The sequence below is a fragment of the Limisphaerales bacterium genome (assembly GCA_014382585.1).
In the GTDB taxonomy this organism is placed as follows: domain Bacteria; phylum Verrucomicrobiota; class Verrucomicrobiia; order Limisphaerales; family UBA1100; genus JACNJL01.
The window spans coordinates 21726-79396 of the sequence record JACNJL010000038.1; the positions used below are offsets into that span (position 1 = coordinate 21726).

General features: G+C 55.4%; 59 protein-coding genes (1 of these 59 only partly in view). 20 read left to right on the forward strand and 39 right to left on the reverse strand.

Annotated features, from left to right (window positions below; all coding sequences use genetic code 11):
• The 4 genes from H8E27_07780 to mfd form a co-directional block, all read right to left on the reverse strand.
• A partial coding sequence (locus H8E27_07780) for a DUF4339 domain-containing protein (protein ID MBC8325508.1) occupies positions 1–206 on the reverse strand: 206 nt, incomplete at its 3' end.
• Between the two features lie 197 nt (positions 207–403).
• Positions 404–1507: an S-methyl-5-thioribose-1-phosphate isomerase gene (gene mtnA / locus H8E27_07785; GenBank protein ID MBC8325509.1), complete on the reverse strand. Its 1104-nt coding sequence runs from the start codon at positions 1505–1507 to the stop codon at positions 404–406.
• A 1-nt stretch (position 1508) separates the two neighbouring features.
• Positions 1509–1937 carry a hypothetical protein gene (locus tag H8E27_07790; protein ID MBC8325510.1) on the reverse strand — a complete coding sequence of 143 codons (429 nt, stop codon included), beginning with the start codon at positions 1935–1937 and terminating at the stop codon, positions 1509–1511.
• 32 nt (positions 1938–1969) lie between these two features.
• On the reverse strand, positions 1970–5425 hold the full coding sequence (mfd, locus tag H8E27_07795; GenBank protein MBC8325511.1) for a transcription-repair coupling factor: 3456 nt from the start codon (positions 5423–5425) through the stop codon (positions 1970–1972).
• A gap of 970 nt (positions 5426–6395) precedes the next feature.
• On the opposite strand from mfd, the gene pyrF reads away from it, so the two are divergent.
• Positions 6396–7664: an orotidine-5'-phosphate decarboxylase gene (pyrF, locus tag H8E27_07800; protein MBC8325512.1), complete on the forward strand. Its 1269-nt coding sequence runs from the start codon at positions 6396–6398 to the stop codon at positions 7662–7664.
• 88 nt (positions 7665–7752) lie between these two features.
• On the opposite strand, the gene H8E27_07805 is transcribed toward pyrF, so the two are convergent.
• The 3 genes from H8E27_07805 to H8E27_07815 form a co-directional block, all read right to left on the reverse strand.
• Positions 7753–8208: a hypothetical protein gene (locus H8E27_07805; protein MBC8325513.1), complete on the reverse strand. Its 456-nt coding sequence runs from the start codon at positions 8206–8208 to the stop codon at positions 7753–7755.
• Between the two features lie 78 nt (positions 8209–8286).
• Positions 8287–9543, reverse strand: coding sequence for a hypothetical protein (locus tag H8E27_07810; GenBank protein ID MBC8325514.1), 1257 nt, complete (start codon positions 9541–9543; stop codon positions 8287–8289).
• A 137-nt stretch (positions 9544–9680) separates the two neighbouring features.
• Positions 9681–9980 (reverse strand): 4Fe-4S binding protein, encoded by a 300-nt coding sequence (locus H8E27_07815; GenBank protein MBC8325515.1) that lies wholly within the window; start codon positions 9978–9980, stop codon positions 9681–9683.
• Between the two features lie 867 nt (positions 9981–10847).
• On the opposite strand from H8E27_07815, the gene H8E27_07820 reads away from it, so the two are divergent.
• The 4 genes from H8E27_07820 (at position 10848) to H8E27_07835 (ending at position 13732) form a co-directional block, all read left to right on the forward strand.
• On the forward strand, positions 10848–11138 hold the full coding sequence (locus H8E27_07820; GenBank protein ID MBC8325516.1) for an AHH domain-containing protein: 291 nt from the start codon (positions 10848–10850) through the stop codon (positions 11136–11138).
• Between the two features lie 27 nt (positions 11139–11165).
• Positions 11166–11660, forward strand: coding sequence for a hypothetical protein (locus H8E27_07825; GenBank protein ID MBC8325517.1), 495 nt, complete (start codon positions 11166–11168; stop codon positions 11658–11660).
• On the forward strand, positions 11657–12691 hold the full coding sequence (locus tag H8E27_07830; GenBank protein ID MBC8325518.1) for a hypothetical protein: 1035 nt from the start codon (positions 11657–11659) through the stop codon (positions 12689–12691). Before H8E27_07825 ends, H8E27_07830 begins: the two co-directional genes overlap by 4 nt.
• A 294-nt stretch (positions 12692–12985) precedes the next feature.
• Positions 12986–13732, forward strand: a complete 747-nt coding sequence (locus H8E27_07835; protein ID MBC8325519.1) for a hypothetical protein — start codon at positions 12986–12988, stop codon at positions 13730–13732.
• A 55-nt stretch (positions 13733–13787) separates the two neighbouring features.
• Here H8E27_07835 and H8E27_07840 read toward each other — a convergent pair whose 3' ends face one another.
• The 10 genes from H8E27_07840 to H8E27_07885 all read right to left on the reverse strand — a co-directional run bounded on the left by H8E27_07840 (position 13788) and on the right by H8E27_07885 (position 20311).
• Positions 13788–13970 carry a hypothetical protein gene (locus tag H8E27_07840; GenBank protein MBC8325520.1) on the reverse strand — a complete coding sequence of 61 codons (183 nt, stop codon included), beginning with the start codon at positions 13968–13970 and terminating at the stop codon, positions 13788–13790.
• Position 13971: 1 nt separating this feature from the next.
• Positions 13972–14361 carry a DsrE family protein gene (locus tag H8E27_07845; protein ID MBC8325521.1) on the reverse strand — a complete coding sequence of 130 codons (390 nt, stop codon included), beginning with the start codon at positions 14359–14361 and terminating at the stop codon, positions 13972–13974.
• Between the two features lie 9 nt (positions 14362–14370).
• Entirely contained in the window at positions 14371–14724 is a 354-nt protein-coding gene (locus H8E27_07850; GenBank protein ID MBC8325522.1) for a DsrE family protein, read from the reverse strand.
• 45 nt (positions 14725–14769) lie between these two features.
• Positions 14770–15270 (reverse strand): tetratricopeptide repeat protein, encoded by a 501-nt coding sequence (locus tag H8E27_07855; protein ID MBC8325523.1) that lies wholly within the window; start codon positions 15268–15270, stop codon positions 14770–14772.
• A 205-nt stretch (positions 15271–15475) separates the two neighbouring features.
• Complete coding sequence (ligA, locus tag H8E27_07860) at positions 15476–17482, reverse strand: NAD-dependent DNA ligase LigA (protein ID MBC8325524.1); 2007 nt, start codon at positions 17480–17482, stop codon at positions 15476–15478.
• Positions 17479–17904: a PIN domain-containing protein gene (locus H8E27_07865; protein ID MBC8325525.1), complete on the reverse strand. Its 426-nt coding sequence runs from the start codon at positions 17902–17904 to the stop codon at positions 17479–17481. The genes ligA and H8E27_07865 overlap by 4 nt, the downstream gene beginning before the upstream one ends.
• On the reverse strand, positions 17897–18133 hold the full coding sequence (locus H8E27_07870; GenBank protein MBC8325526.1) for an AbrB/MazE/SpoVT family DNA-binding domain-containing protein: 237 nt from the start codon (positions 18131–18133) through the stop codon (positions 17897–17899). The genes H8E27_07865 and H8E27_07870 overlap by 8 nt, the downstream gene beginning before the upstream one ends.
• A 66-nt stretch (positions 18134–18199) precedes the next feature.
• Positions 18200–19093 (reverse strand): lipoyl synthase, encoded by an 894-nt coding sequence (gene lipA, locus H8E27_07875; GenBank protein ID MBC8325527.1) that lies wholly within the window; start codon positions 19091–19093, stop codon positions 18200–18202.
• Positions 19090–19347 (reverse strand): glutaredoxin family protein, encoded by a 258-nt coding sequence (locus H8E27_07880; protein MBC8325528.1) that lies wholly within the window; start codon positions 19345–19347, stop codon positions 19090–19092. The genes lipA and H8E27_07880 overlap by 4 nt, the downstream gene beginning before the upstream one ends.
• Positions 19348–19399: 52 nt before the next feature.
• Positions 19400–20311 carry a DMT family transporter gene (locus H8E27_07885; GenBank protein ID MBC8325529.1) on the reverse strand — a complete coding sequence of 304 codons (912 nt, stop codon included), beginning with the start codon at positions 20309–20311 and terminating at the stop codon, positions 19400–19402.
• Between the two features lie 58 nt (positions 20312–20369).
• Here H8E27_07885 and H8E27_07890 point away from each other — a divergent pair, with 58 nt between their 5' ends.
• The gene (locus H8E27_07890) at positions 20370–20735 is read left to right on the forward strand and encodes a sulfurtransferase (GenBank protein ID MBC8325530.1); all 366 of its coding nucleotides are present in this window, start codon (positions 20370–20372) and stop codon (positions 20733–20735) included.
• 41 nt (positions 20736–20776) lie between these two features.
• On the opposite strand, the gene H8E27_07895 is transcribed toward H8E27_07890, so the two are convergent.
• Positions 20777–21316 carry an SET domain-containing protein-lysine N-methyltransferase gene (locus H8E27_07895; protein MBC8325531.1) on the reverse strand — a complete coding sequence of 180 codons (540 nt, stop codon included), beginning with the start codon at positions 21314–21316 and terminating at the stop codon, positions 20777–20779.
• A 7-nt stretch (positions 21317–21323) separates the two neighbouring features.
• Here H8E27_07895 and H8E27_07900 point away from each other — a divergent pair, with 7 nt between their 5' ends.
• Both H8E27_07900 and H8E27_07905 read left to right on the forward strand, forming a co-directional pair.
• Positions 21324–22778 carry a sulfatase-like hydrolase/transferase gene (locus H8E27_07900; GenBank protein ID MBC8325532.1) on the forward strand — a complete coding sequence of 485 codons (1455 nt, stop codon included), beginning with the start codon at positions 21324–21326 and terminating at the stop codon, positions 22776–22778.
• 5 nt (positions 22779–22783) lie between these two features.
• Positions 22784–24016 carry a hypothetical protein gene (locus H8E27_07905; protein ID MBC8325533.1) on the forward strand — a complete coding sequence of 411 codons (1233 nt, stop codon included), beginning with the start codon at positions 22784–22786 and terminating at the stop codon, positions 24014–24016.
• A gap of 2 nt (positions 24017–24018) precedes the next feature.
• Here H8E27_07905 and H8E27_07910 read toward each other — a convergent pair whose 3' ends face one another.
• Both H8E27_07910 and H8E27_07915 read right to left on the reverse strand, forming a co-directional pair.
• Positions 24019–25482 (reverse strand): hypothetical protein, encoded by a 1464-nt coding sequence (locus H8E27_07910; protein MBC8325534.1) that lies wholly within the window; start codon positions 25480–25482, stop codon positions 24019–24021.
• 72 nt (positions 25483–25554) lie between these two features.
• Positions 25555–26229: a nitroreductase gene (locus H8E27_07915; protein MBC8325535.1), complete on the reverse strand. Its 675-nt coding sequence runs from the start codon at positions 26227–26229 to the stop codon at positions 25555–25557.
• A gap of 187 nt (positions 26230–26416) precedes the next feature.
• Between H8E27_07915 and H8E27_07920 the strand changes: the two genes are divergently transcribed.
• Complete coding sequence (locus H8E27_07920; GenBank protein MBC8325536.1) at positions 26417–27691, forward strand: type II secretion system protein; 1275 nt, start codon at positions 26417–26419, stop codon at positions 27689–27691.
• A gap of 9 nt (positions 27692–27700) precedes the next feature.
• Here H8E27_07920 and H8E27_07925 read toward each other — a convergent pair whose 3' ends face one another.
• From H8E27_07925 to H8E27_07940, 4 genes are all read right to left on the reverse strand, one after another.
• The gene (locus tag H8E27_07925) at positions 27701–28492 is read right to left on the reverse strand and encodes a DUF4339 domain-containing protein (protein ID MBC8325537.1); all 792 of its coding nucleotides are present in this window, start codon (positions 28490–28492) and stop codon (positions 27701–27703) included.
• Between the two features lie 187 nt (positions 28493–28679).
• On the reverse strand, positions 28680–30809 hold the full coding sequence (locus H8E27_07930) for a protein kinase (GenBank protein ID MBC8325538.1): 2130 nt from the start codon (positions 30807–30809) through the stop codon (positions 28680–28682).
• Entirely contained in the window at positions 30793–31002 is a 210-nt protein-coding gene (locus H8E27_07935) for a hypothetical protein (protein ID MBC8325539.1), read from the reverse strand. The genes H8E27_07930 and H8E27_07935 overlap by 17 nt, the downstream gene beginning before the upstream one ends.
• Positions 30999–31613: a sigma-70 family RNA polymerase sigma factor gene (locus H8E27_07940; GenBank protein ID MBC8325540.1), complete on the reverse strand. Its 615-nt coding sequence runs from the start codon at positions 31611–31613 to the stop codon at positions 30999–31001. The genes H8E27_07935 and H8E27_07940 overlap by 4 nt, the downstream gene beginning before the upstream one ends.
• A 142-nt stretch (positions 31614–31755) precedes the next feature.
• Between H8E27_07940 and H8E27_07945 the strand changes: the two genes are divergently transcribed.
• Both H8E27_07945 and H8E27_07950 read left to right on the forward strand, forming a co-directional pair.
• Entirely contained in the window at positions 31756–32826 is a 1071-nt protein-coding gene (locus tag H8E27_07945; GenBank protein ID MBC8325541.1) for a LamG domain-containing protein, read from the forward strand.
• Positions 32827–32839: 13 nt separating this feature from the next.
• A complete protein-coding gene (locus H8E27_07950) occupies positions 32840–34030 on the forward strand; it encodes a toxin-antitoxin system YwqK family antitoxin (protein MBC8325542.1) in 1191 nt (396 codons plus the stop codon).
• On the opposite strand, the gene ndk is transcribed toward H8E27_07950, so the two are convergent.
• The 9 genes from ndk to hisF all read right to left on the reverse strand — a co-directional run bounded on the left by ndk (position 34027) and on the right by hisF (position 43047).
• Positions 34027–34446, reverse strand: coding sequence for a nucleoside-diphosphate kinase (gene ndk, locus H8E27_07955; protein MBC8325543.1), 420 nt, complete (start codon positions 34444–34446; stop codon positions 34027–34029). The genes H8E27_07950 and ndk overlap by 4 nt on opposite strands.
• Positions 34447–34521: 75 nt before the next feature.
• Positions 34522–35571: a terpene cyclase/mutase family protein gene (locus H8E27_07960; protein MBC8325544.1), complete on the reverse strand. Its 1050-nt coding sequence runs from the start codon at positions 35569–35571 to the stop codon at positions 34522–34524.
• Between the two features lie 26 nt (positions 35572–35597).
• Positions 35598–36620, reverse strand: coding sequence for a DUF3500 domain-containing protein (locus H8E27_07965; GenBank protein MBC8325545.1), 1023 nt, complete (start codon positions 36618–36620; stop codon positions 35598–35600).
• 13 nt (positions 36621–36633) lie between these two features.
• The gene (locus H8E27_07970; protein MBC8325546.1) at positions 36634–38958 is read right to left on the reverse strand and encodes a G8 domain-containing protein; all 2325 of its coding nucleotides are present in this window, start codon (positions 38956–38958) and stop codon (positions 36634–36636) included.
• A gap of 166 nt (positions 38959–39124) precedes the next feature.
• Positions 39125–39973 (reverse strand): hypothetical protein, encoded by an 849-nt coding sequence (locus H8E27_07975; protein ID MBC8325547.1) that lies wholly within the window; start codon positions 39971–39973, stop codon positions 39125–39127.
• Positions 39974–40021: 48 nt separating this feature from the next.
• Positions 40022–40246: a hypothetical protein gene (locus tag H8E27_07980; GenBank protein ID MBC8325548.1), complete on the reverse strand. Its 225-nt coding sequence runs from the start codon at positions 40244–40246 to the stop codon at positions 40022–40024.
• A gap of 69 nt (positions 40247–40315) precedes the next feature.
• Positions 40316–41845 carry an anthranilate synthase component I gene (gene trpE, locus H8E27_07985; GenBank protein ID MBC8325549.1) on the reverse strand — a complete coding sequence of 510 codons (1530 nt, stop codon included), beginning with the start codon at positions 41843–41845 and terminating at the stop codon, positions 40316–40318.
• Entirely contained in the window at positions 41842–42228 is a 387-nt protein-coding gene (gene hisI, locus H8E27_07990) for a phosphoribosyl-AMP cyclohydrolase (protein MBC8325550.1), read from the reverse strand. Before hisI ends, trpE begins: the two co-directional genes overlap by 4 nt.
• 42 nt (positions 42229–42270) lie before the next feature.
• Positions 42271–43047, reverse strand: coding sequence for an imidazole glycerol phosphate synthase subunit HisF (gene hisF / locus H8E27_07995; GenBank protein ID MBC8325551.1), 777 nt, complete (start codon positions 43045–43047; stop codon positions 42271–42273).
• A gap of 113 nt (positions 43048–43160) precedes the next feature.
• Here hisF and H8E27_08000 point away from each other — a divergent pair, with 113 nt between their 5' ends.
• From H8E27_08000 to H8E27_08025, 6 genes are all read left to right on the forward strand, one after another.
• Positions 43161–43604, forward strand: a complete 444-nt coding sequence (locus H8E27_08000) for a hypothetical protein (GenBank protein ID MBC8325552.1) — start codon at positions 43161–43163, stop codon at positions 43602–43604.
• Positions 43605–43769: 165 nt separating this feature from the next.
• Positions 43770–44345, forward strand: a complete 576-nt coding sequence (locus H8E27_08005; protein MBC8325553.1) for a glycine zipper 2TM domain-containing protein — start codon at positions 43770–43772, stop codon at positions 44343–44345.
• 37 nt (positions 44346–44382) lie between these two features.
• The gene (locus tag H8E27_08010; GenBank protein MBC8325554.1) at positions 44383–45000 is read left to right on the forward strand and encodes a penicillin-binding protein activator LpoB; all 618 of its coding nucleotides are present in this window, start codon (positions 44383–44385) and stop codon (positions 44998–45000) included.
• Between the two features lie 24 nt (positions 45001–45024).
• Positions 45025–46170 (forward strand): hypothetical protein, encoded by a 1146-nt coding sequence (locus H8E27_08015; protein ID MBC8325555.1) that lies wholly within the window; start codon positions 45025–45027, stop codon positions 46168–46170.
• A gap of 12 nt (positions 46171–46182) precedes the next feature.
• Positions 46183–46569: a hypothetical protein gene (locus H8E27_08020; protein ID MBC8325556.1), complete on the forward strand. Its 387-nt coding sequence runs from the start codon at positions 46183–46185 to the stop codon at positions 46567–46569.
• A 12-nt stretch (positions 46570–46581) separates the two neighbouring features.
• On the forward strand, positions 46582–47355 hold the full coding sequence (locus H8E27_08025) for a hypothetical protein (protein ID MBC8325557.1): 774 nt from the start codon (positions 46582–46584) through the stop codon (positions 47353–47355).
• On the opposite strand, the gene H8E27_08030 is transcribed toward H8E27_08025, so the two are convergent.
• Complete coding sequence (locus H8E27_08030; protein MBC8325558.1) at positions 47356–48060, reverse strand: ubiquinone/menaquinone biosynthesis methyltransferase; 705 nt, start codon at positions 48058–48060, stop codon at positions 47356–47358.
• Between the two features lie 139 nt (positions 48061–48199).
• On the opposite strand from H8E27_08030, the gene H8E27_08035 reads away from it, so the two are divergent.
• From H8E27_08035 to H8E27_08045, 3 genes are all read left to right on the forward strand, one after another.
• Positions 48200–50797, forward strand: a complete 2598-nt coding sequence (locus H8E27_08035) for a DNA topoisomerase III (GenBank protein MBC8325559.1) — start codon at positions 48200–48202, stop codon at positions 50795–50797.
• Positions 50798–50866: 69 nt separating this feature from the next.
• Complete coding sequence (locus tag H8E27_08040; protein MBC8325560.1) at positions 50867–51877, forward strand: tyrosine recombinase XerC; 1011 nt, start codon at positions 50867–50869, stop codon at positions 51875–51877.
• A gap of 35 nt (positions 51878–51912) precedes the next feature.
• Positions 51913–52989, forward strand: coding sequence for a DNA replication/repair protein RecF (locus tag H8E27_08045; protein ID MBC8325561.1), 1077 nt, complete (start codon positions 51913–51915; stop codon positions 52987–52989).
• Between the two features lie 639 nt (positions 52990–53628).
• Here the strand turns inward: H8E27_08045 and H8E27_08050 are convergent.
• From H8E27_08050 to H8E27_08070, 5 genes are all read right to left on the reverse strand, one after another.
• Entirely contained in the window at positions 53629–54327 is a 699-nt protein-coding gene (locus H8E27_08050) for a hypothetical protein (protein MBC8325562.1), read from the reverse strand.
• A gap of 16 nt (positions 54328–54343) precedes the next feature.
• Positions 54344–55063 (reverse strand): hypothetical protein, encoded by a 720-nt coding sequence (locus H8E27_08055; GenBank protein MBC8325563.1) that lies wholly within the window; start codon positions 55061–55063, stop codon positions 54344–54346.
• 11 nt (positions 55064–55074) lie between these two features.
• The gene (locus tag H8E27_08060) at positions 55075–55374 is read right to left on the reverse strand and encodes a hypothetical protein (protein MBC8325564.1); all 300 of its coding nucleotides are present in this window, start codon (positions 55372–55374) and stop codon (positions 55075–55077) included.
• A 30-nt stretch (positions 55375–55404) separates the two neighbouring features.
• Positions 55405–56652, reverse strand: coding sequence for a hypothetical protein (locus tag H8E27_08065; protein ID MBC8325565.1), 1248 nt, complete (start codon positions 56650–56652; stop codon positions 55405–55407).
• A 223-nt stretch (positions 56653–56875) separates the two neighbouring features.
• Positions 56876–57671, reverse strand: partial view of an NADH-quinone oxidoreductase subunit N gene (locus H8E27_08070; GenBank protein ID MBC8325566.1) — the 3' portion only. 704 nt of this gene lie beyond the right edge of the window; 796 of the gene's 1500 nt are visible here — the last part of the coding sequence; its start codon lies off the right edge, out of view; its stop codon occupies positions 56876–56878.

Consider the following 57671-nt stretch of genomic DNA (forward strand, 5'->3'; position numbering starts at 1 on the left):
TTGAAGGCACTGGGATCAAACTTGGGTGGAACTGAACCTGATGGCAGGGTTATTTCCTTCATGTCCCTTAATTGAATCCATTCCAGTAGTCCCCCGTGCCAAGCTAGATCTGCCCCTTCAAGGGTTCCCTTGACTAACCCTTGATTGACCTGCTCTATGCTCAATGGACCAGTTTGGTGGCCATTTTTTAAGATAAAAATTTGCATGGAAAATTTATTCCAACCATGGCAGTTCTAAATGTTCGAAAGACTGTAATTGGCATCAAAAAGTACTTTTGTAAACTCTTTTTCTTAATTAATGCATTATAAATGTTATCCAGAGTCTGCCAGACAGGGGCCATCTTAAGCCAAAATGCAATGAAATACAGGCCCAGTTTATACTCCGAAGAGTGGTTGAACCTACTTTACTTGGTAGACTCAAGCACTTCTCGATTAGCCCACATTTTGTGAGGCTTATAAATCCCCTTCGGCGTAATGATGCCGGTGATGAGTTCTGGGGGTGTTACGTCGAAGGCGGGATTTCGAGCAGGGCTGGTGGGGTTGGCGATTTGGATTTGGCGGAAGTGGCCTCGGGTGTCGGTGCCCCAGGCGCACAACACTTCGGCTTCTTCACGTTCTTCAATGGGGATATCTTTGCCGTCTTTTAAATTCCAGTCGAGGGTGGAAAGAGGGATGGCGACATAGAAGGGGATGTTGTGGCGGGCGGCTAATACGGCTTTGGTGTAGGTGCCGATTTTGTTCGCGACCTCGCCGGTGCGGCCGAGGGTGCGGTCGCTGCCGGTGATGACGAGGTCAATCTCGCCGCGGGCCATTAGGTGTCCGGCGGCGTTGTCGGCGATGACTTGGTGAGGGACGCCTTGCTGCGCGAGTTCCCACGCGGTGAGCGCTGCGCCTTGGGAGCGCGGGCGGGTTTCGTCGCAGTAGACGTGAAAATTTTTGCCCTGCGCTTGCGCGGCGTACATCGGGGCGGTGGCGCTGCCGATGTCCACGAAGGCGAGCCAACCGGCGTTGCAATGGGTGAGCACGCGCGTGCCGTTCTTAATCAATTTCGCGCCGTGTTTTCCGATGGCTTCGCAGTGGGCGATGTCGTCATCGGCAAAATTCTCGGCAGCGCGCAGGGCGAGTTTTTGTTTTTGGGAAATGGTTTTTCCAGCAGCCATCGCGGCGCGGACTTCGTTGAGGGCATTTACCAAATCAACAGCGGTGGGGCGCGCGGCGGCGAGGGTTTCGTAAACGCGCTGGAGATACCGCGCGAAGGCGGCTTCGGTTTTGCCAGTAAAAGCGCGCGCGCCTTGGGCGAATCCATACGCGGCGGTAGCCCCGATGGCGCCGGCGCCGCGCACGGTCATATTGGTGATGGCGCGGGCGGTTTGTTTGAAATTCTTGGTGCGTGTGAGCTCGAAGGTGTGCGGGAGTTTGCGCTGCTCAATGAGGACAACTTCGTTGGTGCGCGCGGAAAAGGAGACGGTGCGATAATGACGACGGCGGCCCTTGACGCGGACGATCATTTCACACCTCGCCTGTTTCGCCTGTTTCAAACTCGGCGATTTCTTTTTCGAGTTGGGCGTAGATGGATTGACCGCGTAGGGGTTCGAGGTCGGGATCGATTTTCAGAAAATCAAAATCGCGGTAGCCGTAGTGTAACGCTTTGCGCAGGGCATTGGCCGCTTTTCGAAATTCGGCGGTGAGGGAAAAACTGCACGCGAGATTGTAATGCACCAGCGGATCATCGGGGCAAAGGCGGGCGAGCCGACAATCGACTTTCAGCCCTTCCTCGAAGCGACCGCGGCGGGTGTAATCGTCGCCCAAAAGTTGCAGCGCCTCCACGTAGCGACGATCGCGCTTCACGACGCCTTCGAGAAAATGGATCTCGATGTCGAGGTCGCGCTGTTCCTGGCGCGATAGTTTTTTCGGATTGTTAGTTTTTTTCTCGGCCATATTGGCGTGCGCGCAAGATAGCGTTGCGGCGGTTACAATGCCAATAACAACTTTTTCACCTCGCGCAGGCGCGGCCCGGCGGTCTTTTTTTGCAGACGCGGGAATTTGCCGGCCAGTGAAATATAATCCTCATTGCGGAGGAGTTTAAGGCGGTCTTTGTCGGCCACAATCGAGGTAATTGCTTTGCTGGAGGCGATGATTTTCAGCTCGGAAACCAACAGTAAATGCTCCATCGCCTCGGGCAACGGACCAAAGCGATCCACGATTTCCTCGCGCAACGCCTTGAGCGCCTCGCGCGAATCGGCCTGCGCGAGGCGACGATACACGTCGATGCGCTGGCGCGGCGGCTGGATGTAATTGAGCGGAATATACGCAGGCGCGATGGGGCAGGTGTTCTCCTCCTCGGCGCGTTCCACGACATCGTCGTACTCGGCCCATTCCCATTCCTCGCGCGGCACGGCGATCTCCGGCGATTTTTTGCGCGGCTGCGCGGTGGGTTTGACTTTGGGGCCGGTAATTTGCTCGGGGCTGAGCGCGAGAAAATCAAAGCGGGTTTCCACGTCGATGCGCGGTTTTACTTTTTCACCCTTAAGCCGCGCGACGCTTTGTTTGAGTAACTGACAATACATTTCGAAACCCACGGCGGTGATGTGGCCGCTTTGTTCGGAGCCGAGCAGATTGCCCGCGCCACGAATTTCCAGATCGCGCATCGCGATTTTGAATCCACTGCCAAGGCTGGAATATTGTTTGATGGCGCTAATGCGTTTGCGCGCGTCGGCCAACAACGCGGCGTGGCGCGGCAGCAAAATATAAGCGTACGCCTGATGCTTGTAACGGCCCACACGACCGCGCAATTGATAAAGATCACTGAGGCCAAAGCGATCGGCGCGGTCGATGATAATGGTGTTGGCGTTCGGAATGTCGATGCCGCTTTCGATGATGGTGGTGGAAAGCAGCACGTCGGCTTCGCCATTGATGAAGGCGGTCATTACTTTTTCCAGTTCATGACTTTTCATTTGGCCGTGCCCAACGAGGATGTTTGCTTCGGGAACGATGGCGCGCAATTTTTGTTCCATCGTGTAGATGGAGCCCACGCGGTTGTGCAGGAAAAAAACCTGGCCGCCCCGATGCAACTCGCGGCGAATGGCGCGTTGGATAATTTTTTCGTTATAGTCAGCCACAATGGTTTCGACGGGCAACCGATCTTGCGGGGCGGTCTCGATGGTACTCATATCGCGCGCGCCGGTGAGGGCGAGGTAGAGCGTGCGCGGGATGGGCGTGGCGCTAAGCGTGAGCACGTCCACGTGCGTGCGGAGTTGCTTGAAGCGTTCTTTGTGCGCGACGCCGAAGCGTTGCTCCTCGTCGATCACCACGAGGCCGAGGTCCTTGAATTTCACATCCGACTGCACGAGCCGATGCGTGCCCACGACAATATCCACCGCGCCGGCGGACATCGCCTCGATCGTTTTGCGCTGTTGTTTTTTGGTTCGAAAGCGCGAGAGCAATTCCACGCGCACCGGATAATCCGCCATCCGCTCGGCGAACGTATTGAAGTGCTGCTGCGCCAAAACCGTGGTGGGCACGAGCACGGCCACTTGTTTGCCGGCCATCACCGCCTTAAACGCCGTGCGGATGGCGACCTCGGTTTTGCCAAAGCCAACATCGCCGCAGATCAACCGATCCATCGGCTTGGGCCGCTGCATATCGCTCTTGGCGTCGTTGATGGATTTTTCCTGATCGGCCGTTTCTTCGTAGATAAACGCCGCTTCGAATTCGCGTTGCCACGCGCTGTCCTCCGGAAAACCGTATCCTTCCTCCGCCTCACGCACAGCTTGGATGCGCAACATTTCGCTGGCGAGATCGGCCACCGCGCGCTCGGCTTTCTCTTTCGTTTTAATCCAGCGCTTGCCCCCCAACGTATTGAGCGCCGGACTGGCATTGCCTGCGCCAACATATTTACTAACTAGATGCGCTTCACTCACGGGCACATAAAGTTTTGGCGGTGGATTGTCCGGATCGGTGGAGGCGTATTCGATGACGAGGCATTCGTGGCCATTCTCCGATTCACCTTCGCGCGCGCCGGAAAGCGGCAGCACTTTCATCCCCTCGAACCGCCCGATGCCGTGCTGCACGTGCACCACGAAATCGCCCTCCTCTATTTCCGTGAAATTAATATCAAACGCTGAACGCATCGCCGAGCCGTGGCGGCTCTTGAGCCGGCGCGGACGTTGCACTTTGTAGCGTCCAAAAATTTCCGCATCACTCACCACCACCCATTTGCCGGCGGGAAATAAAAAGCCACGACTCAACGCGCCCTGAGCAATCTCCAATGCGCCATCTTCGGCAAACCCATATTCGCGCCAAAGCTCCTCCAAGCGTTGCTGCTCGCCCTCGTTATTGCACAGCACCACCACCGCATGATCCTGCCTCCGCCAGCGGTGAAGTTGCGCAAAAAATTCGCGCCGCTGCGCTTCCACCAACTGCGGCTCCACCGCGCGCTGATCCATCGAACGAAAGGCTTCGAGGCTGTGAATTTCCAATGTGAGATCAGCCGCTTCGTCAGCCAGTTCGTGCAGTTCCACGCACGAAAGTTTGCGGTCATCAATGCGTGCGAGCAGCGTCGTCCACTCCACATGAAATGCATCGCCCGGGGGAACCTCCATCACCTTCTCCGCTGCGGCCTCGGTGATGGCATCGGGATCGCAAAAAAGCAAAATGGTGTCGTCCGGCAAATGATCCAGCAACGTGGCGCGTGATTTATCTTTGAGATCACGCAGCAAACCCATTTCGCCGCCGGGCGCGAAGGTGGCGCTGTCGATTTTTTCGCGCGAAACTTGGCTGAGCGGATTGAAGTAACGCAGCGATTCCAATTCATCACCAAAAAATTCGCAACGCACCGGCCACGGCGTCGTAAATGGAAACACATCGACGATGCCGCCGCGCAACGAAATTTCCCCGCGCGCGGTGACTTGCGCTTCCGGCTCGTACCCCTGCGCCTCCAGCCATTCGATGAAGTCCAGCGGATCCAACCGCTCGCCCAGCCGCAACGTGCGCGTGCGATGGGCGATCTCCGAAGGCGGCAGCGTGCACTGCATCAGTGATGCAACCGTGGCGGTGATGACCGGCACTGATTCGCCCGCAAGCGATTGCAAAGCTTCAAGCCGTTCGCTGATGGCATCGGCGTGGGGGAGTTTGTTTTCGTGCGGCAATACTTCCCAGTCAGGATAAAACCGCGCGGGCGCGTCCACCTCCATCAGGCGCAGCCACGTTTCCAAATCCTGCTGCAGTGTTTCCTGAAACTTAAGCTTGGCGACCACGAGCACCACCGTGCGGCCGGTGCGGACGCGGATTTCCGCGGCCAAATGCGCCCAACCGGCGGCGTCCACACCGGCGCAGGACACAGCGCCGCCCGCCGCCACCGCTTCCCACAGGGCATGGCCCGAGGGCGTGGCGGAAATCTGATTGAACAATTTTGATCGTCCACTCATCCAAGGGACGCGGCGCACAGCTATGCACGCACGACGCCGGCAGTCAAGCGCGCCCCGAAGTGATTTGGCGTAACCCTTTCCAACGAAAACGCGTCAAAAAGGCGGAAGTTTTTTTATAAAATGAAAATTATTGTTGCCATTATTGCAGTCGCCACAGTTTCCATCGCGGGAACGTACGTCATCGTCTCCGGCCAGAAAACGGTGAACCGCGAAGCGCGCGCGGAATCCTCCACCAACAAACTCGAGGAACAACTCGCCAGTTTGCGCTCTGAATTGAACGCCGCCAATGCGCGCAAACCCAAAGTCATCGTCCAAGAAGTGGTGGTGCCCGGCGCGGCCACGGGATCGGCACAGGAAGTGTTGGACTATTTGAAGCAGATTGATCTCTCAAACGAAGACCGGCGCTCGAACAATACCGACGCCCACCGCATCCAGGTGCGGCAGGTCATTCGCCAGTTTGAGGAGCTCACCTCAATGGGCATACAAGCGCTCCCGGCCATCGAAAATTTCCTCAACCAAAATGTCGACCTCGAGTATCGCGAAAACACATCGGAAATAATCTCAGGCGTCTGGCTGGAAGGCCGGATTTATCCCGATCCCATTTTTCCACCCAGCCTTCGGATTGGTTTGCTGAACACCGTGCGCCACATTGGCAAGCGCGATGCCAACGCCATCCCCGCCGCCGAACAAGCGCTGCTCAGCGTTCTCAAAAAAACCCAGCGCGCCGTCGAGGTGGCGTACATCGCCCAAGCCCTCGAGAATCTTTCGCCCGAGGTGCACATGGAAACGTATCTGCTCGCCACGCGCGATTTGCTTTTACTGCCCATCCGTGAGGAAGGGCGCGAGGTTTCCGCGCTCGACCGCCAAAACCGCGGAATGCTATTTAATATTTTGCGCCAACACAAAGACACCCGCTTCGTTGACCAAGCCAAAACCCAACTCGTCCGCACCGGCAAACGCCGCGAGCGCGATGGCAACGAAGTTGAGTTCACATATATCGACCGCTCCGTGCTCGGCTACCTTACCGGCGTGCTCGGCTCCAAAGCGATGCCCATCCTTGCCAATCTTTACGACAACCCCGACTTGGACGACCGCAACCGCGGCAGCATCCGGCAGATTGCCGCCAACTACATCGGCGTCAACGAAGACGCCAACATCATCATCAACAAGCGCATGGTCGAAAGTTTTCAAATGCTCGCCTCTCAGGATCCCGATCCCAACAAACAAAAACGCAATCGCTACGACGGCTTGCGCAACGTCCAATATTATCTCGGCCGCCTCGGCGAAGGACGCAACGTACCCGCCGAAACCCTCCAAGCCCGCCAACAATATCTCGCCACCCTCCGCGTGCAAACGCAGGACAAAGAAGTGCTCGTGTGGATGGACCGCGTCGGCCAACGCCTCACAGATATGGGCGACCCCGAGAAAGCCAAAAAACTCGACGGCCGCTTCGACCCCCGCCGCGCGCCGCGTAAACCCTAAAACTGCTTCCGGCTGTTCAACCACACGCGCGGATGCTAACCTCCGCGCGTTGAATCATCAGAATCCCATCATCGCCGCGTTGGACGTGCCCGACGCCACCCGCGCACTGGCGCTCGCCGAACAACTCGCCCCCGCCGTCGGCGCATTCAAAATCGGCAAAGAACTCTTCGTCGCCGAAGGGCCCGACATCGTCCGCCGCGTGCGCGACACCGGCGCGAGCGTGTTCCTCGATCTCAAATTTCACGACATCCCCAACACCGTCGCCAAAGCCGTCGCCAGCGCCGCGCGGCTCGATGTGCAAATGCTCACCGTCCACGCCAGCGGCGGCACCCAAATGCTCCGCGCCGCCCAAGCCGCTGCTGATGAATCCGAGAACACCCCCCTCATCCTCGGCGTCACCGTCCTCACCAGTATGGACACAAGTGATTTGGAAGAACTCGGCATCCAAAAAAATCCCGCCGACCAAGTCCAACACCTCGCCACCCTCGCCACCGCCGCCGGCCTCAAAGGCCTCGTCTGTTCCCCAATGGAAATCGCCCCCCTACGAAAAATCCTCCCCGACGACATACAGCTCGTCACCCCCGGCATCCGCCCCGCCAACAGCGCCACCGGCGACCAAAAAAGAATCATGACCCCCGCCCAAGCCATCGAAGCCGGAGCCAGTTGGCTCGTCATCGGAAGACCCATCTGCGCCGCCAAAAACCCACGCGCCGCCGCCGAGGCAATCCTCGAAAGTTTGGCCGGATTGGCGAAATGAAAAGTTTGAAGCGCGGCTAAATTAAGCCGCGTTGGGGTTCACACACTTGGGGCCTCTGAGAAAAACTTGGGCGACATCAAATTTGCGCTTATTTTACTTTTTCAAGCTCATTATAGATTTCAATACCTCCAAACCGGATTCGGCCCCCTTTGCCAAATGAATAAATTTGCCCCTCAAAGTTTTCATACGGTGGGTAAATATAATCACCCCTTTCATTTGTGATCGACGAAAAGGAATGAGCAAAAATAAAGTCCAACGGATGTCGGTGACTCAATCCGTTCTCCAACTCAAACCATTCTTCAATACAATGGAACTGGTGAAACGTTATTTCATTTTCAACCTTTGACCACAAATTCGTTTTGTCATAAAGAAGTTGCCCTTTGTAGAAAAAAACCTGCCGATAAGCTCCATCCGCATTCAACGTAATGGTCTCATTACCATCGTAATAATGGCCAATGTAAACGCCTTCAGGGTCGCTGCATGAACAACATAAAAGTGTGCTGAATGCAAAATGTTTAATAAAATTAGAATTCAAATATTTCATGCATCATAAACTTTTGCGATATAGTTGAAAGCGGCTTGCCTGCATCATTAATTTCCGGAAAAATGGAAACCGGTATTTTTAGCTCCGGTTGAGAATTAATTCGTACACGCTCGCAACATTGCGGCCTCCAACAATGCGGTCTGCGTATCCGATAACAGGAAAACGCGTAGCAGAGACTAGGCTTGAATCATTTTTGGCTATTATCTGAACCCCGCCAACCCTTGGCCAGCAATGTCCAATTGCCTCCCAGTTTCCAGCATAAGTTCCTAAAAAAGTTGAAGTTTTGTTGCCACCCAATTTGTCGCCAATGATGAAAACTGAATAATCATTCAGAAATATTATTGGCCCATCCCATCCACCCAAGTCTTTCCTAAATGTACCTTTGGCAGTTCTTACGCCATCCATTCCCAATGTTAACAGGGATATTTCGGGATCGAATTTATAGCCAATACATTCTGTTGACAATTTCTCTTTCGCTAGCTCAACAATGCTTCTAATTTTCCTCGACCGCCTCAAGTCTTCAGTCATTTTATGCCCATCATAAAAATCCCAATGTTTTCGCGCATTTCCAGTTCCAAGCGCATATAACCAACCCAATTCAAAAGCCGTTGGATTATCTATATTTTTCGGCCCTAGTTTAACCCTTAGATCCGGTAGTAATATTTTGTGTATATAAGCATCAATAACTTTCTTCTGGAGTTTAGCAGCTTTAGCTTTAGCTTGTGCTTCCAGCCATTTCTTCACGTCCGCTGGCGAAACAGCCGCCATTTTGTAATTCTCAGTAACATCGCTATCGCCAGCAATTTGGAATTCTGTTTGTTGTTCCGAAGTTTTTTGTTGCTCTTGAGGCTCAGTGTTCTCATTGCTGATCTCGGTTTGTGCCTCAATATGGTAATCGGTTGTGTTTAGCAAATCGAAAAAGCTGCGATACGGGTCATTGTATGAATCGAGATCTGAAAGCAGGGTTGCCACCGAATCATACGCTTCATCGCCCGCCCCATATCCATCATCAAAATCACTTTCATTGAAAATGACATCTAGAAAATGGTTGCATTCCCCAAAGTCTAACTGGGCAATCTCTGGGTATTCAGAACCCAATGTGGGCTCCCCTGAATCGGAGTAAACCGGTTGTGGGTATTCGCCTTTGAAAGCCCAAAACGTCTCGATATATTGGAATGCAGGCTCAATTTCAAAAGCCTCCTCCTCAGTGAGCCATGGCATATAACTAGTGAAGAAATCACCGTAGTGTGAGCTTCCATCTTGGGCTTGCAAGGATTGAACGCCTTGTGAGGTGATTAAAGAGAAGCCGAACAGTATATACAAGATGCGCTTCATTTCAAAAAAATGACAGAACCTCACATACGCGCAAGCTTTTATTTAGGTTCACCACCGAAAATCTACACACTACTATCGAGGCAATCCTCGAAAGTTTGGCCGGATTGGCGAAATGAAAAATTTGAAGCGCGGCTAAATTAAGCCGCGTTTGGATTCACGCACTTGGGCCCTTTGAGGGCATCTTTGGCGGCTTCGATGACTGGGAATTCTTCGGCGGTCAGATTGATGGCGATCCATTCCTGTTGATCTTCGGGCACATCGTCTTCGGCGTGGATGGCTTCGACGGGGCACGCGGCGACGCACGCATCGCAGTCGATGCAGGTTTCGGGATTGATCAATAGTTTGTCGGGCGCTTCGTGAAAGGCGGCCACGGGACATTCATCCACGCAGCTCGTGTAAACGCAATCGACACAGGCACCGGTAACAACGTAAGCCATAATTTTTTTCTCCCGCCCGCGGGTCATCCACGAGTTGCGGGAGGCTATTCATTTGAGGCTCAAAAGTCAATCTGCTTTGGAGTTTCACGTTTTGAGAATCTTCCATCCGGGAGGGCGAAGCTTCTGCTGAGCCGGGCGTGTGCTTTCGGAAGGGCGACTATGCCGCCCTTCGGCTCAGCAGGAGCTTCGCCCTCCCCCGATTTTGAATCACCAAATCTACACGGAATCGGCGGCGAAAATTTCTTCCAACACAAACACCCCATTTGTCGGGCCGAATTAGCGGATCTTTCTTTCCCGAATTCCCTCTTGACAGTTAAAACCGTTTTCATACCCTAAACGTATGCGCAGGATTTCTGTATTGCTCCTTCTCTGGATTGTTACCTCCCCTTTCAGTGCGCGGCTACAAGCGCACGATGTCCAAAACTTGGAGCACTGTATTTCTACTGTTTCCGGGATTGCGGGTTCACAATATCCTCTGTTGCAAGCATGGGCCGAGGGGGGATTGAGGGAGAACAATCCGGCATCTTCCACCAAGCTGGAGCAACGCGACCATAGCAATGCAACCCAATGTCAAACGCCATTCACCGCAGACTTGGGCTCGCCCAACTATGTGAATGACCTCCGAGACTTAGCGGCTATGATGGGGGTGACTCTCCACAAGCACTGGCCCTCACATATGTGGGGCAAAGCTTGGTGGCAGTCGCTTCAAGTAGATGACAAATATATGTTTTTTATGGACAGCAGTGAAACTCCCGCGGACTTAGCGATTGAGGTGATACGATACGCGCTTTACCGCGAATGGATGGCCCGGCGTCATGGGCACGTCTCCACTTTTGTGACTAATCCCCAAGGCATCCCCCAACTCCAATGGAGCCATTACGATGGTTCCTTCAGTTTTTTACCCATCTTGGAATTGTCCGAGCGGCAGTTGCGGAGTTCAATTTTAATGGAGCTAAAAATGGAATTCGATTGCCAAAGACACAACACAACGGATCGCACCCAAAATATACGAGTGCAATTGAATCTAAACTTGATAAGTTATTTAAAGAAAATCCGAATTTATCCCCTGAACAAGCCAGATCTATTCTCGAAAATTACACCGGCCGCATCAAGAACAGGCTAGCTGAACAAGTCAGCGGAACCCAAAGGCTAAGATGATCCAATGGAAACATTCTCCTTACAGAAGTGGATTTGCAGCCGATTTTAGAAAAAGGGGGCGTCGAAGAAGGAGTCGCTGAGTTGGCGCGTTTTTATTACGCGGAAATATACCCGGCTCACCCGTACTCAGAATGGCCCATACTCATAATTGATTATTGGCCGCACGAAGGTTGGATTCAGGTTTATCCACGTCAAGAAGAAGGGCCACTGACACCCCAAGAGCTGAAGGAATTTTCTTCTCAAATTAAAGGGCTTTGCCTAATTTCGATCAAAGAATTAAAAAAACGTTACGAACAAAATGATGCATTGCGTGGCATGGAATCATTCATACAAGAACAGTTTGATGAATTTGCCTCAAGGCATACACTGTTGGTTTCTGAGATGGCGGACACAGTTGCCAAGGTATGGCCGGAGGTGCATACTAAAATGGCTCCAGGTGCACGAATAACAGCCCGCATCATTGAATCTTCAAATATGGATATGGAAGGACATCTAATTTCACTAAAGGACATCCCATTATGACCCGCTGGAAAAAACGACAGAAACAAAATGGGGATTACTTAGAGTGCAAAGGCCATGCTTTTAACAGCACCACAATGCAGAATAATATTCATGAATTTGCTCGAGTATTTTATGAAGACATCCTCCCACTCCATCAGAATGAAGAATGGCAACTCGTGCATATCCACATTTCTGAAGGTGGATTCAAGGCAACCCCTAGGCGGTTGCCTCCAATTACTCCGCTCAAACGTGGAATGGTATCGATAAATTCGCCATCTCTGAGTAAACGTTTTGATACACAGCTTCGTCCTTTCAAGGACGGAAAAGAACGGTGGAGGGCCTTCCGCATTGCTGCTGGGCAGGTGTGCGAGTTTGTCCGGCAGGAATGGCCCAAGGTGCACCAACAGTTTGAACCGAACCGCAAGCTGCACATCTACATCACCGCTGCTTCCAACCCGGTCAATCCCTATCCCCTCCTTGAATTCGATGGCGCCACCGGTACTCTCGAACACAACCCGGCCTGCTTTCCTACCCCCCAGCCAGCATCCGGCGAACGCCCCATGGGGATCACTTGGGAACGCACCTCCGAAAAAGGCCATTTCGCTCTCGGCGAAGCTATCGGCGATTCCATTGAGCACTGCCTCGCCGAGCTAGCCCGTTATTATTACCGCGAAATATTCCCCCTTCATGACTCCACAAACTGGCCGCTTCTGATGATTGAGCTTTGGCCTGATTCCGCTCGCGTGATTGTCTTTCCCCAACGGCAAGGCTCCCTCAATCGCAATGAACGGGGCTGCTGCCAAATCACCATCCCCACCCTTCAAGATCAGTACGCCCACGCCCACGCCGTATATCAGGCCGATTCCCCGACTCCGGAAGAGGATGACGAGTTTGAAAAACGCTATGAAGTATTGATGGCCAACCTCGTGGAATCCGTAATCAAGACTTGGCCCGCCATTCACGCCAAAGCCGCCCCCTCCACCCGCCTCCTCGCCTGCATTACTGACTCGGGCCAGCTCCACCCTGCGCCTCTCCGGGAACTGAAACTTTAAGCACGGCAATCGGTACGGAGTATAGTACATTTTGGTTGGGGCAACGGGTGATCGCATACGGGCTTGGAAGCCCCCGCCTCAACCAAAACTTCCGACAACCAATATGGGAAAACAAATGAGCAGTGAGTGGGTTGAGGGTAATATAAAAAGAATGTTGGAAAGCAAGAATCAAAAAGTCGTTGAAACCGGCAGGATTTTGAACGAAGCAATTCAAACGAATCCTAATAGTATCCGCCGAAAAATTAATGTGTTGGGCCCCGACGGAGTCAATCGTTGGAATGTAGTTAACATCCCATGAATGCAGAAGATCTAGCGCGCATCAAAGAGAATTTAGAATATTATCGGGGAAGCTTGAACCGTTGTCACAAGATTATTGAAGAATCTGGCGACAACCCATTGGGAACGGTCACGTCGAGCATGCAGGATGAATACAGGGCGATTGCCGTTTACCAAGGTGTTGTTGAGGGCGAATGGAATCTATTCCCTGAGTTTATGGCTAGTTCAGTGGAATGTTGGCTTAACTTGCTTGCCAAGTATTCAAATGAAGGAACGGTATGTTGTTCTATGGTGGACGTCATACCCGCATACAAGTGCTCACTTGATGCATTGGCCGCTGGCAATGAAGCGCTGTCCAAACAGGTGGCTAACGAGATCCAGCAACGATGCGATTACTTAAGCCACCGTTTTTCCTGCTACTTTGCCTTTGCCGTCAAAAGCGTGACGCTTGAATCCGATGACGTCTCAGAGCGTTTGGAAGCACTGGATATTGAGTGCAAAACAAAAGACGGGGTCTATTTCCAAGGCCATGCCCAAGTGTTGCGATGCATCGCCGAACACAATGAAGCCCCACTCTCTGAAGCCTTTAAACTGTTGCTTAAGGGCCATCGCAAACTTTCACGTGGCGCGGGAATGTTTAATCTCACGGTTGACGTATACCTCTCTGTCTGGGGTCTGGGCCTCGCCAACCTCTGCCACTTTCGGGGACTAACAGTGGAAATTGATGACCCCCTGATTCCCAAGCAACTTCTGCTTCAAACGTAAGTGGAAATCAAAAAACTAAGATGGTCTGGCGACACAGATATCATGACTTGTTTGCTCACCAAACTTGCACGGAATCGGCGGCGAAAATTTCTTCGAGCAGGATTGAGTAGTCGCCGTTGGGGTCCACTTCGGTGAGGTCGATGACGCGGGTTTCGTGGCCGATGGTTTCCTGGGCGGCGATGATGCCGGCGGGCAACGGATCGTCTTCGCGGGTGAGGATGTGGATGATGCGGGCCATTTCAAAATCTCATTACCATTTCCGCTTCGGCGGCCAGCTCGGCGAGGGCGGGTTCTTTGAGGCGGTTTTTCAAAATCACTTCGGTGTCGAGGGCTTCCATTGTTTGCTCATCGGGCATCACGTACACGCGCCCGCCTTTTTCGCGAACCATCGGGAGGAATTGTTTGTACATTTTGCTGTCGGGCAAATCCGCCGCGGCTTCGCTGAGCGCGTGGGCGGCGGCGTGGTGCAGCACGACGCTCACTTCCACCTGTTCCCAAACGCACACGCCGCCCGCCAAACGCACGGCCTCGGCCGCGCGCGGATTGGTGCGCGGATCGGCATCGATGATGATGAGCACTTTGCGCTTGGGCTTGAGGTCGACTTGCAATTTGTCGGCGAGGGTTTCCATCAAACTATTTTAGTTGAAACTGACAAAGCGATCGGTGGAGGACATTACGTCGTTGAGCAATGTGAGGCCGCCGTACAAAGCGTTTTCGCCGGGGACAATTTTGCGCCGTTGGCAGGCATAGGCGCAGGCAAAAAGGCGGAGGCCGTGGCCGCGCAGGGTTTGGACGCGTTGGTCTTCCACCCCCGCCACGGCGTCGTCGAGGCAGTAGAGGTAGACTTCGTCTTTGGCGGTGAGTGCGGCGGCGGCGAGCTGGAGGCCGTGGTGAAAGCTGGCGTGCGTGGGCGCGACAGAAATCAGAATACCCAGTTTGCGCGCTTTCGCCACATTGGGCACATCGGGCGATTGCTCCTGCACCGGCTCCATAGGGCGAGGGTAATGAGGCCGCGCGAGGGTGTCAATCGGCGGCGTTTATTTGATCTTCACTCCGTGCTCCCACAGTGGCGTGAGGTCGGGGTCGTTGACGGCCATATTTTTGACGCGCTTGGAGTCGCCGACTTTGAGGGCGCACTCCAGCCATTCGCGAGCTTCCTGGATGGCGCCGCTTTGGCATTTGTAACAGGCGAGGTTGTACGGGATGGCCTCGTCGTGCGGAAAGCGTTTGAGCATCGGCACGAGTAAGTTGAAGGCTTCGTCGAAACGCTCAAGATAAAAGAGCGCGTTGCCATGGTTGATCCAGCCCTGCGGCATCTCCGGCTGCACCTCGATCATTTGAAGGCTGATGTTCAGGCAACGCTCCCAATCCTGCATGCGATTGTGAATATGCCAACGCACCTGCAGCACATCAAAGTGCCGCCGGTAGTCCGGTGAAATTAACTCCAACTCAGCCAAGGCCGAATCGTAGTCCCCCAATTCCATCCACCCTTCAGCGCCGGACAGGAAATGCGTGTCCGGTGGTTCCAATTGTCCCATCTTCATTGCTTGCCCCAAATGCGAAAACACGATGCACCTTCATAAAACGGCTGGTTGATTCCCCCTCCTTGGTGAATTCGTGCGGCTCCCTCGCAACGGCATAGTGTTTAGCAGAAACCGGGCCAACGCCCAAGCTCGGGTTATTCACCGCGCTTTTAGCTGAAAACAAAAAGATTGTGCGAAATTGGATGGCACCTTTTTCCCATCACTCGCCGCACAGGCGCAAAAGTTCCGATTCATCAATCACCGGCACGGACAATTTTTCCGCCTTCGTCAGCTTGCTCCCCGCCGATTCGCCGGCCACCACGAAATCAGTTTTCTTGCTGACGCTGCCGATCACCTTGCCTCCCGCCGCCTCAATGCGCGCCGCCGCCTCGTGGCGTTTCAAATTCGGTAGTGTGCCCGTCAGCACCAACGCCTTCCCCGCGAGCGGTCCGGCGGCTTCGCCGGAAATGACGATTGAAGATTCAAAATTCAATCCCGCCTTGCGCAGCACTTCGACGAGCGCGCGATTCTGCGGATCGCCAAACCAAAAATGCACACTCTTCGCAATCACCTCACCCACATCATCAATCGCCACCAACTCCTCCTGCGACGCATCCATCAATTCATCCAAATTCGAAAACCGCCGACACAACGCCTTGGCCACACCCGCGCCCACGTGCAAAATCCCCAACCCAAAAATCAACCGCCACAAATCCCGCTGCTTGCTCGCCTCCAATCCATCGATAAAATTTTGCGCCGACTTCTCCGCCATCCGCTCCAGCCCCGCCACCTCCGCCAAGGCCAACTTGTATAGCTCGCCCACATTCAGCGCCAAACCGCTCCCCACCAACTGCCGCACCAACACCTCACCGCCACCTTCGATGTCCATCGCCCCGCGCGCGCAAAAATGCTCCAACCGCCCCCGCACCTGCGCCGGGCAATCCGGATTCGGGCAACGCCAAACCACATCCCCCTCATCCTTCCCCGCCTTTGATTTGCATTCGGGGCATTCTTTGTTCAGCACAAACGCCGTCGCTTTCTTGAGCCGTTTGCCCAGCACCACCTCCACCACCGCCGGAATAATCTCGCCCGCTTTTTCAATCACCACCGTGTCGCCCACGCGAATGTCTTTGCGCTGAATCTCCTCTTCATTGTGCAACGTCGCGCGCGCCACCGTGCTCCCGGCGATCAACACCGGCTCCAATTCCGCCACCGGCGTCAACGCCCCCGTGCGGCCGACTTGAACAGTGATGGCTTTCAAAACCGTCTCCGCCTGTTCCGCCGCGTACTTGTACGCGATCGCCCAGCGGGGCGCTTTGGACGTCACGCCGCATTGTTCGCGAAGCGATAAATTGTTAAGCTTGATGACTGCCCCATCCGTTTCGTAATCAAACTCGTGCCGCGCAGTATCCAAGTCGTTGATGGCCTCCACCAAGTCCACGTGCGATTGACCCGTCCAAATTTTCCCTGCCGTTGGCAAGCCCAATTGCCCCAGCCAACTCACCACTTCTTTTTGAGTTGGCGGCACCTCGCCCTTCACTTCGCCAAGCCCGTACAGGATTACCCCCAACGGCCGCTCCGCCACCATTTTGGGATCGAGCATTTTCACAGAACCCGCCGCCGCATTACGCGGATTGGCAAACGGTTCCTCGCCTTCCGCCTTGCGTTTTTCGTTCAACTTCGCAAACCCCGCGCAGCTCATAAACACTTCGCCGCGCACTTCGAGCACAGCCGGTGCCTTCGCTGGCAACCGCAACGGCAAACTGCGAATCGTTTTCAAATTCCCCGTGATGTCATCGCCACTCGCCCCATCGCCGCGCGTGGCACCCACAGCAAGCACGCCATTTTCATAACGCAAACTCACCGCCAGCCCGTCGATTTTCGGCTCAATCGTCCAGTCCAGTTCCGCTTCCGGCAACCGCTTTTCCACCCGCTTCAAAAACTCTGCCAGTTCATCAAACGAATAAGTGTTATCGAGGCTCATCATCGGCTGCGCGTGCCGATGCTCTGGGAATTCGCTCACCGGTTTGCCACCCACGCGCTGGCTCGGCGAATCCCCCGTCAGCAATTCCGGATGCGCCTCCTCCAAATCCAGCAGTTCGCGATAGAGCCGATCATAATCCGGATCGCTAATGCTCGGCTCCGCCAGCACATAATAAGCGTGATCGTGCCGACGAATCTCCTCCGCCAACACCGCGTGCCGTTTTTTGTTTTCCATCGCGCTCATTTTTTTCTGCGCTTCTTGTACGGCAACCGCTTCACTTTCACAAAATTTTTTGGCAACGCATCAAACTCCGGATCTTTGTGCCACAGTTCACAGCCGTGCGCTGCCGCTTGTGTAACGATAGCGGAATCCGCAGTGCTCATTTTATACTCCGCACGCAGCTGCCCCGCCGCCACGGATTCCTCCTCGCCCAAAGCAATCCATTCCAAAGGCGCATCGCGAACAATCCGCCAGCAAAAATCCCACGTCTCGCGATCGTGCCGCACGAGCCCAAACACCACCTCCACTCGACTCCACTCGGACGCCAGCAGCGTTGTGCCATTGGCATCAGCCTCCATCAATGCCGCCTCCACCTGCTCGCCGCCGGGTTCATCGAAAATCCACGACAAAATTGCCGAGGTATCCAGCCAACGCCGCTCAGCCACGGGCGCGCTCCTCCCGGCGCATATCCTCGAACGCCTTCCAGCCACGCTTGGCCGCCGCGCGTGGAATCATACCGCGCAGTTTCTTCCAAGCATCCTTGGGCAGCGGCGTGCCGATGAGCAGACCGTCGCGGATTTCCCATTCCACGTGGGAACCGGGGGCCATCTCCAGTTCCTCGCACAGGGCTTTGGGGATGGAAATTTGTCGTTTGGCCGAAAGCAATGTTTTCATACCGACAACTTACGGTAAAACTTGCGATCCGTCAACCAAACTGGTTTGGTTTGGTAAAACTTGAACTCATTGTGCCGGCAGCACGAAATCATCCGCGTGATACGAACTGCGAACCAACGGCCCGCTGGCGACGTGGGTGAAACCCATCGCCTCGGCGGTTTTTTTGTGTTCGGCGAATTGATCGGGATGGATGAATTCAACGACGGGCAAATGCTTTTGGGTGGGCTGGAGGTATTGGCCGAGCGTGAGGAGGTCGCAGCCGACGGCGCGCAGGTCGGCCATCGCCTCGTGCAGTTCGGCTTCCGTTTCGCCAAGGCCGAGCATGAGGCCGGATTTGGTGAAAATTTCCGGGGCGCGTTTTTTTGCTTTGCTCAAAACGGAGAGCGATCGGTCGTACGTCGCCACCGAACGCACTTCGGGGGTGAGGCGGCGGATGGTTTCGAGGTTGTGATTGAAAATTTCAGGTCGCGCGGCGAGCACGGTGTCGATGGCCGCATCGTCATCCAAAAAATCCGGCGTGAGGATTTCAATGATGGTTTCCGGATTTACCGCGCGTACGCGTTCGATGACTTTTTGAAAATGCGCCGCGCCGCCATCGGCCAAATCATCGCGGGCCACGGCGGTGATGACGATGTGTTTGAGCTTCATCCGCCGCGTGGCTTCGGCAACGCGTTCGGGCTCGTCGGCCTCGAGCGCCATCGGTTTGCGGGTATCCACCGCGCAGAAACCACACGCGCGCGTGCAGCGATCGCCGGCGATCATAAAAGTGGCGGTGCCTTTGCTCCAGCATTCCCAGTGATTCGGACAGCGCGCGCTTTCGCAAACGGTGTGGAGGTTGAGATCGTCGATGAGATTACGCGTGGCGAAGTACGCGCTGGCTGTCGGCAGTTGAAGCCGAAACCACTCCGGGAGGCGCGGGCGTTTTTGTGGCGAAGGGGCTGGTTCGGCGACGGCGCTCATTTTGATTTCCCGAGCCCTTCCCAAAATACCACCAACTCGCGCGCGCCGAAATCTGCCAGCACTTGGCCATCCACGGCGATCACCGGCGCGAGAGTTTGGCCGGAGAGCCGTTCCATTTCCTCGAAGGCTTCCGGGTTATCAATCACATCGACCGTTTCAAATTCGATGCCTTGACTGGTGAGCCAATGCTCCGCCTGGCGGCACCAGCCGCATACGGGCTTCACGTAAAGGATTACTGTTTCAGGCTGATACATATTGCGCGGCCATCATTGGCTTTTTCCGGGCTGCTGGCAAATCACGTTTGGGTCATTCTTCCGGTTTCCGCCACGGCGCAAGGCCAATAACTACGCCTGAGACGACCAACGCCATGGCCGGCCAAAAGGTGGGCGTGATTTGTTCTCCAATGCACTGCCACGCCCATAGCATCGCGAAGATGGGGATGAGGTTATTGAACAACAACGCACGGCTGACAGGCCAATAGCGCAGCACGTTGTTCCAAATGCCCAGCCCGACGATGGTGCCGGCAACAATGCTGAACCCCTGCCAACCGATGAATTGAATCTTAAGCGCGGGTGGATTCTTTGTGATTTCCCAAATGACAAATGGAAGCAGCAGCAGTCCCCCACGCCATGCCGTGTGCGCAGTATACAACATGCCGCTGATGCGGCTGGACATTTCGCGCGATTCGCGACTGTAAATCGTCCACGACCAACTGGCGCAAAAGGCGATGACATCGCCGTGCCACGAATGGCCGTCCGCAGCAGTGGCGTGCAGCTTTGGAAGAAATAAAATCACAATGCCCGCCAGTGCGAGCAGCGCGGCTAAATATTTGCGCAGGCTTTCGCGGTTCAGCCGTGGGCGTTCCTCCAGCAACAGCCCCCAAACCGGCGAGGCGGCGAGGTACAACGAGGCGTGCGACACAGGCGTCATAGTGACCGCCCACGAAAACCCCGCCGCCCATCCAACAAACAACGGCGCCCCGCGCACCCACAGCCGTCGATGCACATCCGTCGGCACGGCTTGCGGTTCGCCAAAAATTTTTGTCCATCGCAACAGCCCCAGCAACAGGATTCCCGCGCCCAGCAATCGTGTGCCGGTGGTCCACAACACCGGCCAGTCGCGCACGAGATAGCCGATGGCCGTGTTATTTGCACCCCACACGATGGTGGCCAGCACGAGGCTGGCGGCAATGAGGAAATTTTGACGGGATTCACCCATTCGGCAAATTGACCATCACGGGCTCGCTTCGCAAGCCAAACCGCGCTATCTTTTCGGGATGAAGCATTCAGCCGGATTTCTCGCGCTTGTGGAAGATGCCCTGTCGCGGGTGACCGAAATATCCATCGAAGACTTACCGGCGCGCCTGACGGAAAATCCGGAAGCCGTGCTGCTGGATGTGCGCGAGGAAAGCGAATGGACCAAGGCGCACGCCAAGGAAGCCCAGTATTTGGGCAAGGGCGTTTTGGAGCGCGATTTGGAAACGCGTTTCCCCGACAAGACCGCGGAAATTATCATGTACTGCGGCGGTGGCTATCGCAGTGCGCTCACTTGCGACGCCGCTCAAAAGATGGGCTACACGAATGTGAAGTCGTTGGCGAAGGGGTATCAAGGGTTGGTGGTGGCGGATTGGCCGATGGAGTGAAATAAAGTGATCCATGTTCTTCGAGGCCACTTGAAAACTGATCATTTGCCCTTCTTCTTCTCTCGCTTCTCAATCATCTTCTTCAGCTTGGGCCAATATTCATCGTCCACCATATAACCCACGCATTCTTTCGCGCCGCAGTTGCACGGGTTTTCGAAAGCATCCACAAGGTCGTAGTTATAATTATAAAGCACTTCCTCGCCTTTCCTGATTGTTCTGAGGGCGTCAATCCACACGCGATCATCCTCAATATCCGATTCGGCGTTGGCGGCACAGCCGTGGTTGATGAAACGCGCAGGATTCCACGGCACATTGCCATCGATATCGAAATGCTTGTTGATGGTAAACACGTAGCCATTGCCATCGGCCAATTCCGCGGACGCTTTCTTTTTAGTGAGCGGACGACCGATGTATTCGATGATGCGCGTGCCTTTTCGGATGTCGCGCTTGGCGTACGCGCCCACGTTATGAATGCTCGATTTCCTAAAATCCAAATATTGATTTTCCACCTGTAATTGCACGCGCGCATTGAAGAGGCTAGAAGCAGCATGGGTCAAGCGACAGTTATTCGATTTTTGCATTGGCAAAATGCGCGTCACGGTTTGCAATACGCGCATGCAACGTTCGCTCGCCCTGATACTGGCTCTGTTGCCGTTTTGGCTCACGGCCACCCCACCGAATATTTTGCTTATGGTGTCTGACGACCAGGGCTATCGCGACCTTGGCTGCTTTGGCTCGCACGAAGTGAAAACACCACACCTCGATCGCCTTGCCAAAGGCGGCGTAAAACTCACCAGTTTTTATGTCGCATGGCCCGCGTGCACGCCTTCGCGCGGCGCATTGCTCACCGGTCGCTATCCACAGCGCAATGGCATTTACGACATGATTCGCAACGAAGCGCCCGACTATGGTTATCAATACAAGCCCGGTGAATACGAGGCCACCTTCGAGCGCATCAGCGGCATGGACACTCGCGAGGTGCTGCTGCCGGCGGTGTTAAAAAAAGTCGGCTACACCAGCGGCATTTTTGGTAAATGGGATCTCGGCGTACACAAACGCTATCTGCCGCTCGCGCGTGGCTTTGATGATTTTTATGGGTTCGTGAACACCGGCATCGATTACTACACCCACGAACGCTACGGCGTACCGTCGATGTTCCGCAACAACGCCCCCACCTTCGCCGATCAAGGCAAATACTGCACCGACCTTTTCGAGCGCGAAGCCGTGCGATTTCTCAAGGACAACCACAAAAAACCGTTTTTCCTCTACGTGCCTTTCAACGCCCCGCACGGCGCGTCGAGCCTCGACCCCATCATCCGCAGTGGCGCGCAGGCACCGGAAAAGTTTAAAAAGATGTACCCCACGCTGCTCTCTCAGGCCGGCACGCAAAAGGGAACGCGCTATGGCAAACCCGCCATCGTCCGCAACCGCCCCGCGCGCCGATTAGAATTTGTCGGCTCCGTCACCGCGATGGATGCCGCGATCGGCACGCTGCTAAACTGGCTCGATGATTACAACATTGCCGACAACACGATTGTGATTTTCTTCAGCGACAACGGCGGCGGCGGCGCGGCAGACAACGCGCCCTTGCGCGGGCGCAAAGGCCAAATGTTCGAGGGCGGCATCCGAGTGCCTTGCATCATCCGCTGGCCCGGAAAAATTCCCGCCGACACCACCACCGATGAATTCCTCACCTCGCTTGAAATTTTCCCCACCCTCTCCATCGCCGCCGGAGCAGCTCCAACCAAGGGGGTAGTGCTCGACGGCTTCGACATGCTGCCGGTATTGCAGGGCATAAGCAAATCACCGCGCAAAGAAATGTTCTGGCAACGCCGGCTCGACAAAGGCGCACGCGTAGGGCACTGGAAATGGGTGGCGGGAACACACGGCACCGGCTTATTTGATTTACAAACGGACATAAGCGAAAAGCACGATCTTTCCAGCAAGCACCCGGAGGTGTTAAAAATGATGAAAGCTCGCTTCGCCAACTGGAAAAAAGAAATGGCAGCCGCCGAACCGCGCGGTCCGTTTCGGGATTATTAAAATTTATGAAAAAAATACTGTTTACTTCCCTGATGCTCGCCGTGATCGGCTGCGCCGCGCCGCCCAAACGCATTGCCGCGATCGTAACGGAGTACCGACACAACTCACACGCGGACGTCATCGTCAGCCGATTGCTGCTCACGCACACGCTGGATGAAAAAGGTAAACGGCCGAATTTAAAACTCGTTTCGCTGTATACCGACCAAGTGCCCGAGAACGATACCAGCCGCAAATGGGCCAAACAATTCGATGTGCCCATTTACAAAACCGTGGAGGAAACGCTCACACTCGGCACCGGCAAACTGGCGGTGGACGGAGTGCTGCTCGTGGCCGAACACGGGAATTATCCAAAAAACGCCACCGGCAACACGATTTATCCGAAACGGCGGCTCTTTGATGCAGTGCAAAAGGTGTTCCGCAAAACCGGCAACTCTGTGCCGGTGTTTGTGGACAAACACCTCGCCGACAATTGGGCCGACGCGAAATGGCTGCACGACACGGCGGCGGAATTAAACGTACCGATGATGGCCGGCTCGTCACTGCCCGTGCTGTGGCGGTATCCGCCGGCGGATGTAAAACGTGGGGCGAAGCTCAAGGAAATTGTCGCCGTTTCGTATCACACGCTCGACGCCTACGGCTATCACGCGCTGGAAATGGTGCAGTGCCTCGCAGAACGCCGCGCGGGCGGCGAGACGGGCGTGAAGCGCGTGCAGTGCCTTTCCGGCGATGCAGTTTGGCGCGCGATGGACGCGGGGATGTTCGACCGTAAACTGCTCGACGCCGCGCTCAAGCGGCTGAAAAAAAGCGCCATCACCCGCCAACCGAAACGGCCGCTGCGCGAATTGGTGAAAGCGCCGGATATGTTTGTGATTGAATACCGCGACGGGCTGAAGGCTTTCGTGCTCACGCTCAACGGCGCGGTCAACGAATGGGGCGTGGCGTGGAAGACCAGCAGTGGCACACAAAAATCCACCACCTTCTGGACGCAGGAAGCTCGTCCGTACATGCACTTTACTTATCTGGTGAAAGGCGCGGAAAAAATGTTCCACACCGGCAAGCCGACTTGGCCCGCCGAGCGTACGCTAATGACCAGCGCCCTGCTCGATGCGTTGCTCATTTCCAAAAGCAAAAACGGCGCAACGGTGCCAACCGATTATTTGGATTTTAAATACACCTCCGCCTGGAACTGGAAACAACCCCCCCCACCCCCGCCGGGCCGGCCGTGGAATCAGCAGTAACACTACCGCACAATCAATCGTTCGAGCTTCGCGCGGAAAATATTCGTAGAGACGGCCTCAGAGGTCATACACGGCGCACGAAAATTCCACACCACATTTGGGCCTAGCTGGTTAGTGTAGTCATGGGCCTCGCCCAATTCGGTGCCACTTTGATCGTATAGTTTGAAAATAATTTCCACCTCAATTAGCGTATCGCTCGTAATATTCTGTGCTGCACCGATCACATAAAACACATCCGGCCCCTGTTGGCCTTCGGTTTTCCGGTCGGTCTCCCGGCTGATGACCAGCGATGACTCATCCACCTTCACAGACTTCACCACATTATTGCTGCGGTAATCATCGCCAAACAAAAACTGCAGAGTCACCGCCCGACGAACGCTGTGTTCCCATTGCGGATTGATGAATCCGGCCACCGTGGGCAATCCAAATCTGGAAAATAACAGCACAAACACAACCAGCACGACACCAAGTTTTTGTTTCTCACGGTCTTTATACCAAGGGCCATCGAATGCTTCGGCGTCATCTTCCAATGCCGCGGAAGATTTGAGCTTGGGCACGCCGCCCCCGTGAGCGCCTCCGCCCGCGCCGGAAATCACTCCGGCTACTTTTCGTACAACCGGCCCGGATCCCATTGGCCCCGCCGATCCGGCTGGCATCGCCGGGTTGGGAGGCATCGCGGAAAATCCACCCGGCATCGCGCCAGCCATCGGGTCCATCGATTCCTCAGGATCCGGCTCAATGCCCGCCGGTTGGCGACGAGTCATAGGCGCACTAGGCACGGCTGAGGGAGAATCACCCGCGGATCGGGTGCTGCGTTTGGGTTTGGGCCGACCACCGCGACGTCCACCGGGTTTCGGACGCCCAGATCGTCCGGCCCGCCCTTCATCCGTAGGGGCTTCTTCGTCAGGCTTGGGTCCGGAGCCAGCTAATCGACGGCCAATTTTTTCTGGCCCATCGCCAGGCATGGCTCCCCCACCGCCAGGGCGTTGACGTAATTTTTTGGGCTGACGCGGCCTGGGTGGACCACCGCGCTTTGGCGGTCGTGGCTTGGGCGGGCCACTGCGCTTGGGCTCTGGCTCCGGTTTAGGTTCTTCCTCGTACTCTTCCTCGTACTCTTCCTCGCACTCTTCCTCGTACTCTTCCTGGTACTCCTCTTCGTATTCCTCCTCGTATTCCTCTTCGAAATCTTCTACTTCCGCCGCCGAGGCCTTGTCTTCAACTACCAACGCCGAAGGCTGCAGCGCTGTTTGATTATGGCAATGGCCGCATTCAATTTCCATGCCGATGGCGGCCGGATTGCCATCAAACGAAAGCGGCCCGTTGCAGTGCTCGCAATAATGCTTGAGGACCAGCTGCAGATTCACGCCACAGTGCGGGCAATTGAACTCCACGCCCACCGCATCCACCGGCAGAGAAATTCGACCGTTGCATTCCTGGCACGCGCTTTTGCAATACTCCTCACTCATATAAAAAGCCGGCCCCTCCGGCTGCGGCTGAAGCTACCAAATAATGCCGATTATTGGCGACTTGTATTTTCATCAACCCTGCCAATCCACAAAATCCGCCAACGGAAGCCGCTCCGGCACGAATGTGTTCACCGCCGCCGCCGCCTCCGGCCAGCCCACTGACATCCCCGCCACCACCCAGCGATCCGCGCCCAACCCCAGCGCCGCCCGCACCACCCCCGCATAACCCGCCACGCTGAATTGCGGGCAACTCCCCAGCCCGTGCGCCGTGAGGCCGAGCATCACATTTTGCATAAACATCCCGACATCCAAAAAATTCCCCCGCTCCGCACCCGCTGGCAGATGAAAAATCAACTGCACCGGCGCGCCAAAAAAAGTAAAATTCTCCCGCCCGTGCGCCCGCCGTGCCTCCACATCATCCCGCGCAATCCCCTTCAATTCAAACAATGAAAACCCGCACGCGCGCGCCCGATCCTTCCATTCCATGGGCGAAGGCAACAGCGAATACTCATAATCCGGCACCGCCTTTTCCCCCGCATCAAACGCCGCACAAAGAGCCGCACTCAACCCATCCCGCGCCGCGCCCTGAACGACCGTCACCTTCCACGGCTGCGTATTCTTCCCCGAAGGCGCCTCCCCCGCCGCCAACAAAACCGACTCCAGCACCTCGCGCGACACCGCCGCATCCGTAAACGCCCGCTGACAATGCCGCCGCGAAATCAATGCAAGAAAATCAGCCGGATCCATCGGCGCGGAAGTTAGCCGCCCTTCACTGCGATTGCAACTTTACGCGCACCCACAGGTGGTCTCCGCTCCATCATCCACTTAAAATCATCTCCTCACAGCCACCCAGCCTTTCGCAAACAGGACTTTTTTTACGAAAAAATTGAGCCGATTTGTGAAAAATAGCCTTTTCCTGGCGTATTTAATTTGTATGAAAAATCGTGCCTTCACCCTCATTGAACTTTTGGTGGTCATCGCCATCATCGGAATTCTAGCTGGAATGTTGCTCCCCGCCCTCGCACGCGCCAAAGCGAAGGCAGCCCGCATAAAGTGTGTTGCCAATCTTAGCTCCATCGGGAAGGCATTCATTGGTTTCTCTCACGACAATGCGGGACGATTACCTTGGCAACTTACCCCCAGCCAAGTGGCGAACCATTTTGGAAACAATTATAAAGAATCACTAAGCCATATCTATTCTGTCCTTGCAGTGAAAGCTGGAGTGCAATCGGCTCAGATTCTTCGGTCCCCTTGCGATGCTATGCGAGAAGAAGCTAATGAATCATCTCAAAAGAGCTGGACTACATATGATGCAAAAAGAGGGCAGTACATTGACTGTGCTGCCATAAGCTATTCATTAATCAAAGGTGCGGACACCGTACGCCCTTCATCCATTTTAGCCACTACGCGCAACCTTTCCACTGACGACTTGGGTAATGCAAACTGGGCGGGCGCAGATGAAAACCCGCCCCCTAAAAACGCAATGACCGGTCTGAACGCCGGACAAGGCCAGCTAGTGTTGGCGGACGGCAGTGCCTCACAATCCACCGATGCAGATATTGGAAACAACGGTTCGGGCAAACTCGTGAATGCTCACATCTCCGCACGCGGCGGAGTGATCCTCGGCCCAGGCAGCACCTATGTGATTGGATGCGGAGGAGGTGGATGCACTGGGGATTGGGATTTCAAATTCGGATACAAACACGTTTATGAATCCCATGCAGATGATTACGTGACAAATACAACAAACCTAAGGAAATATACAGAGTGGCAATCCGATCCAATAACTTACTGGGCTCCCACCAAAAATGAACCTGCATCCATCACCCAAATTTTCAAATTTAAAAAACCAACGTGCGAAGTTTACCTGCAAACACTTGTTGCATCGTTTAACTTTGGATCCAGTAAAGGCGAAAACTCAATCTGGGCATCAAAAGACGGGCAAAACTGGACCCAATTGATTGACAACCCCATTCCAAGTCGAATTGATTCCTTGAAAATGTACAAAAAAAAATTACCCGAAGAATTGCTCGGCGGAAATGCTATTCACATTCAAGTCCGCTTCTTGACGGACAATTCCCCGAATTCTAGTTATAGTATGGCACAATTTTGCAGGGCCCCGAAGAATGGTACTGGGCCTGAGCCGGGATATTTTGGAGAGGGGCAGAATGTTTTTGAATTGAAAGCTAAATTCAAGAAAAAACATTGAACCATAGCCTTAATTCGTTCGCGGCAGAATTCTAGGAATCGTGTCAAAGGGAATTTCAAATTCAATATGAGTTTTAGACGAAACCTCTCGACCGTCGGAAAATTCAGCTTCAATCGCCAGTTTTCCTTCAGGAGTCCACCATTTCACAGGCCCCGAATAACTTCCCTTTGAGTATTCCGCCTGATGAATCAAAGTTCCATCCTCGTGCCAAAGCTCATACATTCCATTTTCCCTCCCCTCCTGAAATTCTACTCTCACTTTCAACTTCCCATTCGGAAAAGTAGAAATAGCCACCCCAGTAAAAGACTTCGTATCGTCCCTCAAATAAACTACATTGTCTTCCATCACCAATTCCTCAAAGCTCACCTCAGTTTGGTGGATAAAAGTGTACCAAACCAATCCGGCCACCACGCATATTCCAACCAATCCCACTCCTATTTTCTTCATCATTTTTGAGCTCTTTCTGGGCGAATCTTTTATACGTTCAGCATTTGCACTGTCATTCTGCCGTATGCCGGTATTACTGATTGAATTTGACGTCTTCACACTGAGTTCAGAAGACTTAGGCACAAACGCAATTGCCGGGGCCACTGGCGCAACTGGCATCACGGGAATGGGTGCGGGCTCGAACAGATCAGTTAATTGTGTCCATTCTGCCATCCCTTCGTGCCACGCCAAATCTGTGGCCACGAATGCGCCGGACTGAAAATGCCCCCACAAATCCTCCCGCGAAAACGGGCCATAGCTCTGCCCATTACGCGAAACATACACCGCCAATACTGAAACTTGCGTCGTTTCCAAAATAATAGGTGCAATCCCCTCCTATTCAATACGCTCAACCCCTCACATATTTCGCATTTAACCCCAACTTTTAAAAAATGAAAATCGAGCGAGCCTGTTAAAAACGGAATCTTTATTTTGAAAAGGCAGCAACACGAGATTGTGGCCGGAATGTGATATGGATTTGAAAAAGAGTGCTAGCCGCCCTTCACGGCGATTGCAACTTTACGCGGAGTAGCGACTTGGTTTTCCAATCCACCTTTGCGTCGCTCGGAGCGCGGCCCAGTTGGGCGCCTGAAAGATTTGACGTGCCGCCTTCGGCCCTCAGGCGCACGCGCAGCCACAGCGTGGTTTGCCCCAGCGCGGCCTTGGGGCATTCGGCCACCAAGGCCCCCGCGCCGGTGCCTTCGCCCCATTGCGGTTGAGGTTCCAAGCCGTTGTACAGCGAATGCCAATCTTTGCCATCGGCCGAAACTTCGGTGGCAAATGACCCCCGCATCGGCGTATCGCGTGCGGGAGTGAGGTCCACGCAATAAATGGGCAGCCGCAAATGCGCGCGTAAGATTGGGCGTTCAAATTTAAATTGATACCGCACTTCCGCAGGCTGACCGTTTGTTTGCGGCGACCAATAAACTGCGCCGCCAGCTTCCTCCACGCGACGCAGATTTTTGGAAAGATTAAGGTGCTCGGATTCCGATGGCAAAAGTGCCGCCCACGAAAATGATTCGCTCCAAGCCTCGCCCGCTACGGTGGGTTGGAGGGGTTGTTCGGTATCATGAATTTCTTTGATTTCCTTTTCAGTCAACGCCCGCTGGTACATTCGCACCTCGTCCACCGCGCCTTGGAAGCCCAAAATCTCAAGAGGCGTTTTCACCGTGCGAAAGGGTTTCTCCGGTTTCCACCAAAACCGATTTTCATTTTTCACGTCAAGCGGCTCAAATTTTTCACCATCAAACCACACGCGAGATGTGCCCGATTTGCCTTCGCAGGTGATGGCCAGAAAATGCCAGCACTGCGTTTCAATTTTCCCCACATCAAACAACGCGCAAATATAATTGCCATCGAGCCCAATCAAACCGTTGCCCGTCATTCGTACCGAGAAGCCCGCACCACTCAGCAGTGGCGCGCCGGTGCCCGATGCCCGCTCCTCAAACCACCCCGCCTCGCATGCCGCCCATTCATCCACCCGAAACCAAAGCGCCACCGTGCGCGGCTGATCCGATGACCAAACCCAATCGTGACTCGCCCGCAACGAGGCATCCGCGCCCATCGCAATCGCCCGGTGCGGTTGATCAAAACGATCCGCGGTGGCGCGCGTCCATTGCCCAAGCGCGTCGTTGTGGTTGCCGCTGGCATCGGCCAAGTCGCCATCGAACCGCCAGTGAATCAGTAAATCCGAATCCTTGACGGACGCGGGCCAGAATGCCCAACCCAAAACCAGTGCCCCCAGCGCCACCGCAGCCGCCATGGGCCACAGTAATCTGCTGTGTTCGCGCACGGCTTCCGCGTGGCCGCCATCGGCGATGCGCGCCAAATCGGCCGCCAACGCCACGGCATTCAGATACCGTTCTTCCGGTGTGTGCGCGCAGGTTTTGAGAATGACTTTGTTCAGCTCGCGTTGTGCGGCGGTGGATTTTTCGCTGCGCATCGACTTGGGTAAAGCCGGAAATGACTGGCGATCCTCGCCCGTTAACGCCTCGTATAGCACCCGCCCGAGCCCAAAAATATCCGCCGAAGGCTGCCCTGCCCCTTCGCGTGGCAAATACCCATGCGTGCCCACAAAGGCTTCGCCGTCGCTCGCGGCCGTCACCATCCCGATATCCGCGAGGCAATAGCGGCCGCGCGTGAAAATTAAATTGGAAGGTTTTACATCGCGATGCACCAGCCCGTGCGCGTGCAAATGCTGCAGTGCTTCGGCCACGGTGATGCCGAGATCCAGGCAATCATCCACCGGCAACCGCCCGTGCGCGCGCAAATCCGACTGCAACGTGCGCGGCGCGTACGCCTCCCAATCACCCGCGCCTTCGCCCTCACTTTCCGGCGCGGCCAATTCCATCACGTAATAAAAAAAACCCACCGCCTCATTGCGCCCCACCAAAAACAAATCCACCAAGCCCGACTGCCCGCGACTGATTTCCTCAAACTGCCGCACGCCATCGAATTCCCGCTCAAAGGGCACTTCACTTTCAAAACGATCGCGCCGGATAATTTTCACCGCGCGATGCGCACCCGTCACACTGCGCGCCAGCCACACCTCGCCGTAACTGCCCGCGCCAATGCGGCGCAGCAATTCGTGCTCCGGAATTTCCGGCGGCGGTGTTTCAGGATTTGTGCCCATTTTTTTCTACCGTTTGCAGCTTTGCCCGCCACACCCGCCGTGCACGTTTTTTCAAACGCCGCCGCAAGCGCGGCGATTCCCACTCCAAACCCGCCAGCTCCGCCGCCACATCCGGCATCAACCAGCGATCCACCGCCAGCCAACCCCGCCGCACCCGCGGACGCAGCCAATCTTTTACACTCTCAACACTCATTCCTCTTCCTGCAATTTCTGAAGTTCCTTTTTGAAAATCGCGTTTACCCGATGCTTCGTCACGTACACCATCCCCGCGCTCACATCCAGCTGCGCCGCCACCTCCGCCACCGTCCATTCGCGCAGCACGTGGCAATGAAAAATCTGGTACTGACGCGGGCTCACCTGCCGTTTCACCTGTTCCAGCGCCGCCTGCAAAATGTTCCGCTGCCATTCCTCATTCCAAATCCCCTCCAACTCCGGCGTCTGCGCACCCTCATTCCGCGCCTCCATCGCCTCGCCATATACATCCAGCTTCCGTTGCTGCCGGTATTCCTTGCGATAAAACATCGCAATCTTCGTCCGCGTAATCGCGCACAACCAACTGCGAAAACTCCCGGGCCGTTCCCGTTCGAACCCATCGACACTGCCCGCCACCTCCACCACCGTTTCCTGCACCACATCCTCCGCATCCGCCTCCGCCAAGCCCGCCCGCCGCGCCACGTGATAAATCAACTGCCAATACTGATCGAAAAACACCTCCCAACTCGCATGATCACACACCCCCCGCAGCCGCTCCACCAAGCTACTCCGAGTCAATTCCGGCACCGGGCGCTGTTCCTTAATTAACATCGTCTGCCAAAACACTGCCCTGAACACCAAAATTCTTACAGTTTTTTAGTAAGATCACCTATTGTGAAGGCAGTTGGTTAGTTGTGGCTGGATTTGCCAATTAAAGAAATAGACCGTTGAATAGAACCCAATTCCCTAATAAATGAAAACAATCACTCAAAATTGCTATCGGCACTTTCCGCTCGGCACGATTGCTTTGGCTTTCGTTTTGTTCGTACAAATAAGTTTCCCCGCAAGATCGCAGAGCGGATCCAGCCTAGATCAGGGCTTAATCCTTTGGTATCCATTCTGTGGAAATGCCAAGGACGAAAGTGGAAATGACCGCCACGGCGAAGTCACCGGCGCAACACTTACTACAGATCGATTTGGAAAAGTAGACCGAGCATTCAAGATGTCCATTGGGGACTCCAACATCACCACCCCATTTGTTTTTGAAGATAGTGCGGTGAACAGAAGCTTTTCAATGTGGTTCAAGGTTGATAAGTGGATTCTGGGTGGCTCTGGATATTTCCTGAAAAATGCTGGGACCGCAAATGCAGATCTCCTCTATGGTGTAAATTCTGCATTAAAACTCTGGGAGAATGGGTCCGCCGGTCTTGATGGCCCATTTCATAATGCCGTTTTCACAAGCTCCTCAATTGCTAAAGATGAATGGCATCACATCGCCTTGACCTACGCAGGGAAAATGAGTTCGATCAAGGTGTGGATTAACGGACAACCTATGAAACATTTGACTGAAGGATTCAACTTCTATGGAGGAGACCGTCCCATTAAAGTACACGATCAAAAAGTGATGATACCTGGAAGCGGAACCTGTGTCGATGAGTTGCGAGTTTACAACCGAGCACTCAGCGAAAGCGAAATCCACCAACTTTATAACAAAGAAAAAGCTCCGACATCCAGTAATTGCTCTAGTGAAGGCAATACTGGGAGCCCGCGAGGCCACCTGAGAACAACAATTCCCAGAGGCCTTATTCCTGCCAGAATGCGATTTGAAGGCCCGCCACCAAGTTTATGGCGAACTAATTATGCGCCTCGATTACTTACAAACATCATCTTACCATCTAGCCCAAGAGGGCAAAGAATAGTTGTGAGGGGCAAAGTTGGTGAGACCACCATCGATTCTTCACCTTCGAATGTAACTCCGCAATTCAGCCCCACCAACACATCAGAAAATGAACTAATATTACCGGAAGGGAAACCAACAGATTAATGCCTTAATCCAAATGCTGAAACTCATAAATCAGCTTACTATTCTTTTGTTTATACTCCTTGCATCCCCGGCCTGCAAGGAACCTCATCCAGAGCGAATTCCTGAAACTGTTTCTCGATCAGATCTCATCTATGAGACCAATCAAGCCGCTTATTATGCGGGGACCAACATCAAATATACCGGACTCGTGGTAGATTACCACAACGACCAGAAAACTTTAAAATATCAGGCAAACTACGAAAAAGGATTCCCAACTGGGGAAGAATCTGAATACTATTTTTCTGGGAAACCTAGACGGAAATGCATTTTTAATAATGGGGTAAAAAATGGGCCAGAATTCCATTGGTATCCTAATGGTTCCACTCAAAGCACTACCAATTATGTGAATGGCATTCCAGCGGGGGAATGTCACTATTGGGCAACCAATGGTGTAAAAACCTTAACAGCTGTTTATTCATCTGGGAAATTAATCAGCCTTCTTTGTTTTCACAATTCAGGAGCACCAAAGAGGTTTTCAGAAATGATAGATGGCATTCAATACGGATACAGCAAACAGTGGTATGAAAATGGAAAACTGGAATGGGTGGCCCCCTATTTCAAAGGTGTGAAACACGGACTGGCAATTGGGTGGGCACGAAACGGCAACAAGGCATGGGAATCTGAATGGAATAACGGTCACAGCCACGGCCTTTCAAAGAAATGGCATCCAAACGGAAACATGAGAAGTGTGACGACATTTAAAAAAGGGCTAAAAGACGGTGAAGCAATTGGGGCTGATGAATTCGGGCAACTGGAATGGAAAGCACAATGGAAAGGAGGCAAGCTTCACGGAGTGCATCGCGAATGGCATCCGAACGGAAACCGAAAATTAGAACGAATTTATTTGGATGGTGAAAAGTTAAGCGAATTTCGTTGGGTTCTAGCGGGAAATGACCCCGCCTTGGAGCAATTCGAATACGGAAAAAAGATTAAATGGTCCTCCCTTGAATTTATGAAATTCAAAAACCTGACCTGCAAACAAATTCACTTCGCGTTGGGAGCCCCAGACACAGTCAGTAAAAGGACATTAACCTATCTCAATCTTGAAATTCAGGACCATAAAATGAAAATTTGGCAAGGAGCAAACTTTCAAATACAAAGCAATCGTGTCAGCACCTTGACATTTACAAATGAATTCAAGGTGTCACCGGTCGAACAACCCTAAAACACCTCGCCCGCGTTGAAGAAGCGCTCTACTTCGATGGCGGCGTTTTCGACGGAGTCGGAGGCGTGACAGATGTTTTCCATACTGGTGGTGCCCATGTCGCCGCGGATGGTGCCGGCGGGGGCTTGGGTGGAATCGGTGGGGCCGAGGAGGTCGCGGATGGCGGCGACGGCGTTTTCGCCTTCGAGGACGAGGGCGAGCACGGGGCGGGCGCTCATAAATTCAACGATCTCAGGGAAAAACGGGCGGTCGGCAATGTGCGCGTAGTGTTCTTTGAGGAGATCATCGGTGAGGGCAATGAGCTTGGCAGCGCGGATTTCGAACCCGGCTTTTTCAAAACGTCCGATGACTTCGCCGGCGTGATGACCGTTGAGGCAGTCGGGTTTGAGTAATATGAGTGAACGTTCAGTATCCATTTCGGGTGGCGGCACTAGACCAAAATTGCAAGGGCAATGCAATCTGAATCGGATGTTGCCGGTCGCGTTTCAGGATTATTTTGCTTTACCTGTTGCATAACTGTTTTCCAACGGCATTGGAGATTTCCCGGTGACCGGCGGGCGCGTGAGCAGCAGCGCCATCGTTGCCCAGCTGCCGGCACCGATGGAGATGAACTGGTCCTTGCCGTGCGGGTAACCGGTCTCGAGATATTTTTGGAATGGCTTGCTACGGCTTTTCACGTGCCAGGAGCCATCGGCCTTTTGCGCGCGCAGCAGCCACGCGATGCCCTTTTGCCAACGTATGTCCTTCACCGGCGCGCCGCCGGCCAACTGCAGCGCGGTCAAGACTTGTCCCGTGGCGTACGGGTCGCTCTTCATCTGGGCCGTCTGCGCCCAGCCGCCGTCGGGGCGCTGTTCGCCCAAGAGCGCCTTGGCCGCTTTTGAAATGGCGGCACGGTCCACGCCACTCCATTTCAAACCCAGCAAATGCCAGATGCGATCCTCGGTCTCCTTCGGTTTCGCGGCGAGCAGCCACTGGCGCGCGCGCGCGACGCGCCCGGAAATTTCCTTCGAGTTTTCTTTCTCCGCGAACAACTGCAGTCCCCGCAGCGAAAGCGCCGTGGAAGTGAAGTGGCTGTACTCCAGCGGCGGCCGGCGCGTGCCCATGCTCCAGCGGCCGCTCGCTTCCTGCCGCTGGAGCAGGTGCTGCACCATCAGCGCGGCGATGTCGTCGGCCTTCCAGTTTGCCGCCGAAAGCGCGAGCAGCGCGTAGCCGGTGGTGTAGGAGCCACCGGGCACACCTTTGCCTTTGGGCATCGCCTCCTTGCGATTGGCGAAAAATTCCTGCGTGAACTCCGCCTGCTCGGCCATTGCCTTGGCGTTCACGGCAAAGCCCCGCTCCCGTGCCAGCGACAACGTCACCGCCGGCAGCGCTTGGTGGTGGCAGGAAAAGCAGGATCGTTGCTCGGAGTATTGGGCCGCGCTTTTTTCCAGCAACGCCAAGCTCTTCCCAATCGCCGCCTCAATGGTTTTCGCATCAGGCTCGGCGGCCGAAGCAGCAACCCCACTCACCACAGAGACACCGAGGGCACAGAGTTTTTTCATCCGTATGAATCCGTGCAATCCGTGTCTCATACACGGGCGATGTTCACGAAGCAGTGGACGTGGCCGAGAACGCGGTAGTTCCAGACGAAGCCCGGGCCTTCGAGGCGCCAGAAATGCCAGCGGATTTTTTCATCGGTCGACTTCTTGTCCTTGTAGAAGGCGAGGTTGATTTTCTCGAGGCCACCGTTGGCCTTCACGATGTCCATCACCTCGTCGCCGTCCTCTTTGCGGAATGGTGCCACGCAGGCGCGCATCACTTTGAGCACATGAGCACGCTGATCGGGCGACAGCTCGGCGATGCCAATGCCGGGGTAGGGCCGCTCGCGGTGCTTCACGGATTTCGCTTGTTCGCCGGGCGTGCCCTGCGCGATCACCGCCGCCTTGCGTTGCTTGGCATCAAGCGCGTCGTACACGCTTTGCACGGCCTTGGTTTGGAAGCGGTAAACATTTTTCTCGCTGTAGCCACCCGCGATGTGGCCGTAGTAAATCGGTCCGCCGAAGGCCGTGCCGGGAATGGTGTTGCCATCGCACCGCACAGTCAGGTGATGCCCGGTGAAGAGCCATGAAAACTTGCCCTTCGTCGGGTCGCCAAAGAAATGCGCGCCGCAGCCCTGCTGCGAGCCGCTGTTATCAAACTCGCCATCGCGTGAAATCTTGTGATACCCCTCGTCGCCGGCGCAGATCGCCCGCAACGCGCGGTCGATCAATTCCTGCTGCGCCTTGGTGTAGATGCCGCCGATCTTCTCGTTGTTCAACGCGCGATTGTACATGCCCAGGCGCGTGGGGATCTTGTTCTTTCCGGCGCCCTGATCAAAAGGTCGCGCCACCTTGGCGCGTTGCCCAGGCGTGAGCGTGCCGAAGAGTTCCTTCACGATGGCCTCCGCCGGCTTAGGCTTGGCCGGTTTGGCTTGATTGGCAAAAGCCATCGGAGCAGCAGCCGTCAGGGCCGCCGTGCCGGAGAGTTTCAGGAAATCTCGCCGCGCGATGGAGGCATCCTCCAGAAAATTGCAGTCGGGGCAGTCGCTTTCGATGTGAAAATTAGGATTCATGGGATGGGTTTGGTTATTTCTTGGACGCGTTTTTGGGGGGCAAGTTCAATTGGTGTGGATTTTTTTCGGTGTTGCCGGCGGCATCAGTGGCGGCGGCGGTGAGCTTCGCGGCGTTCGGCAGCTCGATGCTCCAGTCGGCCACGCCGTGTTGTTGGCGGTGGATGCGGGCGGCCTTGCCATTCACGGTCACGGTCTTGATGAAGCCGTCGTCGTGGGTGGTGCCGGAGATTTTCAGCCGACCGCCCTGTTCGTCAATGCGGCGGATGATGGTTGCGGGCGGGAGGTCATCGACCGGCTGCAGCAGCTCGGGGAATGCCACGTTGACCACTTCCGCCACGACCGACTCGTCGCCGGTGAGCCCGGGCTCCTGCGCGTATTTGTTGCCGTCGCCGAGCAAATCCTTCGCACGCGTGCTCACCACTTTCGCGTGTTTGCCGGGGCCGAAATGATTGTGCAGAAAATACGGCACGCCCTTGGGCGTGGACGGCTGCAGGCGCGGACCGCCGCCGAGGTTCATCAATGGCCAGCGATCCGGGCGCGAGCGGTCGCGCACGGTCACGTTGCGGAAATGCGACTCGGCCTTGCCGGTTACATTATTGGCGCTCATTTGTATCAACGGCATCCGCCCGCCGTAGCCGAGCTGGCTGAAGGTGAGCCCGTCCACCGTGATGCTGCCGTGTTGCAGGCTGCGGTCGTCGAGGCCGCGATTGAACGGCTCGGCGCCGGTGGCGGCAATGTGCAGGTTTTTGTAAACGTGATTCTCGAACAACGGCCGGTAAATACCGTACGCCGCGTGGTCGATGTGCACGTCTTCAATGAGCATCGTGGGCAATTGCGCCCGCAGCGCGTAGTGGGTTTGCCACAGCTTCAGCCCGCTTACCCGATGCGGATGCCGCGTGTCCGGGCCCACGCCATCGGTGCCGGCGAGCGCCACGGAGTAGAGGCCTTCGGTGTGGGATTCGTTGCCCGAAAAGCGGCTGATGGCCAGCGTGCGAATGTCGACGGTTTGGGTTTTGCCGTCGGGCATCAGCACGTCGAGATTGCTGTCAAAATTGCTGCGGCGCTGGCTGTCGTAGCGGTAACCGTATTGGTCATTCTCCACCGCCACGTTTCGCGTGAGGGTGTTGCGTCCGTTGGCCCACCAAAATGCCGCGCCGTCATTCGGGTCGAAGGGCAGCACTTGATCGGGCAGCCGCCGCCCACGCATCGCCTGCACGCCGAGATTGCGGTCCAGCAGGTTGAACACCTCCGTGCCGTCCTCCAGAAAATACCCGTGCCCCACCGATTGATAGCCCACGCAGTCGCGCACCAGCAGGTATTGCGTGCCGTGAACGGTCACCCAGCGGTTGTGCGAATCGACAATCGCCGCGCCGACCACCGCGCTGCCGCGCATGGTGGTGCCGACGAGATGAAAATGAATCGCGTATCGTCCCAGCACGCCTTCCTTGCCGAGGTGCGCAAACCGCGCGTAGCTGATGCCGCCCTTGCTGTAGCGATGAAACATCGTGTGCCCGCGCACGCCCTCGGGATCGGCGCTCTCGATGATCACGTTGCGCGACAGGTTCGCCACCTCACTGCGAAACTTGCCCTCGCCAAAATGTTCCGCGCGCAACGGCCGGTCGAGCGTCAGCACGCGCCCGTCCATCGCCTTGATAACGCGCTCTTCGGTGCCAATCTCATCACGCTTTTTCGCGCCCGTCACAATCACCGAATCGCCTGCGCGCCAGCCCGTCACCGGCTCGGCCAAGGTCACCCGCGAATCTCCCGCCTTCGCCCCGGCCCCGAGCTTGACCCAAGTGCGGTTCATCGGCGCGCCGTGCAGCTCCATCCGCGCCGAGCAACACACCAGCGCCGGCGCGTCGTCCTCGTCCATCCCTTTGATAAAGTGCAGCCGAATGCGCGCGGTGTGTTTCGCCGGAATCGGATTTTGCAGCGTGCCGACCTCCAGCGTCGGCATCGCGCCGGTGGGCACGGCATTCGGCTCGCCCGCCCGGTTGACACCGTGGAAATCACACGCGAACCCGCGCTCAGTGCAGCGATTGCCCGCCTGCACCTTCAGCAGTGCCACATTCAATTCCGTGCTGCGGTCGCGCGCAAACCGCAACGTGCCCGCCACTTGCAACAGCCGAATCACCGGCGTGCGCCGCGCCTCAAACCGCACCACTGTCCCCGCGCTGACCAACACGCGGTCCCCCGCCTTCGGCACACGCTTGGGCTCCCAAGTTTTCGCGTCCGTCCAGTCACCATTGGCCACCGACCGCACAGAAAATTTCACTGCGCCATTTTGAGCGGCAACAGACATGGCGGTGAGAAGACAAAAAACAAGGAGACGATTCATGGCCATGGAGGATGTTAGCCGTTGGACGGTTAGCGGCAAGTGTAATTCGGGGGTGGTAATGACCAAGGCTCAAGAACCAACGACCAAGGAATGTCCAACCCCCAAATTGATCAACGGGCATTTCATTTTGGGACTTCCTTGGATCTTGGGAATTGGACCTTGGTCATTACCGGATATACCCGGGCAACCAGCCGCGGGAGCCTTGGGGCGGTATGGTGTCGGCCGCGTCCTTGCCGTCGGCCAGCGTGAAGGCAATGGCGAGGGGAAATTTGCCTTTCGGCGCGTTGTGGGTGTAGGGGCCTTCGCCGTGGAATGGGCCGTGAGCGACGAGGTCGAGGCGGGTGACTTTGCCGTTCTTGGTTTCCACGCGGCCGAGGAGTTGCGCCTCGTAGCCGCGGTCGCCATTGGCGGTTTGCAGGTGAACGGTGGCGCGGAGTTGGCCGTTGGTGAGCTGGCCCTTCAGCGTTTTGATTTCGGTCTCGCGCCACATGGGCGGTTCGCCGCGGGTGTTGTCCACGAGATGAAATCGCGCGAGGCGTTTCAAGAGGCTGGCCGGAAATTGCCCCTTTGCGAGCGCCGCGTGTTCATCGGCGCGAATCCACAGATTGTCACGGCCGAGGGAGGTTTGAAAAATGCGGCGCCATTCGTTTTCTGGTTCGTCGTAGCCGCTGAGGATTTTGGAGGTCACGCGCACAACGAGGCCACCCTTGGGCGACTGCGGATTGTACCGGGCATCCGGCGCGCCTTTGGCAATGGCGGCCACTTTCACGGGCTGATGTTGTTGCAGGGAACCGTTCATCATCCGCAGCACGCGATCGGCGCCGCGGTTGTTGGTGTAGGCGAGCAACCGGCCGGAGGCATCGGCGGTGTACAAGCCCTGCGTCGTCCCGCGGCCGATCTTGCGGGGGCCTTGGTTGGCGATCTTTTGGTAGAAGCGACCTTCGTTGTCCTTCTGTCGGCGCTGATACGCTTGATCGATGGCCACGGGGATGAAGCGCGTTTGCAGGAGCTTCACAATTTGCGGATTGGCAAAGGTCGACTCACGGTCGAGCACGCCGTTGTTTCATGTGCACCCCAGCGGATGGCCATCCATCGCCCAAATAAAAATCGGCTTTCCCTCCCGGGCCGCGGCGGCTTGGGCATCGAGCACGGAAGTCTTCCACGGGATGGTGCGCCACGTGGCCTTGGGATCGGGCTGCAGTTCGCGGTGCAGTTTTTGAAACTCCGCCTCCGTCAACCCGAGGGTAGCATAAACAAAAATAAATGAAACAAGCCAAAGCACTTTCATGCCCTGAAGATGACGCCTGATGTTAATTGGGGCAAGGACTTGTTGCGCTTTTCAAGGAGTATAACGCAACTACTTCACGCAATGCTCGGCCAAGGCCACGGCTTTGATCATGGCTTTGGCTTTGTTGACGGTTTCTTGAAATTCGGCTTCGGGAACGGAATCGTTGACCCAACCGCCGCCGGCTTGGACGTAGGCTTTGCCGTCTTTGAGCATGGCGGTGCGGATGGTGATGCAGCAGTCGAGGTTGCCGTTAAAGCTGAAGTAGCCGACCGTGCCGCCGTAGGGGCCGCGGGTGGTTTGCTCGAATTCGCTGATGATTTGCATGGCGCGAATCTTCGGCGCACCGGTGAGAGTGCCGGCAGGGAAAGTGGTGCGGAGGAGATCGTAGGGCGTTTTGTCAGCGGTGAGTTTGCCGGTCACGCTGCTGACGATGTGCATCACGTGACTGTACCGTTCAATGACCATCAGGTCGGCCACCTGCACGCTGCCGTACTCGCACACGCGACCGATGTCGTTGCGGGCGAGGTCCACGAGCATGACGTGTTCGGCACGTTCTTTGGGGTCGGCGAGTAGATCTTTTTCGTGCGCCAAATCTTCATCCGCCGTCTTGCCGCGCGGACGCGTGCCGGCGATGGGCCGGATTTGCACCTGCCCTTCCTCGCTGCGCACATGGATTTCCGGCGAAGCGCCCACGAGCGAAAAGCCATCGAGCTCCAGCAAGAACATGTAGGGCGAAGGGTTGATGGATCGCACGGCGCGATAGACATCGAGCGGATCGGCCTTCACTTCAGTGGAGAAGCGTTGCGAGCCGACCACCTGGATGATGTCGCCCGCGCGAATGTATTCCTTGCTCTTGGCGACGTTGGCGAGGAAAGCGTCCTTCTCCATGTTGGATTCAAACGACGCCGCGGGCGGCTCGGCAGCGAGCGACACCGGCCGATGCTCCAGCGGTTGTTCAAGCAACGACACGAGCCGCTCGACTTCCTCAACCGCATCTTCGTAGGCGTCCTCCGGCTTGGCGCCGTTCTCGATGATGGCGTTCACGAGAATGGTCACCGTCTGCCGCACGCGATCGAAGATCAGCAGTTCATCGGCGATCAGAAAATACATCGTGGGTGTGCCCAGCTCATCCTTGGGCGGGCGCGGCACCACCGGCTCCACGTCATGAATAAATTCGTACCCCACAAACCCCATCGCACCGCCGGTAAATCGCGGCAGCCCCGGCAGATCCACGGCGCGATACCGGCCCAGCACACGCTCCACCACCTCCAGCCCGTCGCGCACATGATGCTCGCCCGGCTCGCGACTCACCGTGTAGGTAGCCGTCACCTTGCCGCCTTCCACCACCTGCACCTGATCGCCATCCTGCCGAATGATCCCGCGCGGATTACAGCCCACAAACGAGTACCGGCTCAAGTGCTCGCCGCCCTCCACGCTTTCGCACAGAAACGCCTCGCCGTCCGAACGAATTTTGCGATAGGCCGAAAGCGGCGTCTCGAAGTCCGCCAGAATCTCGCGGTACACCGGGATCAAATTCCCCTCCTGCGCGTGCTGCAAAAACGCCTCGCGCGAAGGTGTAATGTGCGAAACTTCACTCACGACTTCTTGCCGTACAATTCCTCAGGATCCACCAACCGTTCCTCGGTCACCACACCGGCATCCTCTTTTACGCTGCGGAAGAAACAACTCTTGTAACCCTCGTGACAGGCCGCGCCGATCTGCTCCACCTGAATCAACAACGTGTCGCCATCGCAATCGTAGGCCACATCCTTCACCTGTTGGGTGTTGCCGCTGCTCTCCCCTTTCATCCAATACTTCTGCCGACTGCGGCTCCAGAAATGCGTCTTCCCCGTCTCGATGGTATCGCGAATCGAATCCGCATTCATCCACGCCATCATCAACACTCGGCCTGTCCCTTCCTCCTGGATAATCGCCGGGATCAAGCCGTCGTCATTAAATTTCAAACTATCGATAAAGGACATGGGCGGAACTTAACCACAGAGGCACAGGGAGCACACGGAAAATCAAACCACCCGCACGGGAATCTCGGCTTGGGCGAGATGCGATTTCACATCGGCCACGGTGTATTCGCCAAAGTGAAAAATGCTGGCGGCAAGAACGGCATCGGCTTGGCCTTGTTTGAGGACATCCACCATGTGATCGAGATTGCCTGCGCCACCACTGGCCACCACGGGCACGCCGACATTCTCGCTGATGCGGCGGGTGATCTCGATGTCGTAGCCCGCCTTGGTGCCGTCGGCATCAATGCTGTTTAAGACAATCTCTCCCGCGCCGAGTGCCACCGCTTCCTTCGCCCATTCGATGGCGTCCAGCCCGGCTTCCTTGCGGCCGCCGTGGGTGAACACGCGCCATTCTTCATCGCCGATCTTCTTGGCGTCGATGCTCACCACGATGCATTGGCTGCCAAATTTTTCCGCGCCCTCGCGAATGAGCGGCGGGTTGGCGATGGCGGAGGAATTGATGCTCACCTTGTCCGCCCCCGCCTTGAGCATCGTGCTCATGTCTTCCACGGTGCGAATTCCGCCGCCCACTGTGAGCGGCATGAAACACTGGTCGCCGGCGCGCTCGATCACATCCACGATGGTCTTGCGTTCATGCGCACTGGCGGTGATGTCGAAGAACACCATCTCATCAGCACCTTGCCGGTTATACTCCAACGCCAGCTCCACCGGATCACCCACATTGCGCAATTCGCCGGCCTCGGCCTTGCCGAACTGCACCCCACGGGTCACTTGTCCATCGTGAACATCGAGGCAGGGAATGACGCGTTTGGCTAACATCTTAAACGGGCGGCGAGATTAGCGACAGGATGAAGCCGCCACGAGTGAAAAAGTATTTGTACGTGTGCACACTATTCTGTTGCCAGCACACTGGGAAGGCGTACACTTTTTGAATGTTACGACTAATTGGCTTGCTTTCGATTTTGGTGACACTGGGTTTTGCCCCCCAACTTTCCGCGCAACTTTTTGGCCCCGGCGTTTTGCGCACGGGCCCGGGGATGGCCGATCGCACCATTGAAATCAAACTGCCCGCCCGCCCCGGCGCGCAAGCGGCCACGGTGCTCATCACGCCGCCTGCACAGTCGATGCAGCAGATTCAGCAGATTCAGCAGATTCAGCCGCAATTGGTCGCACCGGTGCCCTATATGCCGGGCTATTTTCCTCAGCCAAATTACTTTGGGATGCCACGCGGGTTGCCGATGCACACGATGGCAATGACGCCGGGCGCCCAATATGCGTGGCCAATGTACGTTCAGCCGACGGCTGGATCGGTGATTATTATCACGCCACCGCGCGTAAATGCCGCATATCCGGCCCGAGCACTGTTTGGGCGATAAATTCAAAACTTCAATTTCCAGCCAAAAACCGCTGTTTTTAGCATAAAACGGCGGTTTTTTGTTTGCCCGCACAAACTTGACCCAAAACGGCACGCGGTTTGCTGTGAATAACCTGTTAACAAATCCGGTTTCCAAACTGAAAAAACCAAGGAAGGTATCGTTATTATGAATAAAACAGCCATTTTCGCCCTCTTTTCACTAACGATTTCTGTGTGCACAACGCAGGCACAACTTTTCGGAGGCCTGAATATTCCCGGCTTACGCGCAGCAGGTGAGCCCGCCCCCGCGCCGCAGCCCGCGCCGCAAACACGCGCACCGGCGGCAACGACCACCACGGTTTTGGGCGCAGCAATCGGCGGTGTGGTGGGCAGCAAAAGCAATCGAACCACCGAAGGCACGGCCATCGGAGGCGCATTGGGTTTATTGATCGGCCAAATGATGGACCGCAAGGCGGCACAAAAAGCCGAGGCCGATCGCCAAGCCGCGCTGGAACGCGCACAGAATCCCCAAAGCTCAAACCCCGAAATTGGCCCTCAACCGCAGATTGATCCCGCGACAGGTTTGCCGATTGATCCGAATGCGCCTGCCGTCGGCACTGCTGCCCCAACAATTGATCCCGCAACGGGTTTGCCTGTGTTCGGCCCCGGCGGGGGAGTTACCGCGCCCGCGTCCACAACAGAAGCTCCGGCAAAGCCCCGCCTCTCCCCGCGCAAACGCGTGAATAAACTTTTCGGTCGATGACTTTTCTGCCATATTCTCCCGTCCAAAGGAGTACGGTATGAAATACATCATCACACTTTTTGTTGGCACGGCCCTTTGGGTTGTGACCGGTTGCAACACCAACGGCAATTCCCCAAACGGCCCGAGCGTCACCGAAATGCGCCCGGGCGAGCGCGGCTTTGTGGCTGGGCTGGGCATTGAGTCGCAGGATCTCGTCACCATTTCCGAGAAGATGGCGCGCGGCATTCTCGGCGCGGATCCCATCGCCAAGGCTGAGGGCAAACCGGTGGTCGTGCTCGAGCCCATCAACAACGACACGCGCTTCCCCATCGACAAAGATATTTTTCTGATGCTGATCCGCGACAAACTGCTCGAACACGCGGCCAGCAAAATAACTTTTGTGGCGCGTGAGCATATGGACAAATTAGAAAAAGAACGCGACCTCAAACTCAGCGGCCAAGTCACCGGCGGCGAAAAAATCACCGGCAATCAATTCAGAGGCGCGGACTTCATTCTCACCGGCACCTTCAAGGGAATCTCAGGCCGGGGAAATTCGGGGGCCAGCGACTACGTCCTGTACTCGTTCCAACTCATCGATCCGGATACCAGCGAAATTGTCTGGGGAGGAAATCATCAAATCAAAAAACAGGGCAAGGACGACGTCACTTATCGTTAGTCCGGCGCTTGTTTTTTCACGGTGATGAAAATTGCCACGAGCATTTGTCTGTTAAGCGCGTTGGGATTCGCCGCGTGCCAAGCGCCGGTCATCCAGCGTGCACCGGAGTTTGATGGGGATCTCGTGGCCGCCGGCCATCGCAAAATCGCCCAAGCCCCCGCACACGATAAAAATCGCTGGCGGCTCATCACCGCCGTGCACGCGCTTAAGCTCGACCGCCATTCCGAAGCACGCGCGCTGATCGCCACCGCCATGCCCTCGGCCGGGCAAATCCTGAAAGCCGATGCCCAAACGCGTTTGGCGCAAAGCCTGTTCTCGCCTGAGAATGTGAAAGGCTTCCACGGCGAATCGCACGAGCGCGCGATGGGCTGGTTTTATCGCGGCATGTTTTACTGGATGGACGGTGAACCCGACAACGCCCGCGCCTGTTTCCGCACCGCGCAACTTATGGACGCGCTCGCCGCGCAGCCGGAGCATCGCGCCGATTGGATATTGCTCGATTATCTCGATGGCTACATCACCACCAAACTCGGCAGCGATGGCGGTGACGCCCGCACCCGCGCCCAAGCCAATGCCCGCACCACTGCCCTGCCCGCTTACAATTCAAAAGCCAACGTGATGGTGTTTTTGCAATTCGGCTTTGGGCCGATGAAAAAAACCGGTGGCGATGTGGGTGAAAAAATCGTGTACGACGGAGGGCATTCCCAAACCCACTCCGCACGCATCACTGCGGGTGGACGCACGCTCACCGCGCCGGTTTTTGACAACCTCACTTTCCAAGCTACCACTCGTGGCGATCGCGCGATGGACGCCATCCTTGCCCGCAAAGCCACAATCAAAAAAACCGGCAACCTGGTCGGTGACATCGGCGTGACCGGTGGCGCCATCCTCGCAAACCAACCCGAAACCGAAGGCGCAGGCGCAGCTTTGCTCGGTGCGGGTTTGGTGGGCAAAATTGTGGGCGGCTCCGCCGAACCGCGCGCGGATACCCGGACGTGGACCAATTTGCCACAGCACCTCAGCTTTGCCGCGCTGCAACTGCCCGCAGGTGCCCACACGATTGCGATTGAATTCCTCGATACCAACGGCATTGCCTTGCCGAATCGACAAAAAAATATTTCAGTTACCGTACAAACTGGCCGCGACACCGTGGTGTTTGTGACCGATTAATAAAGAAGAATTATGAAAACCAAACTCGTCTTAATATTGAGCGCCGGCGCCATCATCGCCGGCTGCGGCACGCCAGTCGCGAAACAAGCGGCGGCGGCAAACAACAGCAAATTTGTTGCGCTCGGCACTCTCGTCGGCCGCACGGTAAAATGCACGGCGATGCAGGAAACGCAACTGACCGATGGCCGGCTACAGGTGCGCGCGAATATTTTGAACCTCATCAACAAGCGCGTGGACTTGCAAGTGAGCTGTGCGTTTAAGGACGAACAGGGATTCGCCATCGACACCACGCCGTTTCAAACGCTTATCCTCGACGAAATCGCAGAGGAAACCGTGGAGTTCAAATCGCTTAACGCCAAAGCCAAGGATTACACCGTGCGCGTGCGACTGGCGCGCTAACTCCAAAACATTATGAAAAAAATTGCACTACTCATTCCCGCGCTGCTGCTCGTTGGCTGCGGTGCGCCCAGCGCCAACCGATCCGCGATGGTGGTGTTCAAAAAAACCGCCGCGCCGGTGGAAGGCAAAAAATATGTATACACCGTGTCGCCCGCCGTGCCGCTTTCTCAGATTTATAATGCGGATCAGGCGCAGCAAATTGTGGAGGATTTCCGTGCGGCCTATGTGAAGCTCGGCGCGCCGCGCATTAATATTAACGTGAACCTTCCGCAAGGCGCGTTTGAGGTCCCTCAGTTGCCCACTGTGGGCGTGGGTGGCACACCGCAGATTGATCCCGCCACCGGCTTGCCCATGCCCGCCGGAGCGGGGGGGGGCGCACCCGCTGCGCCAGCCGCGGGGCCGCGCATTTTTGATGCGGACGAATTGTCGACGCGCCAAACCAAGCGCGAAGTGGAGTTGCTCTTTGGCCGTCCGCTGCGTTTGGCGGGCGCCACGCTGATCGATCCGGCTCAAACGAATCTACCGGAGTTGACGCTGGAAATTTTATTGGGCGAACGTGAGATCAACTTACCCGGCATCAACGACACTCAAACGCACACCGTGCCGGACATCATCGTCACCGCCACGCGCGCAACCGATGGCCAAGTACTGGGGCAGGCCACGGTGCTGGATTTATTTTCGCATCAAGCGGCCGCGGCCCGGATGTTGAAGCGATATAATATCCAGCAACTCACCGAGGCTACGGCGTTGGCGTTGATGAAGGATATTGCGTCGACGGCAAAGTAGTCACTTCACCCCCACGTTGATCGTCATCGCGCTGCCGAGGATTCGGTGGATGGTGATTTCTTTGCAGCCGAGTTCGCGCATTACTTTATCAACGCCGTCTTGGGCGGGATAGTTTTCGAGGGACTCGTGGATGTACGCATAGGCAGGCGCATCGCGGCAGATGAGGCGGCCGAACCACGGGACGATCCATTTCAAGTAACCAAAATAAATCCATCGCCACGGAGCGAAGGTGGGTTTGCCAAAATCGAGCACCAGCATTTTGCCGCCAGGCTTGGTGACGCGATGTATTTCGCGCAGGCCATTTTCAAAACTGGCGAGGTTGCGCAGCCCGAAGGCAATGGTGACGCAATCAAAATGGTCATCGGGCAAGCCGGATTCCAACGCATCGCCTTGGCGGAACGTGACGGTCAGGTCGCAATTGCGACGGATGGCTCGATCGAGCATCGGTTTGCTGAAATCAAGGCCGACAACGTCCGCGCCGCTGTTTGCCAAAGCAAAGGCGATGTCACCGGTGCCGCAGCAAAGATCGAGCACGCGCTGACCGGGACGGGGGGTGGCGAGAGTGACGAGGCGTTTTTTCCAGCGGCGATGGAGCCACAGACTTTGCAGATCGTTGATAAGATCGTAGCGCGGGGCAATGGTATCAAAGAGGTCGCGCACACGCTCGGCGCGCGTTGCATCACTGGAAAAATAGCCCTCTGCCATCGGGGCGGAAGATAGCACGTTGAGCCCTGCGGGGCTGCGCAAAAAAGTTTTTTCAATGAAACGGCCCGTGAGTGCGTCAGGAAAAGGGGTTGCCAAAAGGCCAATGGGCCACTAAACCCCGCCGCAACGTTTGTAACAAATGGGCAAAACTCTAGTCATCGCTGAGAAGCCGTCGGTCCAAACCGACCTTGCCCGAGTTCTGGGCAAGGAGCTGGGCAAGTTCGAGCGGAAGGGCAAGGACCGCAACAGCTATTTCGAAAACGACAACGCGATCGTCACTTCGGCGGTGGGGCATTTAGTGGAGCTGAAAATGCCGGAAGGCCCGAACGGCAAAAAGCTGCCGTGGGGCATCAAGCATCTGCCGGTGATTCCAAAGAAGTTTGAACTTCAGCCGATTGAAAAAAGTGAGAGCCGCCTGAACCTGCTGCTACGCTTGATCAAGCGCAAGGAAGTCGATCAAATCATCAACGCCTGCGACGCGGGCCGCGAGGGGGAGTTGATCTTCCGCTACATCATGGCGCTGGCGGGCGTGGAGAAACCGATGAAACGGATGTGGATGCAGTCGATGACCGATGGCGCCATTGTCGAAGCGTTCCAAAAATTACGCGAGGATGGCCGGATGCAGCCGCTGGCGGACGCTGCGTTGTGCCGGTCAGAGAGCGATTGGCTGGTGGGGCTCAACGGCTCGCGCGCGCTCACGGCATTCAACTCACGGCACGGTGGATTTAATATGACGAGCGCCGGTCGCGTGCAAACGCCAACGCTCACGATCCTCAGCGAGCGCGAACGATTGATTCGCGATTTTGTGCCGCGCGATTATTGGGAAGTGCACGCGGAATTTGAAGTGCACGCGGGCACGTACGCGGGCCGATGGTTCCGCGAAGATTTCAAGAAGGACAAAAACGACGACCAAACCCGCGCCGAACGCATTTGGACTGAGGCCGAAGCGACATCGGTTGTGGAGCGTTGCACGGGCAAAACGGGCATTGTCGAGGAAATCAAAAAACCTGCCAAGCAAACGCCACCGCAGCTGTATGATCTTACCACATTGCAACGCGAAGCCAGCAGCCGGTTTGGTTTCAGCGCGCGCAATACGCTCGGCATCGCGCAGGCGCTCTACGAAAAGCACAAATTGTTGACGTATCCGCGCACGGATTCGAAATGTCTACCCGAAGATTACCTCGACACGGTGCGTGGCCATCTCCGCGGATTTTCCAGCGCCAAACCCAACGCTACCCTTTCGCCAGAGGTCATTGCCGCTTCGGCTAAGGCGCTGAAAAACGATTGGGTAACGCCCAACAAACGCATTTTTAATAACGCAAAAATCAGCGATCACTTTGCAATCATCCCGACCGGGAAAATTCCCGCGGGTGGGCTCAAGGAACAGGAGCAAAAAATTTACGACCTCGTGGCGCGGCGGTTTGTGGCGATCTTTTTTCCGTCGGCAGAATTCGAAAACACCCGCCGCATCACGCGCATTGAGCAGGATTCGTTTTTGACCACCGGCAAAGTGTTGGTCACACCCGGTTATTTGGAGGTGTACGGCCGCCGTCCCGGCGTGGCCACGGAGAAGGACGAACTCGTGCCGGCCGAAACCGGCGAGAAAGCCGACGCGAAAGAAGTCACACTCAAAGGCGACCAAACCAAACCACCCGCGCGTTACACCGAAGCCACGCTACTCTCCGCGATGGAGACCGCCGGCAAACGCGTGGACGACGACGAACTGCGCGAAGCGATGAGCGAGCGCGGCCTCGGCACACCCGCCACCCGCGCGGCCATCATCGAAGGGCTCATCTTTCACAAATATGTTTTCCGCCACGAACAAATGAAGCGCGACCTCGTGGTTTCCAACAAAGGCCTCGCGTTGATCGATTTACTGAAAGACATCGGCATCGAGGCACTCACGTCACCGGAGTTAACGGGTGAATGGGAATACAAACTCAAGCAAATGGAATCCGGCGCGCTCAGTCGCGAATCGTTTATGGGCGAAATCAAATCGCTCACCAAAGACATCGTCGAACGTACGGTCGGCAAAATGACGGAGCTGGCCAATCGAAGCTATCCCGACCTCGAAGCCATTTGCCCCAGCTGCGGCACCACCACGCTCAAGCAAACCGACGGCAACTACGAATGCACCGGTGCGGACTGCAAATTCAAACTCAACAAATACATCGCCAGCCACAAACTCGTGCCCGCCGAGGCTAAGATGCTTTTGGAAAAAGGCCGCGTGGGGCCGTTTGAAGATTTCAAAAACCGCTTCGGCCAACCCTTCGTCGCCGAGATTGCAATGGCCGAAGGCGCGCGCGGCGCGTGGAAACCGGAATTCATTTTCGAAGGCGACGATGAACGCGAAGCCGAGGCCAAGAACCTCACCGACGACCAGCTTCTGTGCGAAGCTCCGCTGGCCGATGGCACCGCCACTAAAGTTTACGAAACCGACCGCGCCTATCTTTGCCCCGAGATGGCACCCGACAAACAAAAGGGCGGCACCCGCATCGCGAAGGAAATTCTCAAAAAAGAAATCCCCGCCGAACAAGCCATCAAACTTTTCACCGAAGGCAAAACCGACGTCATCGCCGGGTTCATCTCCAAAAAAGGCCGCCCCTTCAGCGCCTTTTTGTTGCTCGATAAAACCACCGGCAAACTCGCCTGGGAATTTCCGCCCCGCCCAAAGAAACCAGCCAAGAAGAAAGCTGCAAAAAAAACCACCGAGACTCAGAGTTCACAGAGCGAATAATTTCTCTGTGCCCTCTGCGCCCCTGTGGTTCAACTTGTTTTCCCGCCCCGTTTCTGTTAGCATCAATGAATGCCGGGGAGGGCAGCCATTTCCAAAACATCCATCGCGGATGACGACGCGTTTGTGTCGTCATTCCTCGATTACTTGCATACCGAGGCCGGCGCGTCCGTGTACACGCAGCGAAATTATCGGCAGGCGCTCACGGAATTTTCGCAGTGGTATTTTGGCGAACGCAAATCCGCGCCGGATTGGTTGCACTTAAAGAAACTCGATTTCCGTGGCTACTTGCGCTTCCTCGGACGCGGCAATCTCAGCCGTTCGGCAGTGCAATTACGCTTCTCCGCGCTGCGATCTTTTTATAAACATCTGATGCGGCGCGGCAAACTCGATGCCTCACCCGTCCGCGACATCACACTGCCCAAAAAAGAAAAACGCCTCCCGCAATTTCTCACACTCGAGCAAACCACCGCGTTGATGGACGCCCCGCTCGCGGAACTCGCCACCGCCCAAGAGCAAGCCAAAGAAGAAGCGGATGACGAAACCGAAATCGAAATCGACCCCGCGCCGTACCTTCGCGATGCCGCCATCCTCGAGGCCATTTATTCCTGCGGGCTGCGCATCAGCGAAGTGTGCGGACTGCGCGTAGTGAATCTTGACCGCACCGAGCGTCTGCTGCGCGTCCACGGCAAAGGCAAAAAGGAACGCCAAGTGCCCATCGGCGCACCGGCCGTGGCGGCCATCGAGCGCTACTGGGCTGCGCTGGAGCATCCTCCCACCGACGAGATGCCCGTTTTCCTCGCCAACCCCAATGAGCTTCGGCCTGTTTATCCCCGCCTCGTGCAGTTGCATTTTAAACACTACCTCGAATCCGCCAATCTTGATCCCACCCTCACCCCGCACAAGCTGCGCCACAGTTACGCAACTCATCTCCTTAACGCCGGTGCCGACCTCCGAAGCGTGCAGGAACTCCTCGGCCACGAAAATCTCGTCACCACCCAAGTTTACACCCACCTCACCACCGATCGCCTCAAGCAAGCTTACGACGACGCCCACCCGCGCGCCAAAGTTAAGTCGCAGTGATTGCCACCCGCCCCCCCTTCAGCCCATAGTCGCCCGTGCACCTGGGGCATTTGCGATTACGGGATTTCCGAAACTACCGGAGGCTGGATGCTGACTTCGGGCCGGGCTTCCACGTGCTACTCGGCCGCAATGCGCAGGGCAAAACCAATCTACTCGAAGCCGTGCATCTACTCGCCACGCTGCGGAGCTTTCGCGGCGTCGGCAGCGCCGCGATGGTACGCCACGGCCAACCCGGCTGGTTCGTGGGCGGACGCGCCATCGCCACCGGATCGCACGCCATCAAACTTTACTGGAGCAAAAACGAACGCCGCCTCACGCTCGACGAACAACCCATCCGCAAGCTCAGCGATTACCTCGGCACACTCCGCACCGTCGCCTTTTGCACCGAGGATCTCCAGCTCATCAAAGGCGCCGGACGCGGCCGCAGGCGTTTCCTTGATTTTCTCCTCACCCAAACCCTGCCCACATACCTGCCCCTTTTGCAAAACTACACCCGCGCCGTGCGCTCCCGCAATGCATTGCTAAAACGCCGCCCCGTCGACGAAGCCACCCTCGAAAGTTTCACACACGAAATGGTAAAACTCGGCAACCAAATAATGACCCACCGCCACGCGCTCCTGCCCGAACTCGCCCCGCGCATCACCGCCGCCCACGCCCGCATCGCCCCCGATGGCGAAGAACTGCACGTCGAATACCAACCCCGCGTCAAAGAAGATTTCGCCGCCGAACTCCAGCGCGTGCGCGAACGCGAGCGCGCCCTCGGCTCCACCCTCCTCGGCCCGCACCGCGATGAATTGGGCCTCCAACTCAACCACAAACCCGCCGCCGATTTCGCCAGTGAAGGCCAAAAACGCACCCTCGCCATCTCCCTCAAGCTCGCCCAAGCCGAGCACCTCGCCGCCACCCACGGCGCCCCGCCCATCCTCTTGATCGACGACGTCATGGGCGAACTCGACGCCCCCCGTCGCCAAGCCTTCCTCCCCCTCCTAAACCAATGCACCCAAGGCCGAGGCCAAGTCTTCATGACCTGCACCGAACAAAACTGGCCCGAGGAATTAGGCGAAGAATTGCAAAAATGGGAAGTGAATGAAGGAGCGTTATGCGAAAGGTAGGGCGTGCTCTCCGAGCGCGCCAAGGCGGTTTCGGAGAAATCGCCCTACCCGAATCTCAAACCCACAATAAAGCCAGTTGTCAACAGTAAGAACTGACCCCTTTAAGGAATAGGAACATTTTCCGGGCCGGAATACGTTGGCTGCCACTTCCCATTCAATGAAAATGTGTATTCGTATTTTGAAGCATGCATAGAAGGTCTATGCAATTTAAATAGATCGGATTTCGCCTCCACGATTCCCACAGTTTAATACAATCGCGCATGATGTGTGGTAATTATATTCCCGCCAGGGACCGCGTGCTTTTTTGCGCCAAAAGTAATCCTGCTTAACCGAAGGTAAACAACTGGAATGCATCCGAAATATTTTGAAGTTTCCCGACCTGTTTGATAATTTTTAAATATGCTGTTTATGCGTTCTGCTGTAGCCTTACTTGCAAACGTAATACCACTGGGCGCAATAAGCCCATCGACAGGCCTGCCGCGATCAACAAAAACCACATGACAATCCCGCAGCCTCACAGTCCCAATCCCATCCGACAACTGATGCGACCATATGTGCCGATAGAACAGCTCCATGTCCGACACCTGAGGCGCAGTATGGCAACCGGCGCCCGTGGCTATCATCAAAAATAATACAATTTTATTCACTCTTGTATTCCCACTCTTTTTTTTCTAACGCTTTTCCGAAAACTTCAGCCCACACACTGTCAGGGTTTTGCCCTGGCATTATCATTGGATACATAATGTTCGTTTTTACTTTTGAGTGAGTACGATTATTTGATGAATACTCCCCGCCTTTAACAGGTAAATAATTAAAAGAATGACCCATCTCATGGGCCAATAGCCCCTTACCGTAAACAAGTGCAAGCCTATTCAAATTGAAATTTAAAATTGCTCCCGGCTCGTCAAAGCCTCCCATTGCAGCCGCAAAACCTATGACCTCTGCCCCCTCATTAGTGAGCCCCAAGTGATCCTCGGTGACTATGACAGCAAACCCCCTCCATTTTGCATTTTTTCTTATTGATTTCAAACCCGCCCTTCTTTTTTCAACAGATTCTTTAATGAGCATTTCACGGGCTCTTTTCACAAATTCCGTTTCTATTCCCCCGTCCATTAAGCGATTATTTGAAGTCCAGCTCACCAATGGGGGCTTGATTTTAAAGTTCGGATGATAATAGAGGTTGACTTTGGAAATTCCAATTTGTTTATGGCCCTTAGTTATATTGCTTGTTGCGATTGAATTAGCCAGCCCAGTTGCATTTTTGTACATCATCGGAAAATAATCTCTGATAATTTTTTCATGGCGCACCCCTTCTTCAGCCCCTACGAGCACGGTCATCACCCCACCTTCTCCATCACCCCACCTTCTCCATCACCCCACCTTCTCCATCACCCGCTTGAATACTAGCAAAGACTTCCCCAGTTTCTTGCAAATGGTAAATATTGCCGATTGCGTAAGCCAATTGTCCCTCAAGTCCTAACTTTAGCTGTTTGTAATGCGCTTGCAGCCTTCTCATTCTTACAGTTCCTTCTTGATGTTCTTTCCAGAACTGTTCCCATTTCTTCTTAAAATCTTTTTTCTTTATCTCTTCAAAAAATAGCTTTGAAACTAATCGACGATGCTCTTCAAGTGCTTTCTCCAAAGCATCCAGCTTTTCGTCAATGTTGATTATTCTTTCTTTGATTTTAAACTTTTTAAAATCGACCGGCAAAGGGTTTTTCATGTCGATAACATAATTTAACAACTCCTCTTCTTTGCACATATATTTCCCTTGTTCGGCAAGCCATTCTGAAAATCTCATTTCATTAAGCAAAACCCAGTCTGGATCTCCGGGCGATGGCCAACTCCACCCATCTTCAAACTCTATCAACCCATCGTGAGGCATGATCCCAGTGTAATCCCAAAACTCTTTGATTGCTGTTTTTAGGGTGTTGGCTGAAATTTCTAATTCGCAAACAAACCCGTCACTCTGTTCGCCTTCAATCTCATAATCATCTTCGCCCACCCACTCCTCCTCATTTTCCTCAAAATGGATTAACTGTTGTTCGTGCCCCCAATTCACCTCTTCGCGCATCCATTTCTCTTCTAGCCAAGCTTGGACTGTTTGATCAAACTAGAAACGTCTTCTGGGTATTCATTATAAAGCCAGTTGAAGTAATCTTCAAAATCGATGTTAGTCCAATCCGGATCTTCCAAATCTGGAATCCAATCGCCTTCGGGGAAGGAGATTTCTCCATCTTCGGGAGCTTCGCCTACAAATTGCCAATATCCGTGCAGCGTTTCCAGAGTGAGCGTGTTTATATCGCTCTCATCAGCTTGAGTTATTGAGGGGATACCCAATAGGACAATCAAGAGGAGTTTTAGGAGTGTTTGTTTTGGGTTCATGGTTGGGGTTATTTTAGGTTAGGAGTTGGTTTATTTGAGATGCAACATCCGATTCAGGATGTTTTCGATGGAGTGGATTCGTTTTCGTAAAAGGGGATCACGGTTGGTTTGTTTCAACCAATCTATCATACGAAGGCGGTTGAGAATCAAGGCTGGGTTTTTAGATAATCGCTGGCCGGGGATGGGGCTAAAGCTGAGGCTTAACAGGGCGGTGCTCACATCGCGCGAGGTCATCCCATCGCGTCCGGCTATTGCGGCTTGGAAAGTCTCTTTGTAGAAGGTGTCCATTCCCGGTTCCGTGCCCACGTATCGTAACAATCGGCTGCGCACTGCGCGGCGTTCGTCGGCATCGGTTATACGCGTGTGATAGATTTCCCGCAGGGTGGTCAGGCCGGCCGTGCCTTGGACGTCCAATACATAACGGAAGGCTAAAGGATCCAACCGGCCCTTGGCATCCACGAGGTTTGCCTGAAAATGGGAAAGCAAGTTTAGGTCGCGATGCCGGATCAACACGGCCAGCAAATATCGTTTGGATTGCCGATCCAACAGGCTGGTGTCATCCGTGGCTCTTTCAATCTGGAGCACCGCACGCGCGGCCTCCAGCACTTTGTCCCGGTGCGTGCCGGGATTGAGCCGATCCAAAATCTCATCCAGCCACGCAATCTCCGCCCCACTGGCGGTTTTCTTCAATACTTGCAGTAACACCTTTTCCGCTTCCGGCCCGCCGATTTGCAGTAGTACCGTGAAACAACCCAAGCGCAATGAAGGCGGGCTGACGAAATTCAGATTGGGTTTGGGCAAAGGGTTACTGATCGCCCGCCGTACTTGTTCGGCGGCACTGACAGGCCGCCCATTCAAGGTAAGCGATTGACGCGTGGTCAGATATTCACGGTCCACTCGTTCTGCCAAAAACGTGCCAATCGGCCCCACCGACTTGGGCCCCAAATCCACCAGGCTTTCCAAATAATGCACTGACCGGCGCTGAATAAATTCCGGGCTGTTCGCCTCCACCGTTTTGAGATTTTCAATTAACTCAATCGCCGAACGGCCCACGTCCACCGATTCAAAAATTTTGGTTTCGATCACCTCCACCCGATTAGCCCGCGCCCGCGCAGCCTGAAGCTCTGAACGATGTTCCACCAAAGAAATAGATTCCTCCGCATCCGGCCCATCTGAAATCGAACGATTCGGTGTCACCGAACCCGCAAGCATCCAATACGAAAATGCCGTGCCCACTGCAAATCCAACCGTCAATAACAAACCGTGGGCAGGTTTCATATAGGAACCGTAAGAACAGCAGGGGGGGCGTCAACAAAATAGCACACTAATCTCTATGAAAATAATTTATGAAACCTATGAATTAAATTTATAGCACCCATTTCAGCACGGCAGGGCAGCGTTGAAATGGGAAGTGAACGAAGGCGCATTAAGCGAAAGATAACGCAAAAGGTAGGGCGTGCTCTCCGAGCGCGCCAAGGCGGTTTCGGAGAAACCGCCCTACCTAAAACAAATACAACCGAATATATTCCACCACCGGCTCAGGCCAGACGCCGAGTGCCACGGTCAGCAGTGCTAGCACGAGGATGGCGACGGAGGTGGGCAAGCCTACCGGCGTTTTATCCATCTCACCGGTTTCCTCGCGCACGAAGACGGCTTTGAGGATTTTTAGGTAATAATAAAGTGCCACCACGCTGAAGGCGAGGGCCACGGCCACGAGCCAATATAATCCATCGCTCCAATATTCCATTTGTGGCGCGGCGTGAATGGCGGCGAAGAATAAATAAAATTTCCCAACAAATCCCGCGAGCGGGGGAATGCCCGCGAGCGACAGCACAAATACCAATAACGCCAGCGAAAGGCCGGGGCTGGCTTTCCACGCCCCGCGAAAATCATCGATGAGCGCTTCGCGCCCGAGTCGGTCGTTCCACACACTCACCACCGCGAACGCGCCCAGCGTGGCCACGGCGTACACGATTGCATAAAATAGTGCCGCCGCGCGGCCGTCATCGGTGAAGGCCACGACGGCCACCAAAATATATCCGGCATTGGCAATGGCGCTGTAGGCGAGGAGGCGTTTGACATTGGCTTGCCGCAACGCGCCGAGGTTGCCCACCGCCATGCTGGCCACGGCCATTAATAACAACAACGGCACGATCGCCGAATGCGCCGAAGGCAGCGAAACCGGCCCGAGCAAGGCAAGCAACAACGCCACGCCGGCGATTTTGGAGCCGCTGGCAATCCACGCCGCTGCGGGCGTGGGCGCGGCTTGGTACACATCCGGCGCCCACAAATGAAAT

Coding starts and splice junctions, on each gene's coding strand:
- mtnA (MBC8325509.1), bottom strand. CDS start 1,507: ATGATCGTCCGCGTCAAGGGCCGCCGTCGTCATTATCGCACCGTCTCC.
- H8E27_07790 (MBC8325510.1), bottom strand. CDS start 1,937: ATGGCCGAGAAAAAAACTAACAATCCGAAAAAACTATCGCGCCAGGAA.
- mfd (MBC8325511.1), bottom strand. CDS start 5,425: ATGAGTGGACGATCAAAATTGTTCAATCAGATTTCCGCCACGCCCTCG.
- pyrF (MBC8325512.1), top strand. CDS start 6,396: ATGGCAACGAAGTTGAGTTCACATATATCGACCGCTCCGTGCTCGGCT.
- H8E27_07805 (MBC8325513.1), bottom strand. CDS start 8,208: ATGAAATATTTGAATTCTAATTTTATTAAACATTTTGCATTCAGCACA.
- H8E27_07810 (MBC8325514.1), bottom strand. CDS start 9,543: ATGAAGCGCATCTTGTATATACTGTTCGGCTTCTCTTTAATCACCTCA.
- H8E27_07815 (MBC8325515.1), bottom strand. CDS start 9,980: ATGGCTTACGTTGTTACCGGTGCCTGTGTCGATTGCGTTTACACGAGC.
- H8E27_07820 (MBC8325516.1), top strand. CDS start 10,848: ATGGAGCCATTACGATGGTTCCTTCAGTTTTTTACCCATCTTGGAATT.
- H8E27_07830 (MBC8325518.1), top strand. CDS start 11,657: ATGACCCGCTGGAAAAAACGACAGAAACAAAATGGGGATTACTTAGAG.
- H8E27_07835 (MBC8325519.1), top strand. CDS start 12,986: ATGAATGCAGAAGATCTAGCGCGCATCAAAGAGAATTTAGAATATTAT.
- H8E27_07840 (MBC8325520.1), bottom strand. CDS start 13,970: ATGGCCCGCATCATCCACATCCTCACCCGCGAAGACGATCCGTTGCCC.
- H8E27_07845 (MBC8325521.1), bottom strand. CDS start 14,361: ATGGAAACCCTCGCCGACAAATTGCAAGTCGACCTCAAGCCCAAGCGC.
- H8E27_07850 (MBC8325522.1), bottom strand. CDS start 14,724: ATGGAGCCGGTGCAGGAGCAATCGCCCGATGTGCCCAATGTGGCGAAA.
- H8E27_07855 (MBC8325523.1), bottom strand. CDS start 15,270: ATGGGACAATTGGAACCACCGGACACGCATTTCCTGTCCGGCGCTGAA.
- ligA (MBC8325524.1), bottom strand. CDS start 17,482: ATGAGCGCGATGGAAAACAAAAAACGGCACGCGGTGTTGGCGGAGGAG.
- H8E27_07870 (MBC8325526.1), bottom strand. CDS start 18,133: ATGAAAACATTGCTTTCGGCCAAACGACAAATTTCCATCCCCAAAGCC.
- lipA (MBC8325527.1), bottom strand. CDS start 19,093: ATGAGCGCCGTCGCCGAACCAGCCCCTTCGCCACAAAAACGCCCGCGC.
- H8E27_07880 (MBC8325528.1), bottom strand. CDS start 19,347: ATGTATCAGCCTGAAACAGTAATCCTTTACGTGAAGCCCGTATGCGGC.
- H8E27_07885 (MBC8325529.1), bottom strand. CDS start 20,311: ATGGGTGAATCCCGTCAAAATTTCCTCATTGCCGCCAGCCTCGTGCTG.
- H8E27_07890 (MBC8325530.1), top strand. CDS start 20,370: ATGAAGCATTCAGCCGGATTTCTCGCGCTTGTGGAAGATGCCCTGTCG.
- H8E27_07895 (MBC8325531.1), bottom strand. CDS start 21,316: ATGCAAAAATCGAATAACTGTCGCTTGACCCATGCTGCTTCTAGCCTC.
- H8E27_07900 (MBC8325532.1), top strand. CDS start 21,324: ATGCGCGTCACGGTTTGCAATACGCGCATGCAACGTTCGCTCGCCCTG.
- H8E27_07905 (MBC8325533.1), top strand. CDS start 22,784: ATGAAAAAAATACTGTTTACTTCCCTGATGCTCGCCGTGATCGGCTGC.
- H8E27_07910 (MBC8325534.1), bottom strand. CDS start 25,482: ATGAGTGAGGAGTATTGCAAAAGCGCGTGCCAGGAATGCAACGGTCGA.
- H8E27_07915 (MBC8325535.1), bottom strand. CDS start 26,229: ATGGATCCGGCTGATTTTCTTGCATTGATTTCGCGGCGGCATTGTCAG.
- H8E27_07920 (MBC8325536.1), top strand. CDS start 26,417: ATGAAAAATCGTGCCTTCACCCTCATTGAACTTTTGGTGGTCATCGCC.
- H8E27_07930 (MBC8325538.1), bottom strand. CDS start 30,809: ATGGGCACAAATCCTGAAACACCGCCGCCGGAAATTCCGGAGCACGAA.
- H8E27_07935 (MBC8325539.1), bottom strand. CDS start 31,002: ATGAGTGTTGAGAGTGTAAAAGATTGGCTGCGTCCGCGGGTGCGGCGG.
- H8E27_07940 (MBC8325540.1), bottom strand. CDS start 31,613: ATGTTAATTAAGGAACAGCGCCCGGTGCCGGAATTGACTCGGAGTAGC.
- H8E27_07945 (MBC8325541.1), top strand. CDS start 31,756: ATGAAAACAATCACTCAAAATTGCTATCGGCACTTTCCGCTCGGCACG.
- H8E27_07950 (MBC8325542.1), top strand. CDS start 32,840: ATGCTGAAACTCATAAATCAGCTTACTATTCTTTTGTTTATACTCCTT.
- ndk (MBC8325543.1), bottom strand. CDS start 34,446: ATGGATACTGAACGTTCACTCATATTACTCAAACCCGACTGCCTCAAC.
- H8E27_07960 (MBC8325544.1), bottom strand. CDS start 35,571: ATGAAAAAACTCTGTGCCCTCGGTGTCTCTGTGGTGAGTGGGGTTGCT.
- H8E27_07965 (MBC8325545.1), bottom strand. CDS start 36,620: ATGAATCCTAATTTTCACATCGAAAGCGACTGCCCCGACTGCAATTTT.
- H8E27_07970 (MBC8325546.1), bottom strand. CDS start 38,958: ATGAATCGTCTCCTTGTTTTTTGTCTTCTCACCGCCATGTCTGTTGCC.
- H8E27_07980 (MBC8325548.1), bottom strand. CDS start 40,246: ATGAAAGTGCTTTGGCTTGTTTCATTTATTTTTGTTTATGCTACCCTC.
- hisI (MBC8325550.1), bottom strand. CDS start 42,228: ATGTCCTTTATCGATAGTTTGAAATTTAATGACGACGGCTTGATCCCG.
- hisF (MBC8325551.1), bottom strand. CDS start 43,047: ATGTTAGCCAAACGCGTCATTCCCTGCCTCGATGTTCACGATGGACAA.
- H8E27_08000 (MBC8325552.1), top strand. CDS start 43,161: ATGTTACGACTAATTGGCTTGCTTTCGATTTTGGTGACACTGGGTTTT.
- H8E27_08005 (MBC8325553.1), top strand. CDS start 43,770: ATGAATAAAACAGCCATTTTCGCCCTCTTTTCACTAACGATTTCTGTG.
- H8E27_08010 (MBC8325554.1), top strand. CDS start 44,383: ATGAAATACATCATCACACTTTTTGTTGGCACGGCCCTTTGGGTTGTG.
- H8E27_08015 (MBC8325555.1), top strand. CDS start 45,025: ATGAAAATTGCCACGAGCATTTGTCTGTTAAGCGCGTTGGGATTCGCC.
- H8E27_08020 (MBC8325556.1), top strand. CDS start 46,183: ATGAAAACCAAACTCGTCTTAATATTGAGCGCCGGCGCCATCATCGCC.
- H8E27_08025 (MBC8325557.1), top strand. CDS start 46,582: ATGAAAAAAATTGCACTACTCATTCCCGCGCTGCTGCTCGTTGGCTGC.
- H8E27_08030 (MBC8325558.1), bottom strand. CDS start 48,060: ATGGCAGAGGGCTATTTTTCCAGTGATGCAACGCGCGCCGAGCGTGTG.
- H8E27_08035 (MBC8325559.1), top strand. CDS start 48,200: ATGGGCAAAACTCTAGTCATCGCTGAGAAGCCGTCGGTCCAAACCGAC.
- H8E27_08040 (MBC8325560.1), top strand. CDS start 50,867: ATGCCGGGGAGGGCAGCCATTTCCAAAACATCCATCGCGGATGACGAC.
- H8E27_08050 (MBC8325562.1), bottom strand. CDS start 54,327: ATGACCGTGCTCGTAGGGGCTGAAGAAGGGGTGCGCCATGAAAAAATT.
- H8E27_08055 (MBC8325563.1), bottom strand. CDS start 55,063: ATGCGCGAAGAGGTGAATTGGGGGCACGAACAACAGTTAATCCATTTT.
- H8E27_08060 (MBC8325564.1), bottom strand. CDS start 55,374: ATGAACCCAAAACAAACACTCCTAAAACTCCTCTTGATTGTCCTATTG.
- H8E27_08065 (MBC8325565.1), bottom strand. CDS start 56,652: ATGAAACCTGCCCACGGTTTGTTATTGACGGTTGGATTTGCAGTGGGC.